This is a genomic window from Shewanella sp. SR44-4, from assembly GCF_014163715.1.
GTDB lineage: Bacteria > Pseudomonadota > Gammaproteobacteria > Enterobacterales > Shewanellaceae > Shewanella.
Genome location: NZ_JACJDU010000038.1, coordinates 1 through 48,948 on the forward strand (window position 1 = coordinate 1; position 48,948 = coordinate 48,948).

A 48,948-nucleotide genomic window follows, 5' to 3' on the forward strand; every position below is an offset into this window, starting at 1 on the left:
CTCAGGTATTCCACTTCTGTGTTGCATCGATTTAAAAGGGAACAGCCATTTCTACATCAATGCGCCTTGAATTAAAAAACCTGAGAGACTCTGAACTGATCAGATATTTAATGAGATTGGTATTATAGCTCTGAGGTGTACTCAAGTAAGCTATTGGTTCTGTATATGGTCGCGGTAAATATCGATGATGATGCTATTTTTGGTTTTATTTGTGTAAAACACAAAATGAACCTAAAAAAAGGGCAACCAATTTGGTTGCCTAAGTCGTTCTTTGTGGGTCGTGATTAACAGTGCGCTAGCGTGTTAATACTCCCCAAATAGGGATGATGATGAACATAAAACTGTCGCGACAAGCAAATACAAAAGTCAGTAATCAAACCTTTGGATACACACTAAAACGTTGGAGGAAGACGCTTAGCGAGTACATGTTCTTACTTGTTACATTTCTTACTTGTTACATATAGTCTGACTAGTGCTCGTTAGAATAGTTCATTAAATAATGAAAAAATTTAAAAATAGATAATCATTGGGTTTTACTCATCATTGGTAGTTGCACGTGGTTCTATGTAAATGACGTTTATCGTGGCATAACATCTGCTGTCTCGAGAGCCTAAAAACGGGTTTTACAAAATTATTTTCAAGCTCCCAGACCAGGTTACCCAATATCGAAATCGACTTAGCGAAACTCATTAGCTTAATTACTGTGAGTTAAACGACATCACCTATTTAGGTGTAGTGATAAACATGCGCAGTGCTAGTTAGCCCCCATCTCTTAATAATAGCTGGGATAAATCGATGAGAATGGTTTTATTTCATGTTGGTAATATCAAACTTGGCTAATATTGCTTTGCCTATTTATGCTACTTGCCTATTTACGCTACTTGCCTATTTACGATCATAGGGCGCATTGACACATTGCTGTGTGTTGAGAGCAAGCCAATGCGGTGAAGTTAGCTGGTTATGATCTTATGTTGATGAGCTTCCCTATATAGAAAACACATCACTAGGGTAGACCTAAGCTAGACCATGCAACGCATTCTAGTTGCGTTGTACAATCAACAGACATAAAAAAAGGCAATCAAATGACTGCCTATCGATCGACTTAGCGATCAAGGGGACCGCGCTAGAAGTCCCAGGGAGATGATGAACAAAAGTGAATATCACTGTTACTAAGTTGGAGTGCCTAATGGTTTAAAAGTTCAATATAAATGAATTCTTTTATCAAAATAGTGAGATTAATTTTATACTGATTATTTTTCAGTGGCTTAAGAGTTTACTTTTTCTAACGGTTTTCCATTGTTTGAGTACTTCTATTCGAAAATATCGTTAAATGAAAATGTGGCAGACTTTAGATGTTCACTTACCAGGAACTGACTAAGCCGTGAGCAAAAGCAGGGTGATTATCATGACATCAATCACCCAAAGCCATTCTCATTGATTATCAGCCTTCGATTACACGATAGAGGCTATGGCTATCTAAGCAGTTTTTCAATGACAGCGTTAAGGTCTTCTGGTTTTGTTGTTGGTGCATATCGTTCAATCACGTTTCCTTGTTTATCGACTAAAAACTTAGTGAAGTTCCATTTTATTGACTCACTACCTAAAAGGCCTTTGGCAGACTTTTTAAGATGTTGATATAACGGATGGCTGTTACTGCCATTGACTTCAATTTTACTGAATAATGGGAATGTCACGCCAAAGTTTAGTTCGCAAAATTGGCTGATCTCATCTTCATTGCCTTGTTCTTGCTTGCCGAATTGATTGCAAGGAAAGCCTAAAATAACTAAACCGCGATCTTTATACTGTTGATATAGTGCTTCAAGTGCTTTGTATTGTGGGGTGAAGCCACATTTACTTGCTGTATTAACAATAAGCAAAACGTGATCTTTAAAATTCTCCATAACAACATCATTGCCTTGAATGTCTTTTACGGAAATAGGGTAAATAGCTGCGGTCATGTGATGCTCCTTTATATGAAAGATAAACTATAATGTGAAAATGCTTAGCTGGCAATTAAGTTGTTGGCAACTTAATATATCTGTTTGCTTATCAATACCAATTTCAATATAGTTGCGCATATTTTACTATCAAGAATTAAGGGCGGGCTGATGAGTGAATTAAAGAACGAACTTAGTTCTGAAGATGAAATCGACACCAGTTCACAACCACAGGCTGATGTCAGTCAAGTGGTTCATTTGTTAACTGAAGCAGAAGGCGATGAACAGGCCGAAATGTTCAGTGAAATCTTGACTGAAGCAGAACCAGGCACAATTGCTTTATTATTAGAATCGTTACCACTTGATGAACGTTATGAACGTTGGCAGCAAGTCGATGTTGAAGAGCGTGTAGACGTTCTAAACTTAATGCGCGCCGATCCTCGTTTAGGCATTGTTAAGAAAATTCCAGATGAGGAACTAGACTTACTCTTTTCTCAATTAAGTCCAGAAGACCTTATTGAATGGAGTGATTCATTACCTGACAACATTACCGATCGTGCATTAGCACAGATGGGTGAACGTCAACGTAAGCACTTCGAACTGTATGATCAATATTCTGAAAATGAAATCGGTCGTTATGCTGATCACCAGATGTTGGCATTAAGTCTTACCTCTACCGTCGCGCAAGGACAACGCTTTTTTCGCCGAATTGATTTAGATTGTAATGACCATCTTTTTTTAGTGGATAAAAACGATAAATATTTAGGCACAGTGCGTCGTTATGACGTTTTCAGAACAGCGGATCTTGATACTCAATTACAAGTGTTAAAATGGGATGACAGCCGAGTTATCTCTGCGGATTCATCTTTAATCGAAGCAGCCGAAGCCATTGAGCATAGTCGCGAACTTGAATTACCGGTTGTCGATGAAGATGGTATATTAATTGGGCGAATGACACTGCGAACTGCTACAGCATTAGTGCGTGAACATTACGAAGCACAATTAATGGCAACTGCTGGTATGGATGAACACGACGATTTATTCGCCCCGATAGTGGTGGGTGCAAAGCGTCGTGCCGTGTGGCTAGGGATAAACTTACTCACGGCATTTTTAGCATCTGCTACTATTGGATTATTCGAAAATGTATTGTCGCAAGTGGTCGCGTTAGCGGTATTGATGCCAATTGTGGCTTCAATGGGTGGCATTGCAGGTAGCCAGTCGTTAACGTTAATGATCCGCGGTATGGCAATGGGTCAGATTTCTGCTGGTAACGTGATGTCGTTGATGAAAAACGAACTCGGTATCGGTGCGCTAAATGGCATGCTGTGGTCGATTGTCATCGGTATTATTGCCGGATGGTGGTTTAACGATACGATAATGGGCGTCGTTATTGCCTGTGCTATTTTAGTTAATATGGCTGTTGCTGCGATTGCTGGTGTGATGGTGCCGATGATTTTACAGCGCTTTAATCAAGACGCTGCTTTATCTGGTTCAGTTATTCTGACCACAGTGACTGACGTTGTAGGCTTTTTTACTTTTTTGGGGTTAGCCACCATATTTTATCTGTAAAAGGTCAATTTCAGAGACATCGAAATACACTGATTCAATATTGCCAACGCTTTACTTAAATGGTCTTGAGTTTCTCAAGGCCATTTTTTTCAACAAAAAAGCAAGTTGCAGGCAACTTGCTTTTTAAACTTGATGAGAAAATTCTGTTAAATTATTTCCACTTAGCAGGCGCGAACTCCATTTCTGCATTATCGTCAAAGTAACGGCGCTTAGTATCTCGGCGACGCTGTTTTACTTTTTTCGATTTTGGTTTTCCCTTGATGTTATCGCCCCATGGCGCATCATCTTCATCAAATTCAAATGAGTGTGACATTTTCAACATTCCAGATAACTGTACCTCTGTTGGTACAGCCTCTTTTTACCTAAAGTTAATGACAAGCTAAAGCGAAATATTTCATCCTTGATGGTAAAAATTATTGCACGTAAAAATGACACTGATATGACAATTCATTTTTTACTTTAAATAATTAAACTTTACTAAGCACCAATTCATTAAGGCATTGAGCTAATTGTTGTTGCCAAGGTTTGGGCATGGAGATTGAGTGCGATAAGCGGGTGTCTAACACACTGAAAGTGGGCCTATTAACGATAGATGTATATTGTTCTGATGTTATAGGCTGCAAATAAATTGATTGAGGTAATAAGCCTAACGCTATTCCTTGTGTTTTGATCTCTTGAGCAAACTCATACCAAGTACACTTACCTGCATTACTCCAATGGTAAATAGCTGACCATTGTTTTTGTGAACACAGTTTCCACAGAAAAAGTGCAAAGTCGTCAACCATTGTCGGGCTACCCGTTTGGTCATTGACAACTTTGATGGGATTGTCTGCGCTTGAACCTATCGTTTGTTGATTATGTGACTGCTCCATTAACTTCAGCATCGTGGTAACAAAATTATTGCCACTGTGATGATAAAGCCAAGAAGTTCGCACAATACAAAATAGAGCCGATTGATAACCCAACAATATCTCTTCGGCGAGTAATTTTGATTGCCCATAAGCATTAATAGCTGATGGTTTTTGTGTCACAGAATAAGGTGTCGATGAGCGACCATCGAATACATAATCAGTCGACAATTGGATTAGTTTGATTCCATAATTACTGGCTGCTTTTGCCATATACTCAACGGCTAATGCATTTGTTTGCATTACTGCAGCTGGGTTTATTTGTGCTTTTTCTACATTAGTATAAGCCGCGCAGTTGATGATGATATCGGGGCGATAAAAAGCTAATGCCTCATCAATGAGTTGTGGCTGAGTAATATCAACTAGTTGATGGTTGAGTTGGATTAGTTCTGCTGTTTTGGGCTGAGTACGTTTTAAGGCTTGGGCGAGTTGACCTGTTTGGCCAAATGTTAATATTTTCATTAAGAGTGAACCAAGTGCCATTGAACAGTTTGGTGTAAACCATCTGAGAAGCTATATTTTTGTATCCAATTCAATGTTATGGCTAGTTTAGTCGCATCAATCGCATAAGTTTTACCTACGTTACCCTGTGTTAATATCGTCATTAAAGCTTCAATATGATCACTTGATGTTTCACGGATCTGATATTGTGAATTTGGACAGTAGTTGCTTTTTTTTTGAAAAGCATATGTTTGATTTCCTTCCGGAAGCTCATGAATTGAAATATGATACAAACTAATTGATTACCCTTAATCGGCCATTCAAAAATGCTTTTTTCTAAGTGATTAATTTTTAAATTTTAGCACAGCTAACATCAATTAATCAGATTTGTTATTGATGTTATTCAGCGAGATGTGTGGATGTTTTCTGACCTAGTCCTTCGATTTTATCGACTCTATATCGCTCTGCGTCTGGGCCTGTAATTCGCCTAAATTTTACATCTAACAAATATAAGTGATCTGAATAGACTTGATAAATATGTCCACGATCTAAAATGATAATGTTACCACTTTTATCCCACTTAAATGTTCCGCTGCCACGATAAGGATTGGGATCAGTGCCTAGACGAATAGTGTGGATGGTATATTGGTTCGGTTGGATTAGTTCAAGAGTGGTATCCATTCCATCGCAACTCGGGCATGGGAATACACCATGATACACACCTTGCCATTGCAAAGTGTTTTGACTACTTGAAGTTGTATCTATAGTCGAGGTGTCTTGCTGGCCGCAGCCGACGATTGTTAATATAATCACTAACCATAAATTTTTCATCTAAAATCCTTTTAGATACAAAATTGTTACGAATGTGACGCTCGGCAGTTCTGGTTTTATGTGTCTCAAGTGAATGATCAACAATTTAAAATAATATTCACTTTTATAAACGTGACTATGTAAAACATGTCTATTTGACTCAAGCTAAACCAGTATGACGAGGATGACTTTAATATAGATAACCAAAGCGCACTCGCGCTTTTATCATCAATTAATCCCGATGTTAATTCTTGATGTTAATTCTTAATGTTAATATATAGGTATATCATAGATTTTGAGTATTAACGGTTAAACTTTAGTCTGTATATCGAAAAATTGTTTTATTTCATCAATTCTATCCATTGCATCTTGATAACCTAAATCAATCAAAGTGGTGGTATAGCTTTTTTCGAATAATAAATACGACACAATACTCGAGTCAGACTGTCTGTTAATACCAAATAATTTCAATAAAGTTCTGATTGCAAAAGGCATATCATCATAGAACCGTTCTGCAATTCGGCTTAAATCTTGACTAGGTTTTATCACTAAAGTATCAATATGACGCAAGTTCAAGGTTTCACGGTCTTGTGGGGATATCATTGATAAGGTGCTGTTGACCCGTTGCAGACGCTCTAAGTCGCTGTTCAATGTGTCCGAGAAAATGGTATCTAATAAATGTCCGGCGATTGTTGCTGTTTTAGGGTGATATTCAAACTCGATGGGAAAGTGTTTGTGTGGACTGTCTAAATTAATCACAAATATTTTACTAGCACCTAGGTGGATAGGGCTTGATAGTGGCGATAATTGATGGACGGACCCATCACCATAATAGGCTTGATTAAGTTTAATTGATGGGAATACCATTGGAATTGCTGAGCTTGCAAGTAAGTGCTCAGTATTTAATAAACTGCGAATACCAACTCGTCTAGCACGTTGCCAATCATCAATGTGTTCGTTACCTTGATAGAAAGTATATGAACGTGAATTGTTGTAGCATGATGAGTCGATGCTGATAGCTTTGAGTGCATCATTACCAATATTACGATCAATTCTTTTAAAATCGATAAGGTTATTCAGCAACTCTCGTAATGGTTGATTATCCAGTAGGCTGCCAGCATCAGTATTGACTTTGTCATCTTGTAGACCTTTAATTGCCATTCGTCCCAAATGTCTCAACACTTGAGGGATCGAAGTGCGATAGACTTTATGGGTTTCAAAATGACGCCACACCCAGTCCAGTTTTTTTATGGCCAAATGGAAACAAGATGCGTGGGTCGCTATCGATATTGCATTAATGGCACCTGCAGATGTACCACAAATAATATCAAATGGAACATTATGGTTGCGTGGGTAAAACTGCACTAACGCTTTTAATACGCCAATTTGATAAGCCGCCCTGGCTCCACCACCTCCAAGTACTAATGCTGTTGATACTGGCAATATCGGTCCTTTAATCGGTTAAGTTTGTTTGATTCTAGTATGAATTCTTTTTGTGTTCTACACCAGTTACCAATAAGTCGACTATGCTATTTATTGTCTATCCTTTATCTTCACTATATCTATTATCGAGGTTAATACTTTGAGATGAAAAGTTGAACATGATTACGAGCACTCATTTGCAACACCATATCGAGATTGATAATAAGATCTAAAGTAATCTTTTACTCGTATGGTTATTTAGTCTTCATGATAAAACTAATGTAAATAGTTCATCATAGATTGTTGATGTTGATTTTGTTAACGAATACTCAATTGATTATACCAATTTAAGGATGGCATGTGGCTCTGTTTAAGACAACATCAGAAGTATCGGTTGATAACGATGCAGCACATAAAGCAAAGCAACTTTCTCCCTGGAAAATTGCCATTATTGATGATGAACCAGGCATACATGATGTGACTAAATTTGCATTAAGTCATTTTGAGTTGGAAGGTAGGAAACTCGCTTTTTATTCAAGTTTTAGCGCTGAAGATGGATTCATTTTACTACGCGATGAGCCTGATATCGCGCTCGCATTTATCGATGTTGTGATGGAAAACGATCACGCGGGGCTGGATTTAGTTGAACGTATTCGAGGTGAGTTAAATAATCACAGTACAAGGATTATTCTTCGCACTGGTCAGCCGGGCAGCGCTCCTGAGGAAAGGGTGATCAGAGAGTTTGATATTAATGACTACAAAGCAAAAACAGAATTAACCGCTACCAAACTTAAATCGTGTGTTTATGCTTCCTTGCGCTCGTATCGAGATATTAAAACAATTGAACTAAGTCAACGTGGGATGGAGAAAGTCATCCAAGCTTCTTCTTCAGTGCTACTAAGCAATACACTGCATCATTTTGGCAGTGCTGTTCTTGAACAAACATTGCAATTACTTAATTTGAATAGCTCAGCGCTTTATTTAACCAGTTTTCGTGAAGATCTCTACCAAGATACTCATATGAACCTATTAGCCGCGACTGGGGATATGGTGAGTTATCGTGAAATAGAAAATGTCGAATCACTACCGGGTGAAGTGAAAGAGTATATTATTGAAGCCATTAGTTTAGAGAAGTCGATAGTTCACGATAATATTTATGTAGGCTTTTATAAGTTTGGCCACGATGTTACCAGTATTTTATACCTCCAACACGACACCGCATTAACGCCTTTGCAGGTCAGGATCCTTGAATTATTTGCTGCCAATGTTAGTTTGACCTTTGAAAACCTTTCAAGCAAAGAAAATGTCCAACAAACGCAACGTGAACTGATCCTAATTATTGGTGATGCGATTGAACAGCGCAGTAAAGAAACCGGTGCTCATGTTAGGCGCGTGGCAGTGATGAGTGAAATGCTGGCTAACCATATTGGTATGAGCGATGATTTTGTTGAAACCATGCGCTATGCAGCCCCTTTACATGATGTGGGTAAAATTGGTATCCCTGAAAGTATTTTACATAAACCCGGTAAGTTGACCGATAGTGAGTGGGAAATCATGAAAACCCATGCAGAAAAGGGCTACACCTTACTTGCGGCATCAAATCGTATCATAGCCAAAATGGGCGCTCGTATTGCCTATACACATCATGAACGATGGGACGGTAATGGTTATCCTCGTGGGTTAGTTGCTGATGCAATACCGATTGAAGGTCGCATTATGGCTATCGTGGATGTAATTGATGCACTGTTGTCAAAACGCAGTTATAAAGACGCCTGGTCCGCTGAAAAAGTAAGAGATTATTTAATTGAGCAGTCAGGTAAGCAATTTGATCCTTTGATGTGTGATGCCAGTTTAACCTTGCTTGATAAGTTTGTAGAGATCCAGCAACAAATGCCAGATGAACCTGCGCAAAGCACACATTAAGTTATCTATTATGAATCAGAATTTAGATCAAGTATTACTGGCTGTCAGCCGGTCTGAATTAATTGATACTGGAGACTTAGATTCGGCTTCAAAATTGATTGTCGATTCAGTTTGTCGCGGACTCGATATCGACAGGGCAGGTATATGGTTGTTAACAGAAGATAATCAATCAATCGGTTGTTTTTTATTAGTTGATAATCAAACTAAACAAAATAATATCACGCTAACTCGCTTAGCGTTTCCGGGATATTTTCGCGCTCTCGATACAGAAAGAACGATTGCTGCCAGTGATGCTATGACAGATCCTGCTACCTGTGAGTTTAAAGACATTTATTTGCGCCCCAATGCAATCACAGCCATGTTAGACAGCCCAATAAGGCATGCTGGTAAAATGATCGGCATTATCTGTTGTGAGCATAAGGGAGGCGTTAGGCATTGGAGCCGTGATGAGCAATCATTTGTGAGCTCTTTGGCTGATTTGTATGGTAGAGCTGTTAACGCTAAAAAGGTCAAGGCTTACCAAAATGAACTTGAATTTAATAATTTAGCCTTAGAAGCAGAAGTTGAAAAGCGAACCGCAGAGTTAAAAAATGCGATTAATAACCTACAAGTAACGCAAACCAGTTTAATAGAGAGCGAAAAGCTTGCCGCCTTAGGTAATCTTGTTGCTGGTGTTGCACATGAAGTTAATACTCCATTAGGTATTTCGGTGACATCAACAAGCCACTGCATCGATGAGTTAACTAAACTCAAAACTTTGTTCGCTGCGGGTGAATTAGAACAACAAGACTTTGAAGAGTTTATCCATACACTTACTGACGGATTATATTTAATTGAACGCAATTTATCGCGTGCCGCTGAGTTAGTTCATAACTTTAAACGCACCGCCGCTGACCAGCTTATTCTAGAAAAAGAACAGGTTAATTTAACTGAATATTTGGAGCAAATATCTTCCCCTCTTAGGCCATTAACCCGTAAGCAAGGTATCGAGCTTGATATTCAAATAGAACCAGACTTGGTTGTTGAATCTTATCCTGGTGCTATAGCACAAATCTTTACTAATCTAGTGTCCAATTGCTTTCGGCATGCATTTCCTGTCGATTATGTAGGACAAAAGCGAATTATATTAGGCGCTAATTACTGTGGTGATGAAATAAAGATGTTTTACAAAGATAATGGCAAAGGTTTGAGCCCTGAAGTAAAGCGGAGAATATTTGAACCTTTTTTTACTACCGCACGCAATATTGGTGGCACAGGGTTAGGCATGTCTATTGTGTATAATCTAGTAACGCAAAAATTAGGCGGTAGGCTTGAGATTATTTCAGAGTTGAATCAAGGCCTTGAAATCGATATTTATATCAAAAATATTACATAAAAGTGTTTTGCAGCGATAAAAAAACGCACCCTAAAGTGCGTTTTTAACAGGTTATATTGTTAATAACTAGCCTTTAGCTGCATTTGTTAAAAACGCCACAATCTCATCGAATGGAATATCTTGTTTCTCACCCGTACGACGGTTTTTATATTCAAATACACCCGCATCAATATTGCGATCGCCAATCACCACAACATGCGGTAAGCCAATGAGTTCCATGTCGGCAAACATAACCCCAGGACGCTCTTTACGATCATCCATCAATACTTCAACACCAGCATCAGCCAGGTCTTGGTAAAGTTTTTCGGCAATGTCAGCTACACGATGTGACTTATGCATATTCATTGGCAAAATACCTACAGTAAACGGTGCAATCGCTTCAGGCCAGGTAATGCCACGGTCATCGTTGTTTTGCTCAATAGCAGCAGCCACAATACGACTCACGCCTACGCCGTAACAACCCATCAATAACACTTGGGCTTTACCGTTTTCGTCTAACACGGTGGCATTCATTGATTTAGAATAACTTGTTCCCAACTGGAAGATATGGCCGACTTCAATACCTCGAGCCATTGCATACGTACCTAAGCCATCAGGCGTTGGTTCACCTTCGACCACATTACGGATATCCGCTGCAGTCGCTAGAGGCAAATCGCGCTCCCAGTTAATACCAAAATAATGCTTAGCTTCAGTGTTGGCACCCGCGGCAAAATCGCTCATCACAGTCACACTATGATCAACAATAATTGGCATCGTTAAGCCAACAGGTCCTATAGAACCAGGACCTGCACCCACTGCTGCACGAATTTCTGCTTCTGAAGCAAATTCAAATGGAGATGCGACTAATTCAAGTTTGTCGGCTTTAATTTCGTTAAGTTCGTGATCGCCACGGATAACTAAGGCAACTAATGGCGCTTCGTCAGTAGCACCTTTTACTATTAAGGTTTTAACCGTTTTAGTGATGACTAAATTAAATTGCTCAACTAACTCAGCAATCGTTTTGGCGTTAGGCGTATCCACTAACGTCATTACTTCAGTCGGCGTGGCAAGAGTGTCGGTTGGCATTGGTGATTCGGCTTTTTCAATGTTAGCGGCATAATCGCTACCCGTTGAATAAGCGATTAAGTCTTCACCACTGTTAGCCAGCACATGGAATTCATGCGACATGCTACCACCGATAGAACCTGTATCAGCCAGTACTGGACGGAATGATAAGCCCATACGAGTCAGAATATTGCTGTATGCGGTATGCATAGCGTGGTAAGTGTTATCCATGGTTTCTTGATCTAAATGGAAAGAATAGGCATCTTTCATCAAGAATTCACGCGCGCGCATCACACCAAAGCGGGGACGAACTTCATCACGGAACTTAGTTTGTACTTGGTAAAGTGTTAACGGCAGTTGCTTGTAAGAACTTAATTCTTTACGGACTAAATCAGTGATCACTTCTTCATGGGTTGGCCCCAATACGAAGTCACGATTATTACGGTCTTGGAAACGTAATAACTCAGGACCAAACTTGTCCCAACGGCCCGTTTCAACCCATAAATCAGCAGGCTGAACTAACGGCATTAATATTTCGATAGCGCCTGTTTTATTCATTTCTTCACGAACAATGGCTTCAACTTTACGTAAAACACGTAAACCTGATGGAAGCCAAGTGTAGAGACCTGAAGCATTACGACGGATCATACCGGCACGTAACATTAACTGATGACTAATCACCTCTGCATTAGCAGGGGTTTCTTTTTGTGTTGAAAGCAGGTACTTGCTAACTCGCATTCCCAATGTCCAAAATAGTTGCTATGAATTAGCATCATTTTAGCACCTGCAACAATGATGTCACCTGCTAATTCGACTCAAAAGTAGCCTTTGTTATACTTTAACCGCAAGTGACCGTTATTAAACTTCACATCGGGATAATAAATGCATATTAAATAGCTTTCTATCCCTCTATCCAGTGTTGAATTGACTTGTTATAAGAACACAATAGTCGCGTCAATGTGCTTAGATAGCAACAACAATGGCAAGTTTGATATCGATGAGTTGCCACTAATTTGTCTTTATTGAATAACCCTATCTATTCAACGTATCTGAGGTTATTTATCGCGTCTGTCGCCAATAACTCGAGCAGGATTTCCAGCAACAATGGCAAAATCGGGTACATCTTTTGTAACAATGCAGCCCATGCCAATCACCGCACAATCCCCAATGGTGACACCGTCAACAATGCCTGCCTGAGCGCCAATCCATACATCTTGGCCTATCACTACACCTTTTGATGTCGCGGGTTGTTTATAAATGGGTGCGCTGGGTGACATACCATGGTTAAAAGCATAAACCGTGACGTTGTTAGCAATACGTGTTTGGCTGCCAATTTTGATACCGTTACGGCCCCCATCTAAGCTGCAGCCATGGTTAATGGCCACTTCATTGCCTAGGGTAATTGGGCCATGCATAAACACATCAGCGGCAATCATACATTGATCGCCAATGATAATGTCCCTACCAGGTTCGGCAAAAAGCTGAGCTTGTGGGGCAATAAAACATTGTTCACCTACATGAATGGTTTCAAGCTGACATAGCCGTTGTTGAATGTCATCTTGCCAAGGTTTTGCCCATGTTAAATGTTTTGGTTTAAGTGAAAAATACAGCCATGGCATCCATGATAAGCGTTTTTTATGTTGAGCTTGGTAATCTATGTCTGCCATTGATTTAATCCTTCAGCAGTTCAACTTTTGTCGGTTTGAGTTCTAACACTTCAATACCTTGAGCTGTGATATGCCAAAAGATATCTAAGTCGTATAAAGCCACTTGATAAAGTTTGGGATCATTTTTGGCTTTTTTGTATGCAGGACGAGGATCTTGTGACAATACCCCTTCAATAAGCGCGGCTAAATCTTGGTACTGCTCTTGTTGGCTGTAGTGATCTATTTGCTCTGTCGCTAACGATGTATAAGTCAGTGGGATGAGGATTGGGGCTTCTTGGGCTATGCCGCCTTTGGCGTCTAAAATAGCATCAGAAAAAGGAATATAAGGTTTAATATCGACAATTGGCGTGCCGTCTAATAAATCCATTCCAGATATTACTAAGCACACTTTTCCTTTACGTTGGATAACTCCATGGAGTTTTACCACTGATTGGCCAATACCATTTGGACGAAATGTGGAGCGTGTAGCAAAAACGCCCAGTTTTTCATTGCCGCCTAAACGAGGAGGGCGAACGGTGGTTTTCCAACCTTGAGCCAGATTTTCATGGAAACAGAATAATAACCATAAGTGTGAATATTGCTCTATTCCTCTTACTGCATCAATATGATTAAACGCGGGTTCAAACTCTATATAACCTACCGCATTGACTAAACCTGGCTGACGAGGAATACCAAACTTTTGTTTGTAAGGTGTTCTGCATATTGCAACAGCATTTAATTGGCTGCTAAACGGAACGCTAGATTTATGATTCATTAGATCTGTTTGACTGTGTCGATCGTTGCTTTGTGTCATGCGATACCTGAATTAAGCAAACAAAGGGAGTTATAAATCAAATATAAAAAATGTTGATGAGTGTTATATGAGCACTCATCATTTATGGGCAGCCAATATAATATATTGAGTTGTTATTTTTCTGTAGGAGTTTTAATGGCTTGACCGACACAAAGTGCACGGCTAAAACAACTATTATCCGCTTCAGTAATCATAAAACAGCTTTTAACTACAAAACCATTTGCGCCCATATCTGCAGCAGATCTTCTGGCATTGCTTCGTGCTACGGCCATTTGCGGTGGTGCATCTTGTTTGCTTTCTTGGCAGGCTTCGCCTTCCACTAAACCTAAAGTTTCAAATGTTCCTTTAGGTTGATCGTTTCCTTCATATAACTGTACATCACCGACTTTAAAATAATCATTGATCGCTTTACTGTCTAAATTACTTTTGAACGTATAATCACTCGCACAAGCGCTCAATAATAGTGCTATACCTGAGGCAATAAATGCATATTTAAGAGGAAAAGTCATAGCCGTAGCCTTCTATTAATGGGGAATGGATCAATGACGGTTAGTTTACCTTTTCTCATGGCGATGATAAAGCGCTCAAATGCTATAAAAAAAAGAGCTTACCGAAGTAAGCTCTTTTTTATTTTAAATGCTAACCGTGTGGTTAACCCTTAATCAGAATAATTATTCCATACCAGGAATTAAGAATTCGCTCATATTTTTGCCGCTATCAACTTGTTGTTTGAATACGGTAGGCATACGACCTTGGCCAGTCCATTGAATTAATTCACCATCAACAGTGATTTGATATTTTGGTGGGCGCGGTGCACGTTTAGGTTTAGCTGTTTTAACAGAAGAGGTCACATCACCTAAATCTTCAATTGATAAACCACTGTTTTCAATTTGAGCAAGAATTTCAGCAATACGAGCGTTACGCTCTGCATTAGCTTCAAGTTCTAATTTTTCTTCTTCTTGACGTTCGGTAATGATTTTTTCTAATTTGGCCGCTGTTTCACGTAAATCATCAAGAGACAATTCTTTTACTGCAGCTTTAAAACGACGGCCGTGGGTTAATATGTCTAAAAAGTCACTCATGTTGTATAGTTTCCTAATGATTTATTTATAAAATAAAAGTTATAAGAGATAAAAAGTATCAACGTTCCGTGTAAGTTTCAGTACTTCATATTGTTTATTTGGGTCGTTATTATTAATATAAGTCAGATTAATTCTCTGATTATTACTAATACAGCTTAATCAATACTGAATATAGCTGTAATAATAGAAACTATTTGGCATTGAATCAAATAAAATCATCTAATTATGCAATTAATTTTAATTAAGCATTCCCATTAAGTAATTAATGATCCACTACTTGTTTAGTTTGATTGCCACCACAATAACAAAAAATATGTAAACAGTCGTTTGACTTTGATTGACGTTAACGTTAACAGGACGTAAAGTTAACCCATCTTGCATTGGCGAACGCCAGTGTGTTGTCCATATACATTGAAGGTGTAGGAAGGAAAACCTATGAAAGTATTGGTGCCTGTTAAACGCGTAGTTGATGCCAATGTGAAAGTCAGGGTAAAAGCTGATAACACAAATGTTGATACGACCAACCTTAAAATGGCGTTAAACCCATTTTGCGAAATAGCGGTAGAAGAAGCTGTTCGCCTCAAAGAAGCTGGCATTGCCACTGAAGTTGTAGTGGTAAGTGTTGGCCCTAAAGCGGTGCAAGAACAATTAAGAACCGCAATGGCACTGGGTGCCGACCGAGCGATTCATATTGAGACCGATGAAGAGTTAGTGCCTCTTTCGATTGCTAAGCTGTTAAAGGCCGTGCAAGAAAAAGAGCAAGCACAACTCGTTATTTTTGGTAAGCAGTCAATTGACGGCGACAATAACCAAACGGGTCAAATGCTCGCAGCATTAACTGATATGCCACAAGCGACATTTGCATCAGAAGTCAAAATTGATGGTGACATGATTACGGTTACTCGTGAAATCGATGGCGGACTACAAACGCTGAAAATGCCTTTGCCTGCGATTGTGACGGTAGACTTACGTTTGAACGAACCTCGTTATGCTTCATTACCTAATATTATGAAAGCTAAACGCAAACCATTAGAGATTATGGCTGTGGCTGATCTTGGTGTGAGCTTAAGAGCACATCAAACAGTACTTAGCGTCACACCTCCTGTTGAGCGTAAAGCGGGCATCATGGTGTCTTCTGTTGAAGAGTTAGTTGATAAGTTAAAAAATGAAGCGAAGGTGATCTAATATGACCATTTTAGTATTAGCAGAACACGATAATGTCAGCCTGAAAACTGACACGGCGAAAGTAGTTAGCGCTGCAACAGCCATTGGTGGTGATATTCATGTACTGGTTGCTGGTGCTGATTGTTCTGCCGCAGTAAGTGCAGCACAAAGTTTAGCGGGCGTGAGTCAAGTGTTAGTGGCTGATGCTGCTCAATATGGTGCTCAACTAGCTGAAAATGTATCAAAATTGGTTGTTGATATTGCCGGAGACTATGAACATATTCTGGCTGCAGCAACCAGTATAGGTAAAGATACATTGCCTCGCGTAGCAGCATTATTAGACGTTGCCCAGATTTCTGAAGTGATTGAAGTTGTAAGCAGTGACACTTTTGTACGCCCTATTTATGCGGGTAATGCGCTTGCGACGGTGCAAAGCTTAGATGCTAAAAAAGTCATGACAGTACGCTCTAGTGCATTTGATGTTGTAGCATCAACAGGCAGTGCTGAAGTCATCAACTTAAGCCAAGCAATTGATTCAAAAACTGAGTTTGTTTCTCAGTCACTCACTGAATCAGCCCGTCCTGAACTTGGTAATGCTGGCATTATTGTGTCTGGCGGCCGTGGTATGGGCAGCGGCGAAAACTTTGCCATTTTAGAACAACTAGCCGATAAGTTAGGCGCAGCAGTAGGTGCATCACGTGCAGCTGTAGACGCGGGCTTTGTACCTAACGACTTGCAAGTTGGCCAAACGGGTAAGATTGTCGCTCCTAACTTGTACATTGCAGTGGGTATTTCTGGCGCGATTCAACATCTTGCTGGCATGAAAGACTCAAAAGTAATTGTGGCCATTAACAAAGACCCTGAAGCCCCTATTTTTCAAGTGGCGGATTATGGTTTGGTTGCCGACTTATTTGAAGCGGTACCGGCATTGAACAACCTCGTTTAATCAGATGTTAAGTCGCTAAACGGAGGAGTTGATTAAGCTCGTGTTGTTCAGCCGACTTTGACGCGCTATTAAACGTTCTGTTGTACGATTAAAAAGGTTTCTACTCATAAGGTAGAAACCTTTTTTATTGGGCTACTCTTGGATTTCTCTTGGATTTCTCTTGGATTTCTCTTGGATTTAGTACTGGTTTAGGTGTTGATTTTTAAAAATTCAGTTCAAATATCCAGGGTTTGATGCGGTTGCTGTTTTTGTGCCCATTACACTAGTGTGCATTTGATTTAAAAACGTTAAACTAATGCTATGCAATTGTGGTTTAAATTGATGTTGTTGTTATTTGTCGTGCTGTTTAGTGCTTTTTACTGGCGCAGAATATGTAATTTATGATTGTATGTTCGCGTTGTGTGTAATGAGCTTTAACTACAAACAACAAAAGTAGAGGTGCGTTGCATAAAAGTCATGTTGAATTGGGTGATGCCAATAATTCGACATAAAAGGGTGCAATGCCGAAATAAATGGGGTTATCAGCCGCATTTGTTGGGGCAGTTCTCGAAAGGGACTGCACTGTCATAGTGTTTTTATCGACTTGATAAAAAGAATGATATTCATATTAAATGGATATTACTGTGGAGTGCTACTAGTTAAGTTAACGCATACACTTCCTGTGTATGTTTAGCCTTATTTCTAGTTTTTCTCCATTCGTATCCAACGAAGAAATAATTAAATTATGATAATAAGTTATGCCGATTCGGCACTTTCTGTTTTGCCACCACTTGTGGCTATTACTCTGGCTATTTTAACTCGTAAAGTATTGCTATCTTTAGGGGTTGGCATTGTTTTCGGCGCCTTATTACTAACCGATTTCTCATTGGTTGGCAGTGGCGAATATATTTTAAATACAGCCAGCCAGTTAGTTTGGAAAGACGCCGGACTGAACAGTTGGAATGTGTACATTTTAGGCTTTTTGATTGTGCTGGGTATGATCACAGCATTGATCACTGTCAGTGGTTCTGCTCGTGCTTTTGCTGATTGGGCTAAATTGCGTATTCGCAATAAACGTGATGCCAAGTTAATGACCATGTTTTTAGGCTGCGTAGTGTTTATTGATGATTACTTTAATAGTTTAGTCGTCGGCTCGATTTCACGTCCAATCACAGATCGCTACCATATTTCGCGTGCAAAATTAGCTTATATTCTTGATTCCACCGCTGCGCCGGTGTGTGTTATTTCTCCCGTATCTAGCTGGGGTGCATATATTATCGCCTTAATTGGCGGTATTTTAACGGCTCATGGATTTACAGATTCTGGTCATTTGAGCGTCTTTATTCAAATGATCCCAATGAACTTTTATGCCATTTTTTCGTTATTATTATTACTGTGTGTTGCAACGTTTAGCTTAGATGTTGGCCCAATGCGCCAGCATGAATTAAACGCACTGCGGGGTAACTTGTTTGATGAGTCAAAAGGCCAACCCCCTGGCGCTGTTACAGATTTACCTGAAGCCGATACCGGTAAAGTGATGGGCTTATTTTTACCTATCGCGGTATTGGTGTTTGCGACAGTGTATTTTATGGTTTCAAGTGGCGCCGATGTGTTAGCAGCAAAAGGCTTACCGTTTAATGTACTTGGGGCATTTGAGAATACCGATGTTAGCTCGTCACTATTTTTTGGCTCTGTAGTTGGTCTTATTGCGACGCTCATTCTTGCTATTCAGCAAAAAGTTGACTTGTCTATGTTACTCAAAGGCATGTCGGTTGGCGCGCGCTCGATGTTGCCAGCCATTTACATATTACTTTTTGCATGGACAATTTCGAGTGTGATTGGACAGCTTGAAACCGGTAAGTACATGGCAAGTTTAGCCACTGACAATATTCCGTTTGCGATGTTACCTGCAGTGTTATTCCTATTAGCGGGTATTACCGCATTTGCGACAGGAACAAGTTGGGGCACGTTTGGGATTATGTTGCCTATTGCAGCAGATATGGCTATGGGAAGTGATAGTACTATGATGTTGCCAATGTTGGCCGCAGTATTGTCTGGTGCGGTATTTGGCGATCATTGTTCGCCCATTTCTGACACCACTATATTGTCGTCAACCGGTGCCAGTTGTCATCATATTGATCACGTGGTTACTCAACTGCCGTATGCCTTAATTGCCGCTTTCATCAGTTTAGTCGGTTACACCGTATTAGGTTTTACTGGCTCATTAATCGCAGGGTTAGTTTGCTGTAGCGTGTTGTTTGTCATCAGCATTGTGATATTACACTTTTGGGCTAAGAAGTAATTTCTTGAACTAAGCCCTACTGTATGTAGGTAAATGTCCAATTTAAGCTGTAATAAAAATGCCGTATTCGTTATGAATACGGCATTTTTATTTGTTATTACGATGTTGGAAAAGGTAATATGAACGACATTCACTAGCTAAACATTAGGACGCTTCATTTTGGCGCAACTGTACTTTTATTATTCGGCGATGAATGCCGGTAAATCAACATCATTACTGCAGTCATCTTATAATTATCGTGAGCGCGGTATGCACACTTTAGTGATGACGGCATCGATAGACAATCGTTATGGTGTCGGCAAAGTGTCATCACGTATCGGCATCGAAACCGAAGCGCAGGTGTTCGGTAGCACTGATAATTTAATTGAGTTAATTTCGACGTCGAATGATGAGCAAAAAATTCATTGCGTATTGATTGATGAAAGTCAGTTTTTAAGTAAAGAACAAGTTAGACAGATTACTCATGTTGTTGATAATCTTGATATTCCAGTATTGTGCTATGGTCTTCGCAATGATTTTCAAGGCGAACTATTTCCAGGCAGCCAATATTTATTAGCCTGGGCTGACAAATTGGTTGAGCTTAAAACTATCTGCCATTGTGGCCGTAAAGCTAACATGGTCGTGCGTCTTGATCATGACGGTAAACCGATGCGTGAAGGCGAGCAGGTTGCCATTGGCGGTAATGAAAGTTACGAGTCGGTTTGTCGAAAGCATTTTCGTGAGTTTTTGTGGGATTAAGTCAAACCCAACTTAACTGAATAAAAAAGCCGCTTCAAGTTAATTGATGCGGCTTTTTTGTGTGTCACTATTTATTAAAAATCGGCTTCTGCGAAATCGACAATATCTGCACTACTCGATTCAATTTGTTTGCGTAAGCTGCGGGTTTGGCTGCCCCAATAGCTCATAAAGAATTGTGCGGTTTTAAGTTTAGCTTGGTAAAAACCCGTCTCTTCAGTACCCGCTTCTAATGCGGCTAATGACGTTGCTGCAACGCGAGTCCACATCCATGCTAGTGCGGTAATTCCAAACAACTGCATATAGGCCATTGACGCTGCACCAATAAGATCAGGATTCTTACTGGCTGACTGCACAATAAAACCGGTGGCTTTTTCAAGATCGCCAGCGGCATCCATTAAGCCTGCAAGATAAGGTTTCATTGCGTCATTAGCCGCGTTTTGCTGAATTAATTCCTTCACCATACCTGACCACAAAGTTAATGCTGCACCTTTGTCAGCAAGTAATTTACGGCCGACTAAATCGAGTGCTTGTACCCCATTTGTGCCTTCGTAAATCATTGCAATACGGATATCACGCACAAACTGCTCCATACCCCATTCGTTAATATAACCATGGCCGCCATAGACTTGCTGGGCATCGACACAAGCTTTAAAGCCTTGGTCGGTGACAAAGCCTTTAACAATCGGTGTAAATAACGCAGCAAGTGCATTAGCTTGTTTGGCTTTTTCTGGATCGGTATGACGTTCTACTTGGTCAAGCCACAGTGCTTGTTGACCCATTAGCGCACGTGTACCTTCGTTGAACGACTTTTGTGATAACAACATACGACGCACGTCGCCATGGACTAATAATGAGTCTGCAGCTTGCTCTGGCTGCTTAACACCACTTAATGCACGGCCTTGAATACGCTCTTTGGCATAAACGAGAGCATTTTGATAAGCAATATCTGATACGCCTAAACCTTGAATACCAACACCTAAACGTGCTTGGTTCATCATGGTAAACATGGCTTTTAGACCTTGATGTGCTGCACCAACAAGCTCACCTATTGCGCCGTCAAAATGCATCACACATGTTGAGTTACCATGAATGCCCATTTTATGCTCAAGACCTGTTGCGCTAAGCTTGTTAGCTTCGCCTAAGCTACCATCGGCATTCACTAAAAACTTAGGTACAGCAAATAATGAAATACCTTTAACACCGTCCGGTGCATCTGGTAAACGCGCTAATACTAAATGAATGATGTTGTCGGCTAAGTCGTGATCGCCAGACGAAATGAAAATTTTCTCACCGCTAATAGCAAACAGTTCATCACCAGCAGGAACCGCTTTAGTGCGCAGTAAGGCTAAATCTGTACCCGCATGAGACTCTGTTAAGTTCATGGTGCCGGTCCATTCACCACTGACCAGTTTGGCTAAATATTTTTGCTTTAGAGCATCGCTGCCGTGAACGTGAATCGCTGAATAAGCGCCATGGGTTAAGCCTGGATACATGGCAAACGCCATATTAGTGGCTGTTTTCATTTCGGTTGCAAATGTACCGATAACTTCGGGTAAACCTTGGCCACCAAATTCAGGATCGCAAGTTAATGTTGCCCAACCATCTTGTACGTATTGTTTATAAGCTTGCTTGAACCCTGTAGGGGTAATGACCTTACCATCAACCAGTTTACAACCTTCTAAGTCTCCACTGGCATTGAGTGGCAACATGATGTCAGTGCTGAAATCGGCAACACCTTGTAAAATCGCATCAGTTAGCTCAGCATCTAACTCATCAAAACCACGTAAATCAGTTTGTTGATAGATATTAAGCAGTTCAGATAGAATGAATTGATAATCGCGAAGAGGAGCTTGGTAAATTGGCATAAGATCATTCCTTGGTTATGTTGTATTTTAGTTGGGTCTCGGCAACAAAATGTAGTTAGTTACTGGTCCAATCAGATAGTTGATTTATCTAACCATACCCAATTTCGAGTAAAAACTCAGTATTATTTTTACGTAAACGTAAACTTAATTTTATACGTTTAATGTACCGATTTATTTACTCTGAAATATGCGTATTGTTAGCCTCTTTATTAATACCGTAATCACCTATAGAAAGTTCAGTACTGATGAACCATTTTTTTTGCTCTGCAAACGAATACAGAATCGTTTTTGTCCGGTCTATGAGTTATCTACAAAAATTATCTATCCAAAATTATCTATCAAAATTATCTATCAAAAGAATACGCCATCAAAAAGGGGCTAGTGATGAAATTAGTTTGGTTTGGAATAAGTATATTGGCATTGTTCTTTTTGTCTTTCATGCCGTTACACATAGCTGATGCGGCGTCGAAGATGGAAGAATCCGTTGCTCCTAACTTTGAGTTAACTCATGCTGATGGTCAGCCATTTAATCTACATGACTACGCGGGAAAACCAGTCATTTTGCATTTTTGGGCTACATGGTGTCCATATTGTAAAAAACTTCAACCCGGCTTAGAAAAGCTGCGACTTAAATATCAACATACAGACTTACAAATGATTGGTATTAGTTTTAAAGAAGATGTCGGCGCAACTCCCGGACAAAGCTTGCTAGATCGAGGTGTAAAGATGAAAACGTTGGTTTTAGGGGATGAGGTTGCTAAGTTGTATGGCGTAAGAGGCACACCGACAACAGTATTTATTGACCGCACTGGCCATATTGCGTGGGTGACAAATACATCTAATCCTGACGATCCTAATTTAGAAAAAGCGCTGCAGTTTTTAGTAGACTGATCATTATGTTACTCAGTACTGATATTTCAGTCGAAATGACTTAAGCGGTTAATGCTGCTTACTTAACGTATATTTCAAAATAAGCGGCCCTATTAGGGTCGTTAGGGCGATAATCATAACTAATATTGCAAACTCTTTAGCTGGTATCACCCCAAGTTGACGGCCCATTTCCGCGAAAACTAGCCCAACCTCTCCACGAGGTACCATAGCGGCACCAATGATACATTTTTCTTGCCAGTTCTGACCTGCTATTAAACCTGCCACGAACTTACTTAATACAGCAATAAACGCTAACCATCCTAGAATGACTAAACCTGTAAAACTTGAATCTAACTGGCTGAGATCGAGGCTAACTCCGACATAAACAAAAAATATCGGGCTGAATATTTGCACCAGCGGGCGAGAGGACAGTTCTAGTTTATAAGTGTAAGGAAAGGGATTTTTCAAAAATTTATTTAATGGCGAAGTAAACTGCCGCGATATACCCATGCCAACTGCAAACCCACCTAATATTGCTGGTGTGCCAAACCAGTGTGCCAGCCATGCAAACATGCTAATCAGTGACATTACCACAAACACTTCATAACCCGGGATATTCGTTTTGGGACGTAACCAGCGGGTAAAATAAATGATAGCTCTAACAAGTGGGGGGCTGAAAACGATAAAACTGGTTATCGTGATAAACAGCATCAGTGTTGAGCTTAATGCCAATTCACCTGAGGAAGCAAAATGAAACAACAAACTAAGCAGTATCACTCCGACAATATCATCAATTACCGCGGCTCCAAGAATAATATGTCCAGCTGAACTTTGGGTCTGTTTGTATAGTGTTAACACGCGCATTGATATACCAATGCTGGTGGCGGTGAGGGCGCAACCAAAAAATAAGGCTGTAAAAGGTGCTAGGGACAACCAATAAAGACTGGCAAGTCCTGTTGTTAATATGGGTAAAGCAATCCCTAATAATGCGACCCGAACGGCTTGACCTCCTGCATTGACGAGCCGTTTTATTGAGGTTTCGCACCCAATATCAAAAAGTAATAGGATAACCCCAAGTTCTGCGATAATAGCTAATGTGCTATTAGGTTCTACCCAATTGAGAATAGATGGCCCCAGTAATATCCCTGCAATAACTTCACCCACCACGCTTGGACACCCAAGTTGGTCGCTCAGTTCACCGAGTATTCTACCTACCACTAGAATAAAGAATAATGACATTACAAAACTATCTATTGTCATTTTGTCTGCCTTTGTTTGCGCTATATCCCTTGATTCAATTTGATCTCAGAAAGTTGATTACGATCAACTTTCTGATTAATTATTAAACACAAACGTACTCTATTGACTAAACTAATGATAGCTAATAAGACATGGTTTACTGTGTTTTAGCGGAAAAATATTTAGTTGGAACTTTCAATTATTTACTATTTGAGCTAGGCGAGTTGGTTATTTGGACGACTGTTTTTAACGGTGACATTTACCTATAAAGCTCAGCTGATGGGATTTTTAGTTCAAGCCACCAGCAATGAAGATTGTTATATAGCACAACTAATCAGGACATCACTATTTCAGTAGCTGTACATCAAAAATTGGCAGACTTAAGGAGAAGGAAATGGATAAGGTGTTTATTATCGCGCAAATGGAACAAGCACATACCGATGCGATAGCGAGCGGTTTGCTGTTAGCTAAGCAATTGAACAAAAATGCGGAAGTTTTTGCTTATTCTTATGCTTATTTTAGTGGTCCTGAAAGTTATAACCCTCGTTTAGTCAGCGTTGCTCAAAAGCAGTTAATGGATCAACGAGAAGCTGAATTAAAGCAGCATCTCGTGGATCTTAAAGGTGAAGATATTCCGGTACACATGGTGTGGAGCAAATATTTATTTGAACATGCCTGTCATCATTCTATTCGTCATGGATTTGACCTTATGGTGAAGGCTGTACATCATGCAGACCATTATTTATCCACTGACTGGCAGTTGATACGCCATACTCGGATCCCGTTATTATTATTAACCAGTAATCCACTCACTAAAGGCAACGCAACGTTGATGGCTGTCGATCTTGCTACTCATGATCCTATTAAACAACAGCTTAATAGCGTTGTAGTGGCATATGGTAAGCAACTTGCAGAAGCTACAGGGACCAAATTACATTTAGCGTTTGTGCTTAGGGTACCCAAAATATTACGAGATATGGATTTGATTGATACCCATGCTCTTGTTAAAAAGGCATATAAAGATCATCAAAAACAGATTGCTCAATTTAATATGGATCCCGAATGTATCCACATTATTGCTGGTGAGCCTGAACTGTGCTTGTTTGAGCTAGCCTGCAGATTGAAGAGTGAATATTTTGTGATTGGTGCTCGGCAACGAGAAGGATTATTAGGACGGATTATAGGTAATACTGCTGAGTTAGTTTTAGAGCGGATGCGCAGTAACGTATTGATTATCCCAGCAGATGATCAATTGCTTGCGCCTTTAACCTGGTAGTTTTTCTGCAAATTAACGGTCACATCAACGAACCGTTAGGTATTTTTAGTTAGTTGTCATTTTAAAAAATACAAAAAGCCCGCATTACTGAGTATATCCAGAGTGGCGGGCTTTGTTATATTAACCATTTAAGATTAATTAAAAAGTCATTTCTGGCACATGGTCTGGTACCACTAACTTACCAGCTGTTTTTGTGACGATTTCTTCAACAGACACGCCAGGGGCTCGTTCAAGTAAATGGAATGCGCCATCTTTAATTTCCATAAAGGCCAAATCTGTCATTACACGTTTAATGCAACCATAGCCCGTTAATGGCAGTTCGCATTTTGACAATAACTTTGAATTGCCGTATTTGTCTGCATGCATCATGGTGACAATAATGTTGTCAGCACCAGCGACTAAATCCATTGCGCCGCCCATGCCTTTAATCAGCTTGCCTGGGATCATCCATGAGGCGATAGAGCCGTTAACATCAACTTCGAAGGCGCCTAATACGGTTAGGTCTACGTGGCCGCCACGTATCATTGCAAAGCTCTCTGCCGATGAAAAGAATGACGCCCCAGCAACTGCGGTAACTGTTTGTTTGCCGGCGTTGATGAGATCGGCGTCTATGGTTTCTTCGGTTGGAAACTCGCCCATGCCGAGTAGACCGTTTTCAGATTGCAGCATCACTTGCATGCCTTGTGGAATATAGTTAGCCACAAGAGTAGGGATACCAATACCTAAATTAACGTAAAAACCGTCTTGTAATTCTTTTGCTACGCGCTGGGCGAGTTGTTCTCTGGTCAGTGCCATGGTGTTGTCTCCCTTATTTCGCAGCTTTGACGGTACGTTGTTCGATACGTTTCTCAAAGCTGGCTTTGATAACGCGATCAACATAAATACCTGGTGTATGGATGTGGTCTGGATCTAACTCACCCGGTTCAACAATTTCTTCAGCCTCAACCACGGTAATTTTACCTGCGGTGGCCATCATTGGATTGAAGTTAGCGGCGGTTTTTCGAAATACCAAATTACCCATGGTGTCGGCTTTCCATGCACGAACTAAGGCAAAGTCTGCCGTCAATGATTCTTCTAATACGTAGTGACGACCTTTAATTTCACGGGTTTCTTTACCGTCAGCAATCGGCGTGCCGTAACCTGTTGCGGTGAAAAATGCCGGAATACCCGCACCACCAGCACGAATTTTTTCAGCCAATGTGCCTTGTGGCGTGAGTATTACATTAAGCTCACCAGACAACATTTGTTGTTCAAAGGTGGCATTTTCGCCAACATAAGAGGCTATCATGGTTGAAATTTGATGTTGTTTAAGTAATAAACCTAAACCAAAATCATCAACACCAGCGTTGTTTGAAATAGCGGTTAAGCCTTTCACACCCAATTTAACCATGTGGTTAATTAAGCCTTCAGGAATACCACACAAACCAAACCCGCCGACCATAATGGTCATGTCGTCACTCAGTCCTGCTAGTGCTTCTTCATAGCTGTGGACGACTTTATTGAATCCTGCCATCTTGTTGTCCTTATCGTTATATTGATATCAACGGTTAGCGGTATGCTACGTTAACCATTTTTAGTATATGTGATTATGTTCTGATTGCATTTGCCACTTTAGACCCATTGCTTCGGCCTAATGCGCGGCTAATGTTGTCGCCAGCAAATGCAAGCTTAGCTAAGTCAATGCCGGTATCTATTCCCATGCCATGGAGCATGTAGACCAGATCTTCAGTGGCGAGATTACCGGAAGCGCCTTTCGCATATGGGCAACCACCAAGACCGGCGACTGATGCATCAAACACGCTGACACCAGTGTCGAGACAGGCCAGAATATTGGCTAATGCTTGACCGTATGTGTCATGAAAATGCAAGGCTAACTTATCAACCGGAACCACTTTGGCGACAGCTTCAACCATTTGCCGCGCTTTATTGGGAGTGCCAACACCGATGGTGTCGCCTAATGATATTTCGTAACAACCCATTTTATAAAGGATCTCAGATACTCTCGCGACTTCTCTCACATCAATGTCGCCTTCGTATGGACATCCGAGTACACAAGACACGTAGCCACGCACTGCAATCCCATGTTGTTTGGCGGCTTCCATCAACGGAATAAAGCGCTCGATTGACTCATCAATAGAGCAATTAATGTTTTTTTGACTAAAACTTTCTGATGCTGCGCCAAAAATAGCCACTTCATCAGCGCCAGCCGCTAACGCTAGTTCAAAGCCTTTTAGGTTAGGGGTTAATGCACTGTAAACAACACCAGCTTGTCGTTTGAGTTGCTGCAATACGGCATCAGAATCGGCCATTTGTGGCACCCACTTAGGTGACACAAAGCTGCCTGCTTCAATGCGCTTAACACCTGCATCGGCAAGTTGTTCGATTAACGTGAGTTTGTCTGCAGTGGTCACCGGCACTTCGTTTTGTAACCCGTCACGAGCGCCGACTTCAAAAATGCTCACTTTAGTCGGTAACATTTACGCTTCCTCGATGTTAGCTTCAGAGGCTAATGGTTCAACGTTTAATAGTTGTGCACCGTCACTGACAAGCTCACCGCTTTGGAAATAAAACTCACTCACCACGCCATCAAACGGCGCTTCGATGGTGTATTCCATTTTCATTGCTTCCATCACTAATAAGCCTTGGCCCGCTTTGACTTGTTCGCCCACTTCCACTAAATGAGTCACAACAGTGCCATTCATGGGGGCCTTAAGCTTATCTGCATGGTTAACCACTTCTTCAATCACTTGAGCCAATATGGCTTTAAAGTGATAACTGCCAGATGGTAAAAATAGCGTAAAGTCATCGCCTTGATGGCTAACAGGGATTTTGCTCTTATGGCCATTAATCTCAGCTAAGAGTAAATCGGCTTTCAATTCACCCGCTAACGTCAACATTTGGTCGTGTAAACACAATTGATATTGTTCGCCAACGGCGGTAAGCAACAAGTCATGCTGTTGCACTTCGGCGGATACGTCAGTTAATAACGACACACGATGCACGCTTGAACTGTTTAGTCTAAAGCCGCTCACTAGGCCCCAAGGTGAATACGGGTCAGCACTGTTAATGGCCAGCGCTTTTGCCGCTTGCTTACGTGACAACACCTGAAAAAGTCCTGCTAGTGCTAACGCAGTATCTGCTTCAATAGCGGCATCTCCAATTAAGGTGTCGCCATAACGCTCAATAAAGTCAGTACAGAAGTCTGCCGCAGCAAAGGCTGGGTGTTCAGCAATGTTGGCTAAAAACTCGATGTTATGTTTAAGGCCACTGATTTGGTATGACTCAAGTGCATGCACTAAACGTTGTAGTGCGCGAGGGCGCGACTCATCCCATACAATCAGCTTGGCGATCATCGGGTCATAAAAGTTACTGATGACATCGTTTTCACGAATACCTGAATCGATACGCACGTGACGATTTTGTTCTGGTTCACGTAAAAAATTGAGCTTGCCACTGGCCGGTAAAAATTCGTTTTGTGGATCTTCAGCGTAAATTCGCACTTCAAATGAGTGACCATGAATACGCACTTCATCTTGGCGCAGCGGTAATTCACCACCACTGGCGACAACTAGCTGCCATTTTACTAAGTCTTGGCCTGTGACCATTTCGGTAACCGGATGCTCTACTTGCAAACGGGTGTTCATTTCCATGAAGTAGAAGCTATTATCGGTATCGAGTAAAAACTCAACGGTGCCCGCGCCAACATAATCAATGGCTTTGGCGGCTGCAACGGCTGCGTTACCCATCTGAGCTCGTAGTTCGTCTGACAAACCTGGAGCAGGTGCTTCTTCAACCACTTTTTGATGGCGACGTTGAATAGAGCAGTCACGATCCGATAAATAAATCGCATTGCCATGAGTGTCGGCAAATACTTGTACTTCAACATGACGTGGTTGACGTAAGTAGCGTTCCATTAACAGTTTGTCATTGCCAAATGACGAGCTGGCTTCACGGCGTGCTGATTTAACCGCTTCAAGGATTTCGCCTTCGTGTTCTACGATGCGCATCCCTTTACCGCCACCACCATAGGCCGCTTTAATCAGTAACGGGAAGCCAACGGCTTTGGCTTCTGCTATTAACGTGGCGTCCGTTTGATCGTCGCCATGATAACCCGGCACTAAGGGCACATTGGCTTTTGACATGATTTTTTTGGCGGCACTTTTGCTGCCCATCGAATCGATAGCATCACTGCCAGGGCCGATAAAGGCGATGCCATTTTGCTCACATTTACGAGCAAACTCAGCATTTTCAGACAAAAAACCATAACCAGGGTGAATGGCTTCCGCGCCCGATTTTTTAGCTATCTCGATAATTAAATCAGCTTTTAAATATGAGTCCGCTGGGGCGCTGCCACCTAGATAAAACGATTCATCGGCCATGGCTACATGGCGGGCATCTTTGTCTGCATCGGAATAAAGGGCTATGGTGCGAACACCCATGGTTTGAGCCGTTTTAATAATACGGCAAGCAATTTCACCACGGTTAGCAATCAGTAATTTGGTAAACATTATTGGGCTCCTTGTGGATCAGATTTAGCGGTTTGCCATGTTGGCGTACGTTTTTCAAAGAAAGCATTAAGGCCTTCTTGACCTTCATCTGATACACGAATCCGAGCAATTTGCTCGCTGGTAAAATTGAGCGTAGCGTCGTCAATCACGCCGTTTTCTAAATGCGATACGAGATTTTTTGCCCATGCCATGCCCTGAGGACTGTTGGCATTAAATGCGGTGATAAAAGGGACCGCCGCGGCATCTAAGTCGTCGTTAACTTCATGAATGACTTGATGGGTTAAGGCAACATCAGCACTAAAGCGTTCAGCGGTAAGCATAAAGCGACGCGATTGGCGATTACCCATAGCACGAACCACATATGGACTTATCACAGCAGGGATAAGCCCCAGCTTGACTTCGCTTAAGCAAAAGCTTGAACGGGTGTTGGCAATGGCAATATCGCAACAACAAATTAGTCCTAAAGCGCCACCAAAGGCCGCGCCTTGTACTAAGGCAATAGTGGGTTTTGGAAACTTGTCTAACACGTGCATCAGCTTGGTAAGCTCATGGGCATCAGTCAGATTTTGTTCAAAGTCCATTTTTGCTTGTTTGCGCATCCAATTGAGGTCGGCGCCAGCACTGAAGTTTTTACCATTAGCACGCAAAATCAACATATTGCATTGATTGTTACTGGCAAAGCTTTCGATAGCCTGGATCATCTCGCTAATCATTACTTCATCAAAGGCATTATGCACTTCAACGCGGTTTAAAATGAGCTCTGCCACCCCTTTGTCTAGACGGCATTCAATAAACTTATATTGGTTTGATAACATTATTTATTACTCCTTATTAGCTGAATTAACCGCACAATTACATGCGGAACACCCCAAAGCGGGTGTCTTCAATAGGAGCATTTAATGCTGCCGATAAGGCTAAGCCGACCACATCACGCGTTTGTGCAGGGTCGATAATGCCATCATCCCAAAGTCGGGCACTGGCATGATACGGATGACCTTCTTTTTCGTATTGTTCAACAATTGGTTTACGGAAGGCTTGCTCGTCTTCTGCCGACCATTCAACGCCTTTACGCGCTAAACCATCGCGGCGCACTGTGGCTAATACACCAGCAGCTTGTTCGCCACCCATTACCGAAATACGGGCGTTTGGCCACATCCACATCATGGTCGGTTCAAATGCGCGACCACACATGCCGTAGTTACCCGCGCCATAACTGCCACCGATAATCACGGTAAATTTAGGCACGTTAGCGCAAGACACTGCGGTCACCATTTTGGCACCATGTTTAGCAATGCCTTCGTGTTCGTACTTTTTACCCACCATAAAGCCGGTAATATTTTGCAGGAATAACAGCGGAATTTTACGTTGGCAACACAGTTCAATGAAGTGAGCGCCTTTTTGCGCCGATTCAGAAAATAAAATGCCATTATTGGCTACAATACCGACAGGATAACCATGAATACGGGCAAAACCACACACTAGGGTTGCACCATAGTTAGCTTTAAATTCGTCAAAGTCAGAGTCATCAACCACACGGGCAATGACTTCTTTTACATCAAACGGCTTTTTAAGATCAGTACCAACAATGCCGTACAATTCATGGATATCGAATTGTGGTGGTTTGACTGGACTTAATAAGCTTTTGATTTCTTTTTGATGATTAAGTCGCAGTACTGCACGGCGAGCGAGTTCAAGCGCGTGGTCGTCATTTTGCGCTAAATGATCGGCAACACCCGATATTTTAGTATGAACTTCTGCGCCGCCAAGCTCTTCTGCGCTGACTTCTTCACCGGTAGCCGCTTTCACTAATGGAGGCCCGGCTAAAAAGATGGTGCCTTGATCTTTAACAATAATAGACTCATCGGCCATTGCAGGAACATAAGCACCGCCTGCGGTACACAAGCCCATGACGACAGCAATTTGCGGAATACCTTTGGCTGACATTTGTGCTTGGTTATAAAAAATTCTGCCGAAATGATCGCGATCTGGAAATACTTCATCTTGGCGAGGTAAATTCGCGCCACCAGAATCGACTAAGTAGATGCACGGTAAGTGACAACGGCTGGCGATGTCTTGCGCGCGTAAATGCTTTTTAACGGTAATCGGGTAGTAAGTGCCGCCTTTGACCGTGGCATCGTTGGCGATAATCATGCACTCAATACCACTGACACGACCGATACCAGCAATAACGCCTGCCGCTGGGACTTCTTCGTCATAGACTTCGTAAGCGGCAAATTGCGATATTTCTAAGAAAGGTGAACCTGGATCGAGCAGCTTTTCAACGCGCTGGCGCGGCAATAACTTACCACGAGATAAATGGCGTTCTAAGGCAACAGGGCCGCCGCCTTGTTCGATTTTTTTTAGTTTTTGTTGAAGATCATCGACCAATAACGCCATGCTGTCTGACTTGGCTTTAAATTCGTCACTGCGAGGATTGATACGGCTGCTCAGTTGCGTCATTTCTATATCCTTAATGAAGCAAAAAATAAGGGGGGCTTGATTAAGGCGACATAGCACGTGTGATATGTCGCCTTCGTACTGGAATGCTGGTTACTTTGACTCGTTAAACAATTCGCGACCAATTAACATGCGGCGAATTTCAGAGGTGCCTGCACCAATTTCGTAAAGCTTAGCATCACGTAATAAACGACCTGTTGCGTACTCGTTGACATAGCCATTGCCGCCCAGTAATTGAATGGCATCTAAGGCCATTTTAGTGGCAAGCTCAGCGCTGTATAAAATCGCACCAGCAGCGTCTTTACGGGTGGTTTCACCGCGGTCACATGATTTAGCCACACTGTAAACATAAGCGCGTGCAGCATTCATACCCGTGTACATATCGGCTAATTTACCTTGTACCAATTGGAATTGACCAATCGATTTGCCAAATTGTTCACGCTCATGAATGTATGGCACTACGATGTCCATGCAAGCAGACATAATGCCTAATGGGCCACCAGACAACACTACTCGTTCGTAATCAAGGCCGCTCATAAGCACTTTTACGCCATTATTGAGGCCGCCTAAGATGTTTTCTTCTGGCACTTCACAGTCTTCAAATACCAATTCACAGGTGTTTGAACCGCGCATACCTAACTTGTCGAGTTTTTGGGCTTGGCTAAACCCTTTCGATCCTCGTTCAACGATAAATGCGGTAATACCATGTGCGCCTTTTTCTAGGTCAGTCTTGGCGTAAATAACATAGGTATGGGCATCTGGACCGTTAGTGATCCACATTTTATTGCCGTTAAGGATGTAGCGGTCACCTTCTTTGCGAGCATGCAGTTTCATTGACACTACATCTGAACCGGCATTGGGTTCGCTCATGGCAAGTGCACCAATGTGCTCGCCACTGACGAGTTTAGGTAAGTATTTGGCTTTTTGAGCGTCATTACCATTACGATTAATTTGGTTCACACATAAGTTTGAGTGGGCGCCATAACTTAACCCTATAGATGCTGAAGCACGGGAAATTTCTTCCATTGCCACCACGTGCGCAAGGTAGCCCATGTTAGCGCCGCCATATTGCTCATCAACGGTTACGCCTAATAGCCCCATATCACCAAGTACTGGCCATAATTGATTAGGGAACTCATTGTCGATATCGACTTGGGCGGCCATAGGTGCAATTTCGTTGGCGGCAAACCCGCGAACGGCGTCGCGTAACATGTCAACATCTTCACCTAAACCGAAGTTTAAGCTGGTATATAAATCGCTCATTTGCATGTGTCCTGTTGAATTTTTATTATCGTCTGGCAAAACATTTGCTGCCAACGCTTTTTTTGCACGTTTTTGGCAGTTGGATAAAACTTGTTTGGCTTAATTGAGTTAGCTATTTTTTATTGAGTTTTATTTGGCTTTTTTAGCCGAGTTGTCGGCTAGTGCTGCTTTGCACTGTTGTTCGGCTGAATTAAGTTCCATTAACACCACTTTAATGTCGTCCATTTGCTGCTGTAGAGCTGATTTTTTTTCATTGACCAAATCCAGCATGGTATTGAGCTGTGTTGAGCTACTTTTATCAGCATCGTAAAGCTCAAATAGTCGACGAGTTTCAGCTAACGAAAATCCAAGACGTTTGCCGCGTAAAATAAGTTTTAAGCGCACTCGGTCTTTCAGGCTGTATATACGGGTTTGTCCGCGACGCTTAGGTTTAATCAAGCCTTGGTCTTCGTAAAAACGAATACTGCGGGTGGTGATATCAAATTCTTTTGATAAGTCACTGATTGAATATGTTGATTGAGGAATGTGGGTTGTGCTCATCATGTCACCAAAAGAGTTTCTTTTGATGCAAGATATATGAAGTTTACGTAAAGGTAAAGTTTGCTAGATGGTTTTCAGTTTAATGCGTGTTAATTTTGCTTGCCACTCAAACACTAATTATACATTAACATATTGTTATTTAGTGTATTTTGTTACTGATAGTATTTGACCTGCACAAGTTAAACACTCGATTGAAACTAAAGGTGTTTTTGTTGGTTTTAGTGGTTGTTATCCCTTTGTCTAATAGGGGTATTTAATGAATTCTGCTCATAATCATTGTAATACAAGTTGATTAACGGAGAACAATATGGCTGATGTAGGACTATCAATGCACGCACAATCGATAGCCGATCCCGAAGTATTTTGGCAGCAAGCCGCTGAGGCCATTAGCTGGGATCTTGCACCAAAGACGGTACTGGATGATAGCAATAAGCCTTTTTACCGTTGGTTTGCTGATGGCAAGATGAATACCTGTTTTAACGCCGTTGACCGTCACGTATTAGCAGGAAGAGGTGAACAAACAGCGATTCATTACATTAGCCCTGTGACGCACAACGAATACTCAATTAGTTATCAATCTGTGTTGGCTCAGGTAAAGCGCTTAGCTGGATTAATGGTGTCACTTGGTGTTGAAAAAGGCGACCGAGTGGTTATTTATATGCCAATGGTGCCAGAAACAGCCTATGCCATGCTGGCATGTGCACGGATTGGTGCGATTCATTCTGTGGTATTTGGTGGTTTTGCCGCCAATGAGCTTTCTACGCGGATTAATGATGCAAAACCCAAGTTAATTCTGTCTGCTTCATGTGGCATTGAACCTTCTGGTGTCGTACCGTATAAGCCTTTACTCGATGACGCATTATCCCAAGCGCAACATCAAGTCGAACATTGCATAATTTTGAATCGAACTGAATACCAAGCACAATTACAGTCACCAAGAGATCTTGATTGGTACAGTGCGCTGGTTGATGCGCCTGATGCTGCTTGCGTGTCGTTGGATGCAACAGACCCCTTATATGTTTTATATACCTCTGGTACCACTGGTCAACCTAAAGGTGTAGTACGTGATAATGGTGGCCATGCAGTCGCATTAGCATGGTCGATGAAACACATTTATGACATTGGTGTGGGCGATGTTTTTTGGGCTGCATCTGATGTGGGCTGGGTGGTAGGGCATTCATATATTGTTTATGGGCCATTGCTGGTGGGTGCGACGACCATAATGTACGAAGGTAAACCTATTGGTACCCCTGATGCGGGTGCATTTTGGCGTATTATCGAACAAAAAAATGTTCGTAGTTTTTTTACCGCACCTACAGCTATTCGGGCTATAAAACGAGAAGATCCAGAAGGCGAGTTTATTAAACAATTTGATTTAACTTGCCTTAAGCAAATGTATTTAGCGGGGGAGCGTTGCGATCCTGACACCTTAAACTGGAGTCAGCAGCAGTTGGGTAAACCAGTGATTGATCATTGGTGGCAAACTGAAACTGGTTGGCCTGTCGCGGCAAACTTGATGGGCACCGATCCGATAGAGATTAAAGCCGGATCGCCTGCGCGAGCAGTACCTGGATACCAAGTGGAGATTCTTGATGCGATGGGGCAACAAGTGGCTCCTAATGAAAGTGGTAATGTGGTGATAAAGCAACCTTTACCACCAGGCACATTAACGACCTTGTGGCAAAATGATAAACGCTATATCGACAGTTACTTGTCTATGTATCCTGGTTATTACTTAACTGGAGATGCAGGTTATGTCGATGAAGATGGTTATTTATACATTATGAGCCGAATTGACGACATCATAAATGTTGCCGGACACCGTTTATCTACGGGTCGATTTGAAGAAGTTTTATGTCAACATGAAGCGGTGGCCGAGGCTGCGGTAATTGGTGTGCAAGATAAACTAAAAGGCCAGGTGCCTCTTGGATTAGTAGTGCTTAAAAATGGCGTTACCTTGTCAGATGAAGCTCTTTATAAAGAGTTACTTGCCTTGGTACGTCATGAAATTGGCCCAGTGGCTTCATTTCGGCTGGTAAGTGCTGTGCAAAAGTTGCCTAAAACCCGCTCTGGAAAAATATTACGCGCCACAATGCGTAAAATTGCAGACAATCAAGAGTACACCATGCCAGCAACGATTGAAGACCCACAAACCTTAGATATTGTCCGGAATGCGTTGACTAAAATGGGTTATGCTAATGCACTAACTACCGAGATAACATGATGTTACTCTTCAATATTTAGCCATGCCAAATGATAAGGTGATTTTAAATCGAAACCATAAAAAACCAGTGTTTTTATGGTTTTTTCTATTGTGACACGATGTTATCTCCTAATAAACAGATTGGGCATACATTGTAAAAAACAGCGTTTCCGCGTTTTGTTACTGGTAATTTAGTTACAAGAATCGCTATAATTGCCACCCAAATGGATTCGCACTACGCGATTAATCTCTGTGACCTGTGGAAACATACACTATGAATAACCACACCCAACAATCTCACGTCGGCGTTATCGGCCTTGGTGTTATGGGCAAGAACCTCGCATTAAACATTGCTGACAACGGCTACCATGTTGCAGTTTTCGATTTAGATACTCCAAAAGTCAACGCAGCTGTGGCTCAAGAAGAAAGTGAGCGTAAAGCGGGTACGGCAGCGCGCATGCAGTCATGTAATAATCTTACAGAAATGCTGGCTAAATTAGTTGAGCCTCGAGTTATTGTATTATCTGTGCCTGCTGGTGCGCCTGTTGACGGTGTATGTAAATCGTTAATTGAAGCTGGTATTGAAGCCAACGATATCGTTATTGATACGGGTAACAGCCTTTGGACCGACACGGTAGAACGCGAAGCACGTTATAAAGATCAGTTTGTTTTCTTTAGCTCTGCAGTGTCTGGTGGCGAAGTAGGTGCACGTTTTGGCCCATCTCTCATGCCTAGTGGTGATGAAAAGGCATGGCGTTATGTTGAGCCAATTTGGAAAGCTATTGCTGCTAAAGTGGATTCAGCAACGGGTTTACCAATAGAGCGTTTTGAGCCAGGCAATCCGGTAACCGAAGGTGAGCCGTGTACGACTTATATTGGTCCTGCTGGTTCTGGTCATTACGTTAAAATGGTTCATAACGGCATTGAATATGCTGATATGCAACTTATTTGCGAAGCGTATCAATTGCTCAGTGACGGCTTAGGCATGTCTGCCCATGACATTGGTGACGTGTTCAATGGTTGGAATAAAGGTATTCTTAACAGTTACCTTATGGGGATTAGTGCTGAAGTCTTACAACAAGACGATCCATTAACCGGTAAGCCATTAGTTGAAATGATTTTAGATAAAGCAGGCCAAAAAGGCACTGGTTTATGGACTGCAGTGAGCAGCTTGCAAATTGGTTGCCCTGCGCCAACGATTGCTGAAGCCGTTTATGCACGCGCTGTGAGCACTCAGAAAAACTTGCGTATGCAGTTAAGCTCGAAGTTAGCAGGACCTGCACCAGTCAGTTTTAGTGATGCTGAAAAAGTAGAATTTATTGCTAATCTTGAAGATGCATTATATTGCGCTAAAGTGTGCTGTTATGCGCAAGGTTTCCAGTTAATGGCGATGAATGCTAAAGAGCAGAATTGGTCTTTAGATTTTGCTGAAATTGCTAAAATTTGGCGAGCGGGTTGTATTATCCGTGCTACGTTCCTGCAGTCAATTACTAAGGCTTATCAAGAAGATGCAAACCTTACGAACTTATTAATGGCTGACACTTTTAGTCAAACATTATCGCAAAAACACCTTAACTGGCGTAAAACGGTCGCAGCTTCTGTTATGCAGGGCATTCCTGCTCCATGTATTAGTTCGGCAATTGCCTATTATGACAGCTACCGCTGTGAGACATTACCCGCTAACTTGTTACAAGGTCAGCGCGACTTTTTCGGTTCACATACTTTTGAACGCACCGATAAACCCGCTGGTGAGAAATACCACTTAGACTGGAGTGCGAAGCAGCGTACTTTAGCTAAGGTGTAATTAGTCTTACATTATAAAAAGGCGCTTCATTTTACAATGAAGCGCCTTTTTATTTAGCTAAGGAAAATGGTTAGGTTAGCGAAAAGTACAATCCAATGCTAAATAAGACGCTAAAAATCATCGTCAATTTAGCTGTTTGCCCAAGGATAGGATTTAATGCTTCACCAGTATTATTATGAAATTCGCGACTCAGGTTACGTGCGATTACTAATGATACACCTGCTAATAATACGGGTAACCCATCGAGCGACCCGAGCAAGAATCCCGCGATAATGATACCAAATGGTAAGTAGACAAAACTTTGATATAGCACTTTTGCTTGTGCTTCACCAATTCTTACCGCAAGAGTATTTTTACCTGCTTTTGTGTCGGTAGAGATATCTCTAGTGTTATTGACCAGCATAATGGCAGCATTAAAAAAACCAATAGCACAGCCAAGTAACCATGCTGTCATGGTGGTGGTGCCTGCTTGTAAATAGTAACTGCCAACAACGGCCACTAAGCCGAAAAATACAAATGCAGCAATTTCGCCTAATCCATGTGATGCCAGTGGGTAGGGACCTCCGCTATAACATAACGCGCCTAATATAGAGGCTGTTGCAAGAATGGCTATTGGCCAGCCACCGTGAACGATTAGCAATGAACCTACTAATAATGATATGACTAGGCAACCAATCATGGCATTTCGTACAGATGACGGAGCAAGAATACCGCTTTGAGTGACTCTTATTGGACCGATCCGCTCTTCGGTGTCGATACCATTCTTAAAGTCAAAGTAGTCATTAGCGAGATTAACTGAAATTTGCAATAATACTGCACATAGCATTGAGGTAAAGGCGATGAGTAAGCTAAATTGTTCGAGCCCAATCGCTAGCATATTTCCGATTAATAATGGACCGATAGCCGCCGGTAACGTGCGAGGACGGATAGCCATAAACCATGATTGCATTGAGCTAGGTTGCATAATATTGTGAGGCGCACTGTTGATTAGTCATATCTAATAGCATACCAAATATTCAATTAGGCTGCAGATATGAATATTTGCGTTACATCACTATTTCGTGATTTGTCACGAGATGACTTAAATTCAACAATTACCATAGAATAAGCTAGAAAACATCAGCTTAACTAAGGTAACCTTAACGTTAATCCAAGTTGTAGAGAAGGTGTTATGAGTCAGGTATTAAACGATTTATTGTCATTGTTGTCACTTGAGAAAATTGAGTTAGGTCTGTTTCGCGGCCAGAGTCAAGATTTAGGCTTCGGACACGTGTTTGGTGGCCAGGTGATGGGACAAGCGTTAAGTGCTGCAAAACAAACGGTTAGTGAAGACCGCCATGTACATTCTTTACATTCATACTTTTTACGTGCGGGTGATGAAAAATTACCGATTATTTACGATGTTGAAAATATGCGCGATGGAGGAAGTTTTAGTGCGCGTAGAGTAAAAGCGATTCAGAAAGGTCGACCTATTTTTTATATGACCTGTTCGTTCCAAACGGTTGAAGAAGGCTTTAATCATCAAGATGTCATGCCCGATGTGCCAGGACCTGAAGGTTTATTGAATCAGCAAGAACTTGCAGTGACTATGCGTGATAAAGTACCAGCGAAAATGCTCGAAAAATTTATGGCAGACTCTCCGATTGAAATGCGTTTAGTTAACCCGGTTCATCCTATCGCCCCTAACACAACAGAGGCAAAAGGGTATGTATGGCTACGTGCCAATGGGCAAGTACCATCGGATCATAGTATTCAAGAGTATTTACTCGCTTACGCATCGGATTTTAATTTTTTAGCCACAGCAACTCAGCCCCATGGTGTGTCTTTTTTAACTCCAGGTATGCGCATGGCCACTATTGATCATGCCATGTGGTTTCATCGCCCATTTAATATGGGAGAATGGCTCTTGTACTGTATTGATAGTCCCAATGCAGGCGGTGGTCGTGGATTTGTGAAAGGGCAGTTTTTTGATCAGCAAGGACGTCTTGTGGCTTCTGCCACACAGGAAGGTTTAATCAGAATGACCAAGTAGGACGCTAACATGTTAATAATTAAGAAAGGGATACAATTCGCGGTTGTCACTTTGATTGCCATAATACTCAATGGTTGTGTGACGATTGAGCCTGAAAAGCCAGTCATTGTAAATGGCTATGCAGGTTATGCAGAGAAAATTGCCTTGCCACAAGGGTGTAAAATTAACATTGCATTAATTGATTTTAATACTCCGGGTGCGATTATCTCTCAAAAAAACTTTGATATAGCCAGAGCACCCGTTCCATTTAAATTCACCTTACCTGCTGAGTTAGTCAAAAGCGGTGTTGATTACGGTGTTGTGGCAATGATCACTTATCAAGGTAATGCTATTTTTCAAACGTATGATAAGTTCCGTGTGATCAGTAACGGTCAATTTACCACTCAAGTGTTAATGAAACGCGTTAAATAGCCACTTCGTAATCTAGTTCACAAACTCTTATGCCCGTCATTGATCTATTTATTTGGCGGGTAATAATCTGTTTTCTACCCTAATGTGCTGTTTAGGTTGTTTATGACAGAGTTATCTCAGACTTATCGCTCGCATGCGCAAACTCGTTTAATTTGGGCTTTGTGCATCGCTTCTATGGTGATTTACATTAATTTGTACACAGTACAAGGCATGCTGCCGTCTATTGCGGAACATTTTGATGTGTCTGGCGCACAAGCTACTTTGGTGTTATCTGTTACCAGTTTCACCTTAGCTTTTTCATTGCTTTTTTATGCAGTTTTATCTGACAGGATAGGACGGTTGGCTCCTATTGTGGTGAGTTTATGGCTGCTCGCAGGGTCGAATATTTTATTAGTGTTTGCCCAAACATTCGATGACTTATTATGGGTGCGCTTACTACAGGGCATTTTGTTGGCCGCTGTGCCCGCGATTTCGATGGCCTATTTTAAAGAACAATTAGCTCCCTCTTTTATGCTCAAAGCTGCTGCCGTATACATTATGGCCAACAGTATGGGCGGTATCGCAGGACGAATTTTTGGCGGATTAATGGCACAAAATTTGTCGTGGCAGTCGTCAATGGGGTTGGTGTTTTTGGTCACGTTAATGGGGGTGGCATTGGTAACGTATTTATTGCCGCGTAAAGAAATTAAATCCCCAGTGGTTAAGCAAAAAGTCTCTTTGCGACATAAGGTAAAGCAAGATATAGATGGCTTTATGTTCCATTTGTCTGACTCGCAGATGCGCCTCGCTTATGCCATTGGTGGCTTAGCATTTATGATGATGGTCAATCAGTTTAGCTTTATTCAATTGCATATTATGGCTGAACCATATGGTTTGAGTCGCTTTAATGCGACCTTGATTTTTCTCTGTTATTCAAGTGGTACATTTGCTTCTTATTTGTCGGCAAAATGGATTATGCGCTATGGCTCGATGCCATTATTTAGAGTGGCTTTATGCTTAATGGTCGCTGGCACGTTGTTGACTTTGGTGGATACATTGACTGCCATTGTGGTGGGTTTTCTGATCAGTGCTTGCGGATTTTTCTTAACTCACAGCTGTTGTAATTCGTTTGTTGCTATCCGTGCCACCAGTCATCGCGCTAAGGCAACGTCGCTCTATTTATGTTGCTATTATCTTGGCGCATCCCTGGGCGGACCTTATTTAATGATGTTTTGGCACGAAGCTGAATGGAATGGAGTGGTTGCGGGGTCTATGAGCCTTTTGGCGCTGCTTTTAGTGGCGGTCTGGCGTTTAGGGATACATCAACAACAGGTTATTGATGTTCCCGTACCCGATTAACTCTCGATAAATTGTTTACGGTCTAGTTCAAACTTACGCATTTTGTCGTACAAGGTTTTACGGGGTAATTCGAGTTGTTCCATGGTTAATTTGATGCTGCCTTTGTTGTGGCTTAATGCTTCTTCAATTAACATTCTCTCAAAGAACTCCACTCTTTGCTGAAGCGACATGCTGGTGTGCATAGTGGTGTGGTTATCTAAATTACCAGCAAAAGCGGCTTCTGCACCAAGTAACACATAACGTTCTGCTAAATTACGTAACTCGCGTACATTGCCAGGCCAGTCGTGAGAGGTTAGCACCATCGTTTGCTGGGGATTTAATGCTATGAGTGCTTTATGGTAACGAGCCGAAGCAATTCTGGCAAAATGTAAAAACAGCAATGGAATGTCTTCTCGGCGATCTCGTAGTGGAGGAATGACAATGGTCACGAGGTTAAGACGATACAATAAATCTTGTCTGAATTTCCCTTCTTCGCACAGTTGCTGCAAGTTTAATTTTGTTGCCGCAATAACCCTGATGTCCAAATTAATCGGCGTATTTGATCCTAATCGTTCGACTTTACGATCTTCCAATACACGCAATAATTTAACCTGTAAGGCCATAGGAGTGCTTTCTATTTCATCTAGAAGTAGCGTGCCACCATTAGCATATTCAAACTTACCGATGCGGCGTTTGTCTATGCCAGTGAAAGCGCCAGATTCTGCACCAAAGAGTTCACTTTCAATGAGATTTTCAGGGATTGCACCACAATTAATGGCGACAAAATTAGCTTTGTTACGATAACTATGGTCATGCAGATATCGGGCGACAAGCTCTTTACCTGCACCGGTTTCACCTTCAATCATGATATCTGCAGGTGTGTCGAGCACTTGGTCAATAAGATGTCGCATTTTCATCACACCAGGACTACTGCCTAAAATACGTGGACCAGGTGCTATATGCGATTCAAGTTCGCGTTTAAGTTTACGGTTTTCTAGTGTTAGCGCCCGCTTATCTAACGCGCGTTTAGTCACATCGAGTATATGTTCGTTGTTAAATGGTTTTTCGATAAAGTCGTAAGCACCTTTCTTGAGAGCGTCTACCGCCATGGCGATGTCACCAAAACCCGTTAATAGTACTACAGGTAAGTCACTGTCTTGTTGTTTCAGTTGTTGCAATAAACTCAAACCATCGAGTTGCGGCATATTAACATCAGAAATTACTATGCCAGGCCAGTTAGCGGTAATATGGCTGGAGATAGCTTGCGGATTCGTAATCGCCAACGCGTTGATATTCTCTAGTTTAAATAACTGCTGTAACACGATACCGATATGAGGTTCATCATCAACAATAATAACTTGATAATTATTGATGTCTTGAATTTGAGTCACGTTTACACTTCCTCACGTAAATAAAGTGGCAAAATAATATGGAAAATAGCCCCACCGTGTATGGCATTCTCGACAGTAATAGAACCTTGCATAGATTCGATAATTCGCTGCGAGATGGACAATCCTAAGCCTAGTCCTTGGCGCTCACTGGTGGTGTAGTAAGGTTCAAAAATTTTATTCATTTGGCTTTCTCTCACGCCTGGGCCACTGTCTTGAATGCTTATATTGACCTTGCTGTCGCAATAGACTTCGATTTGTAATTGTCGCTCTGTAGATTGCTGCATTGCGACGATAGCATTACTAATAAGGTTAACCAGTACTTGTTGTAATCTGACGCTGTCGCCCCATATTTGGCATTTGCCCGTTAATAATTTCAGCGACAATTTAACACCTTGTTTGTCCATTTCAGGTTGAACAATGGTAAGTGCTTGCTCAATTGATTGATTAATTTCGGTGGCGTTGTCTTTACCCTGAGATTTACGCGTAAAGCTTTTAAACTGACCAATAATATCTGCAAGCCTATCGGTTAGCTCTATCATGATTTTGATATTGCTGCTGGCATCTTCAATCATATTACGGCCAATGAATGTTTGAGTGTTTTGTGCGTAACTGCGCAGTGCTGCCAGCGGTTGATTGAGCTCGTGGTTAATGCTGGCTGACAGGCTACCTATGACCGTAAGCTTTGCCGCTTGGATTAGTTCGTCTTGAGTGTCTTTTAATTGGGTGTTGGCTTGTTCAAGATCCAATGTACGCTCTTTTACTCGTTGTTCGAGTAGATTTTGAGCTTGGTGCATTCTGCGTAAATTTTTACGGCGCTCAATGCTGTAAAGTATAAAAAGTGTTAATAATAAATAGAGTGTGGCCGCCAATAGCATTATTGGCGGTAACGATTCATATAAGGGCTTCATTGGAGTAAGAATATGAACGTTCCAATTAGCATTGGGCATCAATTGGTGACGTTCAAGGTATTTTGCGTGGCCTTCAGCTGATGATATTTTATATACCTGTTTAGTATCGGAATTGCCGAGCATAAAAAGAGGGCTTACACTAAGCTCACCAATGGGCCGGTTGGCATAGCGTTTTGATGAATTTAGAGCAAAACGTTTAGCCTGTGTCAGTGGTGTTAATGAATTAAATCGCCAACTATTAATGCTTGAAAGAAACACTATATTGTCTGGATCGCTGATCATAAACTCATATTGGCTTGCGATGGCAATACCACTACTTTGTTGTTCAATCAAACTTATATCAACTTTTACAACCACTACACCCAATACCACGCCTCTATGATATACCGGATTAGCAAAGTAGAATCCGCGCTTATTTGATGAGGTACCAACTGCATAATATCGTCCAGACTTCCCTGATATCGCATCGATAAAGTAAGGCCTAAATGAATAATCATGATTAATAAAAGAGTTTGGTACATCCCAATTACTGGCGGCAATAGCCACGCCAAGCGCATCGGTGAGGTAAATGTCTGACGACTCAGTGACTTGCTTTAATTCAGATAAATAAGCGTTGAGCTTTTCGATTGTTTGAGGATTGCGTTGATCAAGTAACCCTTGTTCTAAGATGGGGTTTTGTGCAAGTACTGCAGGAATATTTTCGTAGTGTGAAAGGGCGTTATCAATAAAAATTACCAGTTCATTAATTTGCTTTTCAGATTGCTCAGCAATGGACGTTGTGCCTTGTTCAAGTAAATACCAATATGTAACTCTAAGGGTCAGTAATAACCCGATAGTGAGCATCATGCTCATTACAACATTTCGTTTTTTGGTAGTCGAGAATGAAAGCATGCATATTCCCAATCGATAATGATTATGATGATTATTGAGCATAAGTAAAAAAACGAGCCTTAATAAATTAAGGCTCGTCTATAATACGCGAATTATCAAGTTAATAGCCGTTTAATTTGTCTATGTATTCGGGTAAAAATAGAGAAATTTGTGGAATATAGGTAATCAATATCAAGAAACCGAGTAACAATACTAACCAAGGAAGGCACGATTGAATTACCCACCCCATACTTTTTCCTGTTATCCCTGCGGTGACAAACAGATTGAGCCCTACAGGCGGTGTGAGCATGCCTATCTCCATATTGACCACCATAATTATGCCTAAGTGAATAGGATCGATACCTAACTGGGTTGCGATAGGGAATAAGATTGGCGCCATAATCAACAGAATAGCTGAAGGCTCCATAAAGTTACCCGCAGCTAATAACAGTAAGTTGACGATAATCAAAAAGCCCCATGCGGGTAATCCAAATCCGACAATCGTTTCGGCGATAATGTGCGGAATACGTTCGGTGGTTAATACATGGGCAAACAGCATGGCATTAGCAATAATGAACAGCAGCATAATACTGACTTTAGCGCCATCACGTACTACATGACGGATTTCTTTGTCGGTAGGTGTTTTAATAACGGCAAGTAACATGTGCCCTATGTTACGTAATGAGGCTCCCACTAAAGACTCTTGTTTATTTCGCCAAGCGACATTTTTAAGAGGGCCAATATCACGATAACCAAATACAGCAATAAAGTAAGCATATACACAAGCTACTGCCGCAGCTTCAGTTGGGCTTGCAACACCACCGTAAATAGAACCTAACACAATCAGAATGAGTGCTAAACCACCCATCGCTTTAGCACTTGATATCGCTAATGCTTTTACGCCAGGAAAAGGACGTGAAGGCAGCTTTTTAATCCGAGCAACGATATAGATGGCCAGCATTAAAATACAACCCATCATTAAGCCTGGTATTAAACCTGCCATAAACATTCTAGCTGCAGACACTTCTGTCGCGGCAGCATAAACCAGCATTACAATCGATGGTGGAATTAAAATGCCTAATGTACCTGACGTAGTGATAACGCCTGCTGCAAATTTTTCTGGATAACCCGCACGCACCATACCAACAATAACAATAGAGCCAATAGCCGCTACAGTAGCTGGTGATGAACCCGATACCGCTGCAAATAGCATACAAGCCATCACTGATGCCATAGCAAGACCACCGCGGATATGACCTACGCTGTCCATCGCAAAGTCAATAATACGCCTTGCTACGCCACCAGTAGACAAAAATGCCGATGATAGAATAAAGAATGGGATTGCCAATAAAGTGTAGTGTTCTGAAGTCGACTCATACAGTTTTAAAACAATCGAAGCGAGCGAATCATTTGAATATAACAAAATAGTCAGCATGCTTGAAAAGCCTAAAGCGATAGCAATAGGCATACCAATCATCATGCAAATAAACAAAGCAATAAATAGTGTTGCTATAGTCATTATTTCGCGTCCTTATCATTTTGTTGTTGTTCTGATGATGTGGATAGCGCAGCTTCATCGATTAAATGCATGCTGTCTTTTGCTTCATCGGCCAGTTGGAAACCAACTGCTTTATTGCGCAAAATAGCGATAAACAATTCAATAAAACGCCAAGTGAGCATTGAAAACCCGATAATCAAAATGCTTTGAGATAACCAAATAGGAACTGCACCGTCTTCTACGTCGATGCGTAATGTTTCCCAGGCAAAATCTGGATCTAATTGATGAATAAACCATGCAGGAAAGTCGATATCTTCCATTGGAATACCAATTTGGTACATTTGGCTAAGGTAGTCCCAAGCCCCTTTTAAAAACATGCCACAGTAAACAATGCAACACAGGCACGCAAAGATAGCGACTGCTTTCTGTGGCTTACCAGATAGCTTAGATACAAAGGCATCGACACCAATATGTGCTCCTACTTTGACGCCATAAGACATACCAAATAATACAAACCAACCACAAAGAGTAAGGGTCAGTTCTTGGATCCATAAAAAACCGGTGTTAAAAAAGAAACGAGCAATAACTTCGCCAAAAACTAGCAACGTCATTAATGTAATTAATAAATTAAGGAACCCTTCTTCAAAATAACCAAATAGTCTTGAAATCACGGTCATACTCCTTGAATAAAAAAAGGTGGTACTGATGCAAGAATGCGTTCAGTACCACGTCAAGTACGGAGACTATTTAGTATTAGCAGCTTGTGCTGCATCAATCATGTCTTTACCAATTTGATCTTCAAACTTAGCCCAAACTGGTTTCATAGCGTTAACCCATTGCTGGCGTGCAGCAGGCGCTAACGTGACTAATTCAGAGCGCTTAGAATCAATAATGGCTTGTCTATCTTGATTATCTTTTTCAGCCGCAATTTTGTTACCAAGTGCGATAGCTTCGTCTAGTGATGACTTAAAAATAGCTCGTTTATCGGCGGGTAGACCTTTCCAGAAGGTATTTGAGGTCACTACCATGTAATCTAAAACGCCATGATTACTTTCTGTTATGTGACTTTGTACTTCATAGAATTTCATTGAGTAGGTATTTGACCAAGTGTTTTCTTGACCATCAATGGCGCGTGTTTGTAGCAGAGTAAACACTTCTGAAAAGGGCTTTTTAACAGGAATCGCGCCAACTGCATCAAATTGAGCTGCAATCACATCAGATGCCATAATACGGAACTTTTTGCCGTTAGCATCTTTTGGTAATGCCAATGGATCGTTCGCTGAGAATTGCTTCATGCCGTTGTGAAGATAACCTAGACCAACAAGGCCTTTACGGTTCATTGCGTTTAATAATTTTTGGCCTGAATCTGACTGCTGAAAACGATCAACTGCGGCCATATCTTCAAATAAGAAAGGTAAATCGAAAATCTGTAGTTTTTTGGTAAAACGCTCAAACTTAGATAATGACGGTGCTACAAATTGCACATCGTTTAGGAGTAGTGCTGCTAGCTCGTTGTTATCCCCAAATAACTGTGAGTTAGGAAATACGTTAACAACGTATTCACCAGGTAAACGCTGCTCTATTAATTCTTTAAACTTAAGTGCCATTTGTCCTTTTGGTGTGTTTTCTGCAACAACATGCGAAAATTTAATTTCTACAGGTTCAGCAAAGACATTAAAACTCGCTGCCAGAATAGTAGCAATTGTTGCTAGTTTAGCAATTGATTTGAGTGGGCGTGTAAAGGTACTGGTGGATTTTTTCATAATAATTAACTTCCTTTTTTTAGTGTTATATTTTCCTCAAGGTGGTGACTTGTCCCAGAACAAGTACGCCATAAACGCTTTATGAGGATAGATCAAACATAGCAAGCATTAGGCCAGAATGTTAATTATTTGTAACTCAATGAAATATATTAACTTTAATTTAATAAGGAAACCGGAGAGCGATTTTATGTGTGGATTGTCACACAGTAGAAAAGGGGTAATGGGTGGAATGTCGCACATTGTCATTGATCGTGATGTGAAGAGAGTATTTATGACTAGCAGAGTAATAATAGTTTACATGGACTTAATTAAAACAAGAAAGAAATAAAAATTAGACATAAAAAAACCACCTTTCGGTGGTTAATTTGTGAATGCAATATATGCATTAAATACCAAATAATTGGTGGAGCTACACGGGATCGAACCGTGGACCTCTTCACTGCCAGCGAAGCGCTCTCCCAGCTGAGCTATAACCCCAAATTCTAGCTGACTAAAACTAAAATTTTAAAAATATGGTATCCCATAGGGGATTCGAACCCCTGTTACCGCCGTGAAAGGGCGGTGTCCTAGGCCTCTAGACGAATGGGACACATTTGATACGTTATACTCTGTATCGAGTGAATACTCATTGGT

Annotated in this window: 40 protein-coding genes, 2 tRNA genes and 1 riboswitch; of the genes, 14 read left to right on the plus strand and 28 right to left on the minus strand. The window is 41.3% G+C overall.

The window, feature by feature from the left end:
• Positions 1 to 1,472: 1,472 nt before the first annotated feature.
• Positions 1,473 to 1,958, minus strand: a complete 486-nt coding sequence (locus H5125_RS15915; RefSeq protein ID WP_182744738.1) for a glutathione peroxidase — start codon at positions 1,956 to 1,958, stop codon at positions 1,473 to 1,475.
• Between the two features lie 150 nt (positions 1,959 to 2,108).
• Here H5125_RS15915 and H5125_RS15920 point away from each other — a divergent pair, with 150 nt between their 5' ends.
• The gene (locus H5125_RS15920) at positions 2,109 to 3,506 is read left to right on the plus strand and encodes a magnesium transporter (protein WP_182744739.1); all 1,398 of its coding nucleotides are present in this window, start codon (positions 2,109 to 2,111) and stop codon (positions 3,504 to 3,506) included.
• A gap of 151 nt (positions 3,507 to 3,657) precedes the next feature.
• Here H5125_RS15920 and H5125_RS15925 read toward each other — a convergent pair whose 3' ends face one another.
• From H5125_RS15925 to H5125_RS15940, 4 genes are all read right to left on the minus strand, one after another.
• Positions 3,658 to 3,819, minus strand: coding sequence for a hypothetical protein (locus tag H5125_RS15925; protein WP_041413129.1), 162 nt, complete (start codon positions 3,817 to 3,819; stop codon positions 3,658 to 3,660).
• A 154-nt stretch (positions 3,820 to 3,973) separates the two neighbouring features.
• Positions 3,974 to 4,876 (minus strand): dTDP-4-dehydrorhamnose reductase, encoded by a 903-nt coding sequence (gene rfbD / locus H5125_RS15930; protein ID WP_182744740.1) that lies wholly within the window; start codon positions 4,874 to 4,876, stop codon positions 3,974 to 3,976.
• A gap of 378 nt (positions 4,877 to 5,254) precedes the next feature.
• Entirely contained in the window at positions 5,255 to 5,686 is a 432-nt protein-coding gene (locus tag H5125_RS15935) for a copper resistance protein NlpE (RefSeq protein ID WP_182744741.1), read from the minus strand.
• A 288-nt stretch (positions 5,687 to 5,974) separates the two neighbouring features.
• Positions 5,975 to 7,108: a patatin-like phospholipase family protein gene (locus tag H5125_RS15940; RefSeq protein WP_101086528.1), complete on the minus strand. Its 1,134-nt coding sequence runs from the start codon at positions 7,106 to 7,108 to the stop codon at positions 5,975 to 5,977.
• Positions 7,109 to 7,447: 339 nt separating this feature from the next.
• On the opposite strand from H5125_RS15940, the gene H5125_RS15945 reads away from it, so the two are divergent.
• Together H5125_RS15945 and H5125_RS15950 are read left to right on the plus strand one after the other, a co-directional pair.
• Positions 7,448 to 9,010, plus strand: coding sequence for a DUF3369 domain-containing protein (locus H5125_RS15945; RefSeq protein ID WP_162023573.1), 1,563 nt, complete (start codon positions 7,448 to 7,450; stop codon positions 9,008 to 9,010).
• A 10-nt stretch (positions 9,011 to 9,020) separates the two neighbouring features.
• Positions 9,021 to 10,385: a sensor histidine kinase gene (locus H5125_RS15950; RefSeq protein WP_182744742.1), complete on the plus strand. Its 1,365-nt coding sequence runs from the start codon at positions 9,021 to 9,023 to the stop codon at positions 10,383 to 10,385.
• 66 nt (positions 10,386 to 10,451) lie between these two features.
• On the opposite strand, the gene H5125_RS15955 is transcribed toward H5125_RS15950, so the two are convergent.
• The 5 genes from H5125_RS15955 to H5125_RS15975 form a co-directional block, all read right to left on the minus strand.
• Positions 10,452 to 12,167: a proline--tRNA ligase gene (locus tag H5125_RS15955; protein ID WP_101086531.1), complete on the minus strand. Its 1,716-nt coding sequence runs from the start codon at positions 12,165 to 12,167 to the stop codon at positions 10,452 to 10,454.
• A gap of 317 nt (positions 12,168 to 12,484) precedes the next feature.
• A complete protein-coding gene (locus H5125_RS15960; RefSeq protein ID WP_101086532.1) occupies positions 12,485 to 13,096 on the minus strand; it encodes a DapH/DapD/GlmU-related protein in 612 nt (203 codons plus the stop codon).
• Positions 13,097 to 13,100: 4 nt separating this feature from the next.
• Positions 13,101 to 13,850 (minus strand): tRNA (N6-threonylcarbamoyladenosine(37)-N6)-methyltransferase TrmO, encoded by a 750-nt coding sequence (tsaA, locus tag H5125_RS15965; RefSeq protein WP_101087197.1) that lies wholly within the window; start codon positions 13,848 to 13,850, stop codon positions 13,101 to 13,103.
• Positions 13,851 to 14,002: 152 nt separating this feature from the next.
• Positions 14,003 to 14,398 (minus strand): Rcs stress response system protein RcsF, encoded by a 396-nt coding sequence (rcsF, locus tag H5125_RS15970; RefSeq protein ID WP_101086533.1) that lies wholly within the window; start codon positions 14,396 to 14,398, stop codon positions 14,003 to 14,005.
• 162 nt (positions 14,399 to 14,560) lie between these two features.
• Positions 14,561 to 14,971, minus strand: coding sequence for an H-NS family nucleoid-associated regulatory protein (locus H5125_RS15975; RefSeq protein WP_101086534.1), 411 nt, complete (start codon positions 14,969 to 14,971; stop codon positions 14,561 to 14,563).
• 435 nt (positions 14,972 to 15,406) lie between these two features.
• Here H5125_RS15975 and H5125_RS15980 point away from each other — a divergent pair, with 435 nt between their 5' ends.
• The 4 genes from H5125_RS15980 (at position 15,407) to H5125_RS15995 (ending at position 20,100) form a co-directional block, all read left to right on the plus strand.
• Positions 15,407 to 16,156: an electron transfer flavoprotein subunit beta/FixA family protein gene (locus H5125_RS15980; RefSeq protein ID WP_059744357.1), complete on the plus strand. Its 750-nt coding sequence runs from the start codon at positions 15,407 to 15,409 to the stop codon at positions 16,154 to 16,156.
• Between the two features lies 1 nt (position 16,157).
• Positions 16,158 to 17,081, plus strand: coding sequence for an electron transfer flavoprotein subunit alpha/FixB family protein (locus H5125_RS15985; protein WP_182744743.1), 924 nt, complete (start codon positions 16,158 to 16,160; stop codon positions 17,079 to 17,081).
• Between the two features lie 425 nt (positions 17,082 to 17,506).
• Positions 17,507 to 17,723: riboswitch (Lysine riboswitch) on the plus strand.
• Positions 17,724 to 17,802: 79 nt separating this feature from the next.
• The gene (locus H5125_RS15990) at positions 17,803 to 19,362 is read left to right on the plus strand and encodes a Na+/H+ antiporter NhaC family protein (RefSeq protein WP_182744757.1); all 1,560 of its coding nucleotides are present in this window, start codon (positions 17,803 to 17,805) and stop codon (positions 19,360 to 19,362) included.
• 159 nt (positions 19,363 to 19,521) lie between these two features.
• Positions 19,522 to 20,100, plus strand: a complete 579-nt coding sequence (locus H5125_RS15995; protein ID WP_101086537.1) for a thymidine kinase — start codon at positions 19,522 to 19,524, stop codon at positions 20,098 to 20,100.
• A gap of 74 nt (positions 20,101 to 20,174) precedes the next feature.
• Here the strand turns inward: H5125_RS15995 and H5125_RS16000 are convergent, their stop codons facing one another.
• Complete coding sequence (locus H5125_RS16000) at positions 20,175 to 21,965, minus strand: acyl-CoA dehydrogenase C-terminal domain-containing protein (RefSeq protein ID WP_182744744.1); 1,791 nt, start codon at positions 21,963 to 21,965, stop codon at positions 20,175 to 20,177.
• A gap of 384 nt (positions 21,966 to 22,349) precedes the next feature.
• On the opposite strand from H5125_RS16000, the gene H5125_RS16005 reads away from it, so the two are divergent.
• Complete coding sequence (locus H5125_RS16005) at positions 22,350 to 22,856, plus strand: TlpA disulfide reductase family protein (protein WP_242445126.1); 507 nt, start codon at positions 22,350 to 22,352, stop codon at positions 22,854 to 22,856.
• Positions 22,857 to 22,904: 48 nt separating this feature from the next.
• On the opposite strand, the gene H5125_RS16010 is transcribed toward H5125_RS16005, so the two are convergent.
• Positions 22,905 to 24,095, minus strand: a complete 1,191-nt coding sequence (locus H5125_RS16010) for a cation:proton antiporter (RefSeq protein WP_101086539.1) — start codon at positions 24,093 to 24,095, stop codon at positions 22,905 to 22,907.
• Positions 24,096 to 24,468: 373 nt separating this feature from the next.
• On the opposite strand from H5125_RS16010, the gene H5125_RS16015 reads away from it, so the two are divergent.
• On the plus strand, positions 24,469 to 25,350 hold the full coding sequence (locus tag H5125_RS16015) for a universal stress protein (RefSeq protein ID WP_101086540.1): 882 nt from the start codon (positions 24,469 to 24,471) through the stop codon (positions 25,348 to 25,350).
• Between the two features lie 138 nt (positions 25,351 to 25,488).
• Here the strand turns inward: H5125_RS16015 and H5125_RS16020 are convergent, their stop codons facing one another.
• The 8 genes from H5125_RS16020 to H5125_RS16055 form a co-directional block, all read right to left on the minus strand.
• Entirely contained in the window at positions 25,489 to 26,145 is a 657-nt protein-coding gene (locus H5125_RS16020) for a 3-oxoacid CoA-transferase subunit B (RefSeq protein WP_182744745.1), read from the minus strand.
• Between the two features lie 13 nt (positions 26,146 to 26,158).
• Positions 26,159 to 26,863, minus strand: a complete 705-nt coding sequence (locus H5125_RS16025; protein WP_182744746.1) for a CoA transferase subunit A — start codon at positions 26,861 to 26,863, stop codon at positions 26,159 to 26,161.
• A 73-nt stretch (positions 26,864 to 26,936) separates the two neighbouring features.
• Positions 26,937 to 27,827 carry a hydroxymethylglutaryl-CoA lyase gene (locus tag H5125_RS16030; protein WP_182744747.1) on the minus strand — a complete coding sequence of 297 codons (891 nt, stop codon included), beginning with the start codon at positions 27,825 to 27,827 and terminating at the stop codon, positions 26,937 to 26,939.
• On the minus strand, positions 27,828 to 29,858 hold the full coding sequence (locus H5125_RS16035) for an acetyl/propionyl/methylcrotonyl-CoA carboxylase subunit alpha (protein WP_182744748.1): 2,031 nt from the start codon (positions 29,856 to 29,858) through the stop codon (positions 27,828 to 27,830). It lies immediately after the preceding gene.
• Positions 29,858 to 30,673 (minus strand): enoyl-CoA hydratase-related protein, encoded by an 816-nt coding sequence (locus H5125_RS16040; RefSeq protein WP_182744749.1) that lies wholly within the window; start codon positions 30,671 to 30,673, stop codon positions 29,858 to 29,860. The genes H5125_RS16035 and H5125_RS16040 overlap by 1 nt, the downstream gene beginning before the upstream one ends.
• 37 nt (positions 30,674 to 30,710) lie before the next feature.
• The gene (locus tag H5125_RS16045) at positions 30,711 to 32,318 is read right to left on the minus strand and encodes a carboxyl transferase domain-containing protein (protein WP_059744381.1); all 1,608 of its coding nucleotides are present in this window, start codon (positions 32,316 to 32,318) and stop codon (positions 30,711 to 30,713) included.
• Between the two features lie 90 nt (positions 32,319 to 32,408).
• The gene (locus H5125_RS16050) at positions 32,409 to 33,578 is read right to left on the minus strand and encodes an isovaleryl-CoA dehydrogenase (protein ID WP_101086546.1); all 1,170 of its coding nucleotides are present in this window, start codon (positions 33,576 to 33,578) and stop codon (positions 32,409 to 32,411) included.
• A 129-nt stretch (positions 33,579 to 33,707) separates the two neighbouring features.
• Positions 33,708 to 34,118, minus strand: coding sequence for a MerR family DNA-binding transcriptional regulator (locus H5125_RS16055; protein ID WP_101086547.1), 411 nt, complete (start codon positions 34,116 to 34,118; stop codon positions 33,708 to 33,710).
• Positions 34,119 to 34,425: 307 nt separating this feature from the next.
• Between H5125_RS16055 and H5125_RS16060 the strand changes: the two genes are divergently transcribed.
• Together H5125_RS16060 and gndA are read left to right on the plus strand one after the other, a co-directional pair.
• Positions 34,426 to 36,342: a propionyl-CoA synthetase gene (locus tag H5125_RS16060; protein WP_182744750.1), complete on the plus strand. Its 1,917-nt coding sequence runs from the start codon at positions 34,426 to 34,428 to the stop codon at positions 36,340 to 36,342.
• A 253-nt stretch (positions 36,343 to 36,595) separates the two neighbouring features.
• Positions 36,596 to 38,125, plus strand: coding sequence for an NADP-dependent phosphogluconate dehydrogenase (gene gndA / locus H5125_RS16065; protein ID WP_182744751.1), 1,530 nt, complete (start codon positions 36,596 to 36,598; stop codon positions 38,123 to 38,125).
• Positions 38,126 to 38,195: 70 nt separating this feature from the next.
• On the opposite strand, the gene H5125_RS16070 is transcribed toward gndA, so the two are convergent.
• On the minus strand, positions 38,196 to 39,089 hold the full coding sequence (locus H5125_RS16070) for a 1,4-dihydroxy-2-naphthoate polyprenyltransferase (protein WP_101086550.1): 894 nt from the start codon (positions 39,087 to 39,089) through the stop codon (positions 38,196 to 38,198).
• A gap of 207 nt (positions 39,090 to 39,296) precedes the next feature.
• Between H5125_RS16070 and tesB the strand changes: the two genes are divergently transcribed.
• The 3 genes from tesB to H5125_RS16085 all read left to right on the plus strand — a co-directional run bounded on the left by tesB (position 39,297) and on the right by H5125_RS16085 (position 41,906).
• Complete coding sequence (tesB, locus tag H5125_RS16075) at positions 39,297 to 40,157, plus strand: acyl-CoA thioesterase II (RefSeq protein ID WP_011638171.1); 861 nt, start codon at positions 39,297 to 39,299, stop codon at positions 40,155 to 40,157.
• Positions 40,158 to 40,166: 9 nt separating this feature from the next.
• Positions 40,167 to 40,568: a YbaY family lipoprotein gene (locus H5125_RS16080; protein WP_101086551.1), complete on the plus strand. Its 402-nt coding sequence runs from the start codon at positions 40,167 to 40,169 to the stop codon at positions 40,566 to 40,568.
• 102 nt (positions 40,569 to 40,670) lie between these two features.
• On the plus strand, positions 40,671 to 41,906 hold the full coding sequence (locus H5125_RS16085; RefSeq protein ID WP_101086552.1) for an MFS transporter: 1,236 nt from the start codon (positions 40,671 to 40,673) through the stop codon (positions 41,904 to 41,906).
• Here the strand turns inward: H5125_RS16085 and H5125_RS16090 are convergent.
• The 7 genes from H5125_RS16090 to H5125_RS16120 form a co-directional block, all read right to left on the minus strand.
• The gene (locus tag H5125_RS16090) at positions 41,903 to 43,276 is read right to left on the minus strand and encodes a sigma-54 dependent transcriptional regulator (protein WP_101086553.1); all 1,374 of its coding nucleotides are present in this window, start codon (positions 43,274 to 43,276) and stop codon (positions 41,903 to 41,905) included. The genes H5125_RS16085 and H5125_RS16090 overlap by 4 nt on opposite strands.
• Positions 43,277 to 43,278: 2 nt before the next feature.
• Positions 43,279 to 45,075, minus strand: coding sequence for an ATP-binding protein (locus tag H5125_RS16095; protein ID WP_182744753.1), 1,797 nt, complete (start codon positions 45,073 to 45,075; stop codon positions 43,279 to 43,281).
• Between the two features lie 100 nt (positions 45,076 to 45,175).
• On the minus strand, positions 45,176 to 46,573 hold the full coding sequence (locus H5125_RS16100) for a TRAP transporter large permease (RefSeq protein ID WP_182744754.1): 1,398 nt from the start codon (positions 46,571 to 46,573) through the stop codon (positions 45,176 to 45,178).
• Complete coding sequence (locus H5125_RS16105; protein WP_162023556.1) at positions 46,573 to 47,229, minus strand: TRAP transporter small permease; 657 nt, start codon at positions 47,227 to 47,229, stop codon at positions 46,573 to 46,575. Before H5125_RS16105 ends, H5125_RS16100 begins: the two co-directional genes overlap by 1 nt.
• Before the next feature lie 66 nt (positions 47,230 to 47,295).
• Positions 47,296 to 48,315 carry a TRAP transporter substrate-binding protein gene (locus tag H5125_RS16110; protein ID WP_182744755.1) on the minus strand — a complete coding sequence of 340 codons (1,020 nt, stop codon included), beginning with the start codon at positions 48,313 to 48,315 and terminating at the stop codon, positions 47,296 to 47,298.
• Between the two features lie 401 nt (positions 48,316 to 48,716).
• Positions 48,717 to 48,792, minus strand: a tRNA-Ala gene (locus tag H5125_RS16115).
• A 36-nt stretch (positions 48,793 to 48,828) separates the two neighbouring features.
• A tRNA-Glu gene (locus tag H5125_RS16120) sits at positions 48,829 to 48,904 on the minus strand.
• Between the last annotated feature and the right edge of the window lie 44 nt (positions 48,905 to 48,948).

Excerpts from the sequence above, each read along its gene's own strand:
- H5125_RS15915 (WP_182744738.1), bottom strand. The coding sequence starts at position 1,958 with ATGACCGCAGCTATTTACCCTATTTCCGTAAAAGACATTCAAGGCAAT.
- H5125_RS15920 (WP_182744739.1), top strand. The coding sequence starts at position 2,109 with ATGAGTGAATTAAAGAACGAACTTAGTTCTGAAGATGAAATCGACACC.
- H5125_RS15925 (WP_041413129.1), bottom strand. The coding sequence starts at position 3,819 with ATGTCACACTCATTTGAATTTGATGAAGATGATGCGCCATGGGGCGAT.
- rfbD (WP_182744740.1), bottom strand. The coding sequence starts at position 4,876 with ATGAAAATATTAACATTTGGCCAAACAGGTCAACTCGCCCAAGCCTTA.
- H5125_RS15935 (WP_182744741.1), bottom strand. The coding sequence starts at position 5,686 with ATGAAAAATTTATGGTTAGTGATTATATTAACAATCGTCGGCTGCGGC.
- H5125_RS15950 (WP_182744742.1), top strand. The coding sequence starts at position 9,021 with ATGAATCAGAATTTAGATCAAGTATTACTGGCTGTCAGCCGGTCTGAA.
- H5125_RS15955 (WP_101086531.1), bottom strand. The coding sequence starts at position 12,167 with ATGCGAGTTAGCAAGTACCTGCTTTCAACACAAAAAGAAACCCCTGCT.
- H5125_RS15960 (WP_101086532.1), bottom strand. The coding sequence starts at position 13,096 with ATGGCAGACATAGATTACCAAGCTCAACATAAAAAACGCTTATCATGG.
- tsaA (WP_101087197.1), bottom strand. The coding sequence starts at position 13,850 with ATGAATCATAAATCTAGCGTTCCGTTTAGCAGCCAATTAAATGCTGTT.
- rcsF (WP_101086533.1), bottom strand. The coding sequence starts at position 14,398 with ATGACTTTTCCTCTTAAATATGCATTTATTGCCTCAGGTATAGCACTA.
- H5125_RS15975 (WP_101086534.1), bottom strand. The coding sequence starts at position 14,971 with ATGAGTGACTTTTTAGACATATTAACCCACGGCCGTCGTTTTAAAGCT.
- H5125_RS15980 (WP_059744357.1), top strand. The coding sequence starts at position 15,407 with ATGAAAGTATTGGTGCCTGTTAAACGCGTAGTTGATGCCAATGTGAAA.
- H5125_RS15985 (WP_182744743.1), top strand. The coding sequence starts at position 16,158 with ATGACCATTTTAGTATTAGCAGAACACGATAATGTCAGCCTGAAAACT.
- H5125_RS16000 (WP_182744744.1), bottom strand. The coding sequence starts at position 21,965 with ATGCCAATTTACCAAGCTCCTCTTCGCGATTATCAATTCATTCTATCT.
- H5125_RS16005 (WP_242445126.1), top strand. The coding sequence starts at position 22,350 with ATGAAATTAGTTTGGTTTGGAATAAGTATATTGGCATTGTTCTTTTTG.
- H5125_RS16010 (WP_101086539.1), bottom strand. The coding sequence starts at position 24,095 with ATGACAATAGATAGTTTTGTAATGTCATTATTCTTTATTCTAGTGGTA.
- H5125_RS16015 (WP_101086540.1), top strand. The coding sequence starts at position 24,469 with ATGGATAAGGTGTTTATTATCGCGCAAATGGAACAAGCACATACCGAT.
- H5125_RS16020 (WP_182744745.1), bottom strand. The coding sequence starts at position 26,145 with ATGGCACTGACCAGAGAACAACTCGCCCAGCGCGTAGCAAAAGAATTA.
- H5125_RS16025 (WP_182744746.1), bottom strand. The coding sequence starts at position 26,863 with ATGGCAGGATTCAATAAAGTCGTCCACAGCTATGAAGAAGCACTAGCA.
- H5125_RS16030 (WP_182744747.1), bottom strand. The coding sequence starts at position 27,827 with ATGTTACCGACTAAAGTGAGCATTTTTGAAGTCGGCGCTCGTGACGGG.
- H5125_RS16035 (WP_182744748.1), bottom strand. The coding sequence starts at position 29,858 with ATGTTTACCAAATTACTGATTGCTAACCGTGGTGAAATTGCTTGCCGT.
- H5125_RS16040 (WP_182744749.1), bottom strand. The coding sequence starts at position 30,673 with ATGTTATCAAACCAATATAAGTTTATTGAATGCCGTCTAGACAAAGGG.
- H5125_RS16045 (WP_059744381.1), bottom strand. The coding sequence starts at position 32,318 with ATGACGCAACTGAGCAGCCGTATCAATCCTCGCAGTGACGAATTTAAA.
- H5125_RS16050 (WP_101086546.1), bottom strand. The coding sequence starts at position 33,578 with ATGAGCGATTTATATACCAGCTTAAACTTCGGTTTAGGTGAAGATGTT.
- H5125_RS16055 (WP_101086547.1), bottom strand. The coding sequence starts at position 34,118 with ATGAGCACAACCCACATTCCTCAATCAACATATTCAATCAGTGACTTA.
- H5125_RS16060 (WP_182744750.1), top strand. The coding sequence starts at position 34,426 with ATGGCTGATGTAGGACTATCAATGCACGCACAATCGATAGCCGATCCC.
- gndA (WP_182744751.1), top strand. The coding sequence starts at position 36,596 with ATGAATAACCACACCCAACAATCTCACGTCGGCGTTATCGGCCTTGGT.
- H5125_RS16070 (WP_101086550.1), bottom strand. The coding sequence starts at position 39,089 with ATGCAACCTAGCTCAATGCAATCATGGTTTATGGCTATCCGTCCTCGC.
- tesB (WP_011638171.1), top strand. The coding sequence starts at position 39,297 with ATGAGTCAGGTATTAAACGATTTATTGTCATTGTTGTCACTTGAGAAA.
- H5125_RS16080 (WP_101086551.1), top strand. The coding sequence starts at position 40,167 with ATGTTAATAATTAAGAAAGGGATACAATTCGCGGTTGTCACTTTGATT.
- H5125_RS16085 (WP_101086552.1), top strand. The coding sequence starts at position 40,671 with ATGACAGAGTTATCTCAGACTTATCGCTCGCATGCGCAAACTCGTTTA.
- H5125_RS16095 (WP_182744753.1), bottom strand. The coding sequence starts at position 45,075 with ATGCTTTCATTCTCGACTACCAAAAAACGAAATGTTGTAATGAGCATG.
- H5125_RS16100 (WP_182744754.1), bottom strand. The coding sequence starts at position 46,573 with ATGACTATAGCAACACTATTTATTGCTTTGTTTATTTGCATGATGATT.
- H5125_RS16105 (WP_162023556.1), bottom strand. The coding sequence starts at position 47,229 with ATGACCGTGATTTCAAGACTATTTGGTTATTTTGAAGAAGGGTTCCTT.
- H5125_RS16110 (WP_182744755.1), bottom strand. The coding sequence starts at position 48,315 with ATGAAAAAATCCACCAGTACCTTTACACGCCCACTCAAATCAATTGCT.